The 57,671-nt window shown below is 66.2% G+C and carries 42 protein-coding genes (1 of these 42 running past the window's edge); 30 read left to right on the top strand and 12 right to left on the bottom strand.

Features of this window, described 5'->3' with window-relative positions:
* Positions 1-7,795: the 3' portion of a phage tail length tape measure family protein gene (locus EJ903_RS21455; RefSeq protein ID WP_126619301.1), read on the top strand. The gene continues 947 nt to the left of window position 1, outside the view; 7,795 of the gene's 8,742 nt are visible here — the last part of the coding sequence; the start codon falls outside the window, past its left edge; its stop codon occupies positions 7,793-7,795.
* Between the two features lie 3 nt (positions 7,796-7,798).
* On the top strand, positions 7,799-8,194 hold the full coding sequence (locus tag EJ903_RS21450) for a phage tail fiber protein (RefSeq protein ID WP_126619299.1): 396 nt from the start codon (positions 7,799-7,801) through the stop codon (positions 8,192-8,194).
* A gap of 65 nt (positions 8,195-8,259) precedes the next feature.
* On the opposite strand, the gene EJ903_RS21445 is transcribed toward EJ903_RS21450, so the two are convergent.
* Positions 8,260-8,517 carry a hypothetical protein gene (locus EJ903_RS21445; protein WP_126619297.1) on the bottom strand — a complete coding sequence of 86 codons (258 nt, stop codon included), beginning with the start codon at positions 8,515-8,517 and terminating at the stop codon, positions 8,260-8,262.
* 85 nt (positions 8,518-8,602) lie between these two features.
* Between EJ903_RS21445 and EJ903_RS21440 the strand changes: the two genes are divergently transcribed.
* The 7 genes from EJ903_RS21440 to EJ903_RS21410 all read left to right on the top strand — a co-directional run bounded on the left by EJ903_RS21440 (position 8,603) and on the right by EJ903_RS21410 (position 14,260).
* On the top strand, positions 8,603-9,061 hold the full coding sequence (locus tag EJ903_RS21440; protein WP_126619296.1) for a hypothetical protein: 459 nt from the start codon (positions 8,603-8,605) through the stop codon (positions 9,059-9,061).
* Entirely contained in the window at positions 9,058-10,605 is a 1,548-nt protein-coding gene (locus tag EJ903_RS21435) for a hypothetical protein (protein ID WP_126619293.1), read from the top strand. The genes EJ903_RS21440 and EJ903_RS21435 overlap by 4 nt, the downstream gene beginning before the upstream one ends.
* The gene (locus EJ903_RS21430; RefSeq protein ID WP_126619291.1) at positions 10,605-11,372 is read left to right on the top strand and encodes a hypothetical protein; all 768 of its coding nucleotides are present in this window, start codon (positions 10,605-10,607) and stop codon (positions 11,370-11,372) included. The genes EJ903_RS21435 and EJ903_RS21430 overlap by 1 nt, the downstream gene beginning before the upstream one ends.
* Positions 11,372-12,538 carry an SPRY domain-containing protein gene (locus EJ903_RS21425; RefSeq protein WP_126619289.1) on the top strand — a complete coding sequence of 389 codons (1,167 nt, stop codon included), beginning with the start codon at positions 11,372-11,374 and terminating at the stop codon, positions 12,536-12,538. The genes EJ903_RS21430 and EJ903_RS21425 overlap by 1 nt, the downstream gene beginning before the upstream one ends.
* Before the next feature lie 11 nt (positions 12,539-12,549).
* On the top strand, positions 12,550-12,885 hold the full coding sequence (locus tag EJ903_RS21420; protein ID WP_126619286.1) for a tail fiber assembly protein: 336 nt from the start codon (positions 12,550-12,552) through the stop codon (positions 12,883-12,885).
* Positions 12,886-12,961: 76 nt separating this feature from the next.
* The gene (locus tag EJ903_RS21415) at positions 12,962-13,849 is read left to right on the top strand and encodes a peptidoglycan-binding protein (protein WP_126619284.1); all 888 of its coding nucleotides are present in this window, start codon (positions 12,962-12,964) and stop codon (positions 13,847-13,849) included.
* A gap of 9 nt (positions 13,850-13,858) precedes the next feature.
* Entirely contained in the window at positions 13,859-14,260 is a 402-nt protein-coding gene (locus EJ903_RS21410) for a hypothetical protein (protein ID WP_126619282.1), read from the top strand.
* A 47-nt stretch (positions 14,261-14,307) separates the two neighbouring features.
* On the opposite strand, the gene EJ903_RS21405 is transcribed toward EJ903_RS21410, so the two are convergent.
* Positions 14,308-15,201, bottom strand: coding sequence for a DMT family transporter (locus EJ903_RS21405; RefSeq protein ID WP_126619280.1), 894 nt, complete (start codon positions 15,199-15,201; stop codon positions 14,308-14,310).
* Positions 15,202-15,642: 441 nt separating this feature from the next.
* Here EJ903_RS21405 and EJ903_RS21400 point away from each other — a divergent pair, with 441 nt between their 5' ends.
* Positions 15,643-18,537: a tetratricopeptide repeat protein gene (locus tag EJ903_RS21400; protein WP_126619278.1), complete on the top strand. Its 2,895-nt coding sequence runs from the start codon at positions 15,643-15,645 to the stop codon at positions 18,535-18,537.
* Between the two features lie 132 nt (positions 18,538-18,669).
* On the opposite strand, the gene EJ903_RS21395 is transcribed toward EJ903_RS21400, so the two are convergent.
* Both EJ903_RS21395 and EJ903_RS27040 read right to left on the bottom strand, forming a co-directional pair.
* On the bottom strand, positions 18,670-18,855 hold the full coding sequence (locus EJ903_RS21395) for a helix-turn-helix domain-containing protein (RefSeq protein WP_126619275.1): 186 nt from the start codon (positions 18,853-18,855) through the stop codon (positions 18,670-18,672).
* Positions 18,856-19,187: 332 nt separating this feature from the next.
* On the bottom strand, positions 19,188-19,607 hold the full coding sequence (locus EJ903_RS27040; RefSeq protein ID WP_158627969.1) for an ATP-binding protein: 420 nt from the start codon (positions 19,605-19,607) through the stop codon (positions 19,188-19,190).
* 260 nt (positions 19,608-19,867) lie between these two features.
* Between EJ903_RS27040 and EJ903_RS21385 the strand changes: the two genes are divergently transcribed.
* The 12 genes from EJ903_RS21385 (at position 19,868) to EJ903_RS21330 (ending at position 35,790) form a co-directional block, all read left to right on the top strand.
* Complete coding sequence (locus EJ903_RS21385; protein WP_246015819.1) at positions 19,868-20,575, top strand: tetratricopeptide repeat protein; 708 nt, start codon at positions 19,868-19,870, stop codon at positions 20,573-20,575.
* A 221-nt stretch (positions 20,576-20,796) separates the two neighbouring features.
* Positions 20,797-21,546 (top strand): hypothetical protein, encoded by a 750-nt coding sequence (locus EJ903_RS27035; RefSeq protein WP_158627968.1) that lies wholly within the window; start codon positions 20,797-20,799, stop codon positions 21,544-21,546.
* Positions 21,543-23,648: an MFS transporter gene (locus EJ903_RS21375; protein WP_126619269.1), complete on the top strand. Its 2,106-nt coding sequence runs from the start codon at positions 21,543-21,545 to the stop codon at positions 23,646-23,648. The genes EJ903_RS27035 and EJ903_RS21375 overlap by 4 nt, the downstream gene beginning before the upstream one ends.
* 3 nt (positions 23,649-23,651) lie before the next feature.
* Positions 23,652-24,776, top strand: coding sequence for an ABC transporter substrate-binding protein (locus tag EJ903_RS21370; protein ID WP_126619267.1), 1,125 nt, complete (start codon positions 23,652-23,654; stop codon positions 24,774-24,776).
* On the top strand, positions 24,773-25,588 hold the full coding sequence (locus EJ903_RS21365; protein WP_126619265.1) for a GNAT family N-acetyltransferase: 816 nt from the start codon (positions 24,773-24,775) through the stop codon (positions 25,586-25,588). The genes EJ903_RS21370 and EJ903_RS21365 overlap by 4 nt, the downstream gene beginning before the upstream one ends.
* On the top strand, positions 25,588-26,424 hold the full coding sequence (locus EJ903_RS21360; protein ID WP_246015818.1) for a hypothetical protein: 837 nt from the start codon (positions 25,588-25,590) through the stop codon (positions 26,422-26,424). Before EJ903_RS21365 ends, EJ903_RS21360 begins: the two co-directional genes overlap by 1 nt.
* Positions 26,421-27,950 carry a methyl-accepting chemotaxis protein gene (locus EJ903_RS21355; RefSeq protein ID WP_126619263.1) on the top strand — a complete coding sequence of 510 codons (1,530 nt, stop codon included), beginning with the start codon at positions 26,421-26,423 and terminating at the stop codon, positions 27,948-27,950. The genes EJ903_RS21360 and EJ903_RS21355 overlap by 4 nt, the downstream gene beginning before the upstream one ends.
* Before the next feature lie 13 nt (positions 27,951-27,963).
* Positions 27,964-30,072: a SpoIIE family protein phosphatase gene (locus tag EJ903_RS21350; RefSeq protein WP_126619261.1), complete on the top strand. Its 2,109-nt coding sequence runs from the start codon at positions 27,964-27,966 to the stop codon at positions 30,070-30,072.
* Positions 30,073-30,123: 51 nt separating this feature from the next.
* Positions 30,124-30,465 carry an STAS domain-containing protein gene (locus EJ903_RS21345; protein ID WP_126619259.1) on the top strand — a complete coding sequence of 114 codons (342 nt, stop codon included), beginning with the start codon at positions 30,124-30,126 and terminating at the stop codon, positions 30,463-30,465.
* A 305-nt stretch (positions 30,466-30,770) separates the two neighbouring features.
* Positions 30,771-31,442, top strand: coding sequence for a TetR/AcrR family transcriptional regulator (locus tag EJ903_RS21340; protein WP_126619257.1), 672 nt, complete (start codon positions 30,771-30,773; stop codon positions 31,440-31,442).
* Positions 31,439-32,677: an efflux RND transporter periplasmic adaptor subunit gene (locus EJ903_RS21335; RefSeq protein WP_126619255.1), complete on the top strand. Its 1,239-nt coding sequence runs from the start codon at positions 31,439-31,441 to the stop codon at positions 32,675-32,677. Before EJ903_RS21340 ends, EJ903_RS21335 begins: the two co-directional genes overlap by 4 nt.
* The gene (locus tag EJ903_RS21330) at positions 32,674-35,790 is read left to right on the top strand and encodes an efflux RND transporter permease subunit (RefSeq protein ID WP_126619253.1); all 3,117 of its coding nucleotides are present in this window, start codon (positions 32,674-32,676) and stop codon (positions 35,788-35,790) included. Before EJ903_RS21335 ends, EJ903_RS21330 begins: the two co-directional genes overlap by 4 nt.
* 83 nt (positions 35,791-35,873) lie before the next feature.
* On the opposite strand, the gene EJ903_RS27030 is transcribed toward EJ903_RS21330, so the two are convergent.
* Positions 35,874-36,347, bottom strand: coding sequence for a hypothetical protein (locus EJ903_RS27030; RefSeq protein WP_158627967.1), 474 nt, complete (start codon positions 36,345-36,347; stop codon positions 35,874-35,876).
* Between the two features lie 230 nt (positions 36,348-36,577).
* Here EJ903_RS27030 and EJ903_RS21320 point away from each other — a divergent pair, with 230 nt between their 5' ends.
* Positions 36,578-38,521 (top strand): PAS-domain containing protein, encoded by a 1,944-nt coding sequence (locus tag EJ903_RS21320; RefSeq protein ID WP_246015817.1) that lies wholly within the window; start codon positions 36,578-36,580, stop codon positions 38,519-38,521.
* Between the two features lie 114 nt (positions 38,522-38,635).
* Here the strand turns inward: EJ903_RS21320 and EJ903_RS21315 are convergent, their stop codons facing one another.
* From EJ903_RS21315 to EJ903_RS21305, 3 genes are read right to left on the bottom strand one after another with little or no spacing between them, the layout of a single operon-like run.
* Positions 38,636-39,649 carry a 4-hydroxyproline epimerase gene (locus EJ903_RS21315; protein WP_126619249.1) on the bottom strand — a complete coding sequence of 338 codons (1,014 nt, stop codon included), beginning with the start codon at positions 39,647-39,649 and terminating at the stop codon, positions 38,636-38,638.
* Positions 39,650-39,679: 30 nt separating this feature from the next.
* A complete protein-coding gene (locus EJ903_RS21310) occupies positions 39,680-40,927 on the bottom strand; it encodes an NAD(P)/FAD-dependent oxidoreductase (protein WP_126619247.1) in 1,248 nt (415 codons plus the stop codon).
* A 32-nt stretch (positions 40,928-40,959) separates the two neighbouring features.
* Positions 40,960-41,892 (bottom strand): dihydrodipicolinate synthase family protein, encoded by a 933-nt coding sequence (locus tag EJ903_RS21305; protein ID WP_126619245.1) that lies wholly within the window; start codon positions 41,890-41,892, stop codon positions 40,960-40,962.
* Positions 41,893-41,980: 88 nt separating this feature from the next.
* Between EJ903_RS21305 and EJ903_RS21300 the strand changes: the two genes are divergently transcribed.
* Positions 41,981-42,670: a GntR family transcriptional regulator gene (locus EJ903_RS21300; protein WP_246015815.1), complete on the top strand. Its 690-nt coding sequence runs from the start codon at positions 41,981-41,983 to the stop codon at positions 42,668-42,670.
* 328 nt (positions 42,671-42,998) lie between these two features.
* Entirely contained in the window at positions 42,999-44,684 is a 1,686-nt protein-coding gene (locus tag EJ903_RS21295; RefSeq protein ID WP_246015813.1) for a methyl-accepting chemotaxis protein, read from the top strand.
* Between the two features lie 97 nt (positions 44,685-44,781).
* On the opposite strand, the gene EJ903_RS21290 is transcribed toward EJ903_RS21295, so the two are convergent.
* Positions 44,782-46,041: a lipase family protein gene (locus EJ903_RS21290; RefSeq protein WP_126619241.1), complete on the bottom strand. Its 1,260-nt coding sequence runs from the start codon at positions 46,039-46,041 to the stop codon at positions 44,782-44,784.
* A gap of 304 nt (positions 46,042-46,345) precedes the next feature.
* Positions 46,346-49,864, bottom strand: a complete 3,519-nt coding sequence (locus tag EJ903_RS21285) for an indolepyruvate ferredoxin oxidoreductase family protein (protein ID WP_126619239.1) — start codon at positions 49,862-49,864, stop codon at positions 46,346-46,348.
* Between the two features lie 369 nt (positions 49,865-50,233).
* Between EJ903_RS21285 and EJ903_RS21280 the strand changes: the two genes are divergently transcribed.
* Positions 50,234-50,881 carry a hypothetical protein gene (locus EJ903_RS21280; protein WP_126619237.1) on the top strand — a complete coding sequence of 216 codons (648 nt, stop codon included), beginning with the start codon at positions 50,234-50,236 and terminating at the stop codon, positions 50,879-50,881.
* Between the two features lie 66 nt (positions 50,882-50,947).
* On the opposite strand, the gene EJ903_RS21275 is transcribed toward EJ903_RS21280, so the two are convergent.
* Positions 50,948-51,916, bottom strand: a complete 969-nt coding sequence (locus tag EJ903_RS21275) for a tripartite tricarboxylate transporter substrate binding protein (protein WP_126619235.1) — start codon at positions 51,914-51,916, stop codon at positions 50,948-50,950.
* A 609-nt stretch (positions 51,917-52,525) separates the two neighbouring features.
* Between EJ903_RS21275 and EJ903_RS21270 the strand changes: the two genes are divergently transcribed.
* Complete coding sequence (locus EJ903_RS21270) at positions 52,526-54,748, top strand: anthranilate synthase (RefSeq protein ID WP_126619233.1); 2,223 nt, start codon at positions 52,526-52,528, stop codon at positions 54,746-54,748.
* Between the two features lie 38 nt (positions 54,749-54,786).
* On the opposite strand, the gene EJ903_RS21265 is transcribed toward EJ903_RS21270, so the two are convergent.
* Positions 54,787-55,035 (bottom strand): DUF2312 domain-containing protein, encoded by a 249-nt coding sequence (locus tag EJ903_RS21265; protein ID WP_126619231.1) that lies wholly within the window; start codon positions 55,033-55,035, stop codon positions 54,787-54,789.
* Positions 55,036-55,423: 388 nt separating this feature from the next.
* Between EJ903_RS21265 and EJ903_RS21260 the strand changes: the two genes are divergently transcribed.
* The 3 genes from EJ903_RS21260 to EJ903_RS21250 all read left to right on the top strand — a co-directional run.
* Positions 55,424-56,578 (top strand): Re/Si-specific NAD(P)(+) transhydrogenase subunit alpha, encoded by a 1,155-nt coding sequence (locus tag EJ903_RS21260; protein WP_126619229.1) that lies wholly within the window; start codon positions 55,424-55,426, stop codon positions 56,576-56,578.
* Between the two features lie 23 nt (positions 56,579-56,601).
* Positions 56,602-57,018, top strand: coding sequence for an NAD(P) transhydrogenase subunit alpha part 2 (locus tag EJ903_RS21255; protein ID WP_126619227.1), 417 nt, complete (start codon positions 56,602-56,604; stop codon positions 57,016-57,018).
* A 4-nt stretch (positions 57,019-57,022) separates the two neighbouring features.
* The coding region (locus EJ903_RS21250) for an NAD(P)(+) transhydrogenase (Re/Si-specific) subunit beta (protein WP_148105293.1) at positions 57,023-57,671 on the top strand (649 nt) is incomplete at its 3' end.

The following is a 57,671-nucleotide window of genomic DNA, read 5'->3' as shown; positions in this document are numbered from 1 at the left end:
ATCGTCGGCGGCCCGCTCGGCTTCTGTGTTTGAGGACGCGGACCGGGAGGCCCAGGCCCTTCAGCGCCTGATCGACACGCTGGACCCGGCCGCCGCCGCGCAGCGCCGCTTTGTCGACCAGCAAAAGCAGCTGGACGAGGCCCTGGCTGGCAACAAGATCGATTCCTCCCAACACGCGCGCCTGACCAAGGCGCTGCAAGATCAACAGGCCGCCTTTTCCGGCGCGGCCCGCAGCGCCACCGCCCACACGCGCGCCCTGCAGATCCTGTCGCCGCAGCTCTCCGACATCGCCGTCCAGGCCTACAGCGGCACCAGCGCGCTGACCATCCTGGTGCAGCAGGGGCCGCAGATTTTTGACGGTCTCATGATGGCTGGCAAAGAGGCGGTGGTTGCCGCTGGCCGCTTCGCCGCCATGGCCGCGCCGGTCCTGGCGATCGGGGCTGCGCTGGGGACAGTGGCTTACGGCGCGGCGCGTTTCAATTCTGACATACGGGAATTTGACCGCACCGCCCGTCTGACGAGCAGCGCTGCTGGCGTCATGTCCGGGCAGTTCGCCGATTTTGGCGACCAGGTGGCCGTCACCGCCGGGGTGTCGCAGGCCTCGGCGCGCGAGATCGTCACCGCTTACGCCGCGACCGGTCGGATCGGTGCCGGTGTTCTGTCCGACCTGACCAAAGCGACCAAGGATTGGGCGCTGCTCACCGGCCGGGACACCGACGAGGCGAGCGCCGACCTGGCCAAGCTGTTCAGCGACCCGGCCAAGGCGGTGGACGAGCTGACCAGCCGCTATGGTCTGTTTGACGCCGCCCAAGCCCGTGTCATCAAGAACTATCAGGCGCAAGGCAACCTGGAGCGCGCCCAGCAACTCCTCCTGCAGGGGCTGGAAGGTCGGGCGGCGGGGGCGTCGGAAAAGCTGACCGCTCTCGAAAAGGGGTGGCGCAACCTCAAGACGGTCGTCTCGGACGCGGTCGATGATTTCGCGCGGGCCCAACAGGGGCCGTCGCGGCAACAGCAAATCCAGCGGGTGCGTTGGTCTCTCGAAGGGTCCGGCGGATACCTGACCACCGCAGGGCGACGGGCCGATGAAGAGGAGCTTGCGCGCCTGGAGCGCCTCGAGTCCGATGATGGTGTCCAGGCCTGGGCGGCCGCACTGCGGGCCGAATTTGTCCGGGCCTCGCAGTCGGTGGAGGAGTTTGCCCGGTCGGTCGACCCGGCGATCGCCGCGCAGCAGGCCTACGACAACAGTTCCAAGGATCTTGCCAAAGCGGTGGAGCTGGGCGTGCTGCCCCAGCAGGAGGCCACCCGCCTGCTCGGTCTCTACCGCCGTCAGCTGCTCGACACGATCGATCCCGCGCAGGCCTTCGCGACGGAGATGGAGCGGCAGGCCCGGCTGATGGAGAAGGCGGCGGGTCGCGCGCGGGACTTTGAGCAGGAGCGGCTTGCGACCCTGCAGAAGCGCGGCGCACAGCCGACCGACAACCTGGCCGACGCCGAAACGACCAAGATCAACTCCGGCCTGGACCGCAAATATGCGGCCGAGGCGGCCGATCGGCACCGCGTGGCGCAGGAAGCGATCATCGACGCCCGGGCGCTTGCCGCCGCCACCGCGTCGCTGTCGCAGCCCGCCATCATCGCCGCGCAGGCCCAGGCCACCTTCTTCGACGTTTTGCGGAAGACAAGCGACTACCGCAAGGCCAAGCAGGCCGAAGACGACGTTTACGCCAAGGGCATGATCGAGTGGTCGGCCCAGGTCGACGCCTCCGTCAAATCGTCCGAGCTGGCCGTGGCGGCCGCGCGCCGACTGTCAGCGGCCCAGGCCCAGGGCGGCGACATCGCCATGGCGGTGGCCCAGGCCCAGAACCTCTACGCCGACCAGGTGGCGCGCGGCGTCGACCCGGTTCGCGCGCTCGCCCTCGCCAATGCCGATCTGCAGAAGTCGCTGGCGGCCCTGTCCGGCCAGCAGGCGGCCTGGAACCGTGACCTCCTCGAGCAGATCACTGCGGCCCGTCATTTGGCTGACGCGGAAGGGGTGTCGGCGGCGGCGGTGGCCGAGGCGACCATTCAGAACCGGGTGCGCGCCCAGGTTTTGAAAGAAGGGGTGCCGATCGAAAGCGAGCGCGCACGGGCCATCGAGGCGGGAATCCGGGCGCTCGAGGCGCAGAACGCTGCCGGGCGGGTGAACTCCACCATCCGACAGGGCAACCGCGACCTTGCTCTGGCCCGCGCCGAGTATGAGCTGCTGGGGGCCAGCAACGCGGAACGGGAGCGCGCCGTCGCCATTCTGAAGGCGACGCAAGAGGTGCAGGACTCCGCCGATTGGCAGGCGGTGCCACAGGCCGCCCGCGACGCCTGGGTGGCCCAGGCCGGGGCGGTGGCGGAGTATCAGGCGCGGGTTGCCGACGCGACCGAGACCAGCCGCAGCTTTGCTTCGACCATCGCCACCGGCTTCGAAGACGCGCTGCTGTCCGGGGCCAAGCTGTCCGACACGATGAAGTCGCTGGCCAAGGACATCGAGAAGGTGTTCCTGCGCGGCTTCGTCACCAAGCCGCTCGAGACCTGGCTGACCGGCACCATGACGAAGCTGCTGTCGCCGTCGCCGGTCGGCGACAGCGCGGTGATGCCGGTCAAGGCCGCCGATCCGGGCGGCAACCTGGTGCGCTTCCAGGAGTTGGCCAGCCGCGCCGGTGCGAGCCCGGTGCCGGTTCTGGTGACGAATGCCTCCGGCTTCACCGACCTGTCAGCGACCAACGCCACCCCCCTGCCGGTGGCGGTCAAAAGCGCTGCAGGGCTGGAGGCCCTGGCGGATCAGGCGGCTGGGAAATACGGTCTCGACGCAAGCCTGCTCAAGGCGGTGGTCACGCGCGAATCCTCCTGGAACCCGAACGCGGTGAACAGCCGCAGCGGTGCGACCGGGCTTGGGCAGGTGATGCCTGCCAACTGGAAGCCCTATGGCGTCACCGATCCCACCGACCCGGCGCAGAACCTGGACGCCGCCGCGCGGATCCTGAAGGAGCATCTGGACCGCGCCGGCGGCGATGTGTCGAAGGCGCTCTCGACCTACAGCGGGCACATCAAGACGTCAGGCGACGCCTACGTGTCGGCGGTGATGGCGACCAAGGGCGCCTACGACCGCAGCACCGCCAGCATGGAGACCGCCGGCCGGGCCACCACCGGGGTCAGCGACGCGCAGGAGCGCGCCCTTCAGGCCCAGCTTGACGCCATCGAGGCCCAGCGCAGCGCCACCGACAGCACCCAGACCCTGACCACCACCCAGCAGTCGTGGGTGGACAGCGCGCTGGGGATGACCAGCGCCACCAAGGACGCCTCCTCCGTCATCGAGGTGCAGAGCCGGGCGGTCAGCCACATCGGCGAAAACGCCATCAGCGCGGCCGACCGACTGTCGCAGGCCGGGGACAGCGCGGCCAGGTTCGGCGCGGCGGCGGCGGACGGGGCCGACAGCTTCCTGGGTGGCATCCAGAAGCTGCTGGGCGGGGCCAGCGATTGGATCAGCGGGCTGTTTGGCAGCAGCAGCGGCAGCGGCCAGCAGCAGCGGGTGATCCGCAACGCCGACGGCAGCACGTCCTTTGCGCCTGCATCCCAGGGGGCCGGCGGCAGCTGGCTCGAGGCCAAGGTGTTCGGCTCCGGCGAGGCCGCGCGGCCCGACGCATCCTTCGTCGGTCCGATGCCGCAGCAGTCCGGGATCGCCGGCTGGAATCCCAGTTGGGGCCAGTTGCTTCAAGGGGTCGGGGGAATCGCCAGCGGTGCCATGATGGCCACCCAGAAGGGCGCGACGGTCGGTCAGAAGATCGGCGGCGGCCTGACGGCGGCGGGCGGCATCGCCGCCATGATCCCCAGTGGGCAGATCGTCGGCGGCGTCATGATGGCGGCGGGCGCGCTGTTGAGCGCGGTGACGGGGGCGAAGGATCGGGGGACGGCCTACAGCCGTTCGAACATCACGCTGGGGGCCAACGGCAAATACGCGCTGGGCAGCTACGCCGCTGACAACAACGGCGATCCGACCAAATTCAACGCCGACGCGTCCAAGGTCGCCAAGGGCCTCAACGACATCATCGCCCGCTTGAATCTGACGGCAACGGCCAGCAACTCCTTCATCGACAGCAAGGAAAAGAGCGCGGAACAGGCCGCGTTGGAGCTGTTGAAGGGCATGCGGTCGGGGGTGCCAGCGATCTCTTACGCGATCGCGCACGAAACGGCGACCAGCCTGGACGACATGCTGGCGCATCTGGAATTCGCGAACGGCTTCCAGACCCAGATCAAGGCGCTGCGCTCCAGCCTGTCCGACCTGGTGGCGCAGTTTCAAACGGGCGTCGATGCGGGGAACAGCCTGGGCAAGACGTTGTTGGACTTTGTCGACAACGCCCAGACGGTCTTTGCGGTGTCGTCTGGTTCCAAGCTGCCGGGCTTTGCCACCGGCACCCTCTCGGCCCCGTCGGGCTGGGCGGTGGTTGGCGAAGAGGGGCCGGAGCTGGTCAACCTGCGCGGCGGCGAGCGCATTTGGAACGCGCGTGAATCGGCCCGGATTTTGGCCGCGCAGGGCGAAGGCCGTGACGACACCATCATCCACCTGCGCGGCAGCGACGAGCTGGCGGCGGTGCGCCGGGCGCTGGGGACGTCCGGTCGGGTCAACCCCGTCACCGGCCTGCTGGGCTTTGACGGTGGCACCGCGTCGGGCAGCGGCGGCGAAAACGCAGCGCATGGCGAAACGTCCAGCAGCACGGCGGGGCGGGACTCCGCCTATGGCGGTGGCTGGGGCGGGTCTGGTGGGCTGGGTGGCCGCGGGATCGGTGCGGTGCTCAGCGATGTGGCCAGCAGTCTGGACAGCGGCCTGGCCGCCATCGCCGGTACGCTGGCCAACTTTGCGGGCTGGCAGGCCGCCACACCCGCCGACACGCAGGCGCAGACGTCGGCCCTTGCCGGGGTTGCCGGGCTTGGGATGACGGCGGTGGCGGCCGGTCTGTCGGCCATCGCGTCGGAGTTGGGGCCGGGGATCACCGGCATGATCGAAGGTCTGACCGGCCTGAAAAGCACCGCTCCAGCGGTGGACACCAGCCTGCCCGGCCTGTCGGGCCGCTCGGGCGGGGCGCTGTCGCCGGACGTGCAGGCGACCGTCTCCCTGCTGTCCGACGCCATCAAGGCCGATCCAAGCCTCAGCGCGGCCCTGGTCGGCGGCATGCGCGTCGGCGGCACCGACACCAATCCGATGATTGGTGCAACCGTGCAGGACATCGTCGATACGAATGGGTCCGCCTTTGGGGTTTACAACGGCGACCATCAGCAGGTGTTGCAGCAGCTGGACGACGCGGCGCAGCAGCTCCTCACCGCCACCGGGTCCATCCCGGCGGTGCTGCAACGCGCGCTCGACATCGCCAACACGGTGGGCGCGCAAATGGGGCTGACGCCCGCCATCTCGACCCGTCAGGCGCAAGTGCAGGCGGCGCAGGAACAGGCGGCGCGGCTCCAATCCAAATTGGACGGGGTCGGGCTGGCGCGGGCGCGGGTGTCGGAACTCAACGACATCGTGGTCTCGCTGGCCAACAACACGTTCAGCCCCATCGGCAAGGATTTCGACACGCTCGCCGCCGACATGCAGCGCGCGTCGGACGCCTACGTCGCCGCTGGTCAGGCGGTGCCGGATGGGCTGTACGGGGCCATGCAGCAAATGCTGGCCCTGGGTGCTGTGAAAAAGCGCCTGCTGGACGAGGTGGCCGGAACCACCGTCGAAACGTCGCCGGAAGAAAAGGCGGTCGAGCAGCTGCGCGGCAAATGGTCCACCGCGTCCACCGATCTGGTGAAGGCGTTTGCGTCGGTTGGCATCGCCGGTGACGAGCTGGCGGCCAAGCTGGCTGAAGGCTATGGCAACGCCCTGCGCAAGGAACAGGCGGGGTACAGCCAATCCCTGGACGTCAACCTGCGCAAGGCCACTGGCCAAGAGGGCTATGACAGCGCCGTCGGCCTGATCGACGCCTACAAGGCGGCGGTGAAGGACGTCAACGCGCTGTGGCCGGAAGGGGCCGACCGCGCGGCGCAACTGGCCAAGGTGTCCGGCACCCTGTCCGCGTCTCTGTCCGGGCTGGTCAAGAGCGGCTCGATCACCGACACCAGCCTGCAAAGCCTCATCGCCGACTTCGCCGCCACGCCCGACGCGGTGGCGGCGGCCACGGCGGCGCTGTCGGACCTGCGGGCCGCCACCGCCCAGGCGACCGCCACCTTCAATTCCGGCGTCCTGGCCCGCGCCCTGACCGCCGTCGGCAACAGCCGGGGGGCGGGGTTGGTGACGCTGAACGAACAGCAGCGGGCGGAGCTGGCGGCGGCCAAGGACGCCGGCCGCGACACCACCCAGCTGCAACAGGTCCAGGCGGCCGAGCGGGCCTCCCAGGCCTTTCAGCTGGCCCAGCAGGATATCTTGGGTGCCTATGATCAGCAGATCAGCGCGCAGCAGGACGTCATCACCTCCCTTCAGGAGGGGGCGGTCGCCGCAGCCACGGTGGCCCGGCAGTTCCGGCAGGCCTTCGACAGCCTGGCGCTGACCGACAGCAGCCCCCTGAGTGATCTTGACCGGCTGAAGGAGGCGCGGCGGCAATTTGAGGCTGCGGTCAGCTCCGCCACTTCGACCACAGCCACCGATGCCGAGCGAGCGGCTGCGCAAACCCAGTTGCAGCAGCTTGGCCCCCAACTGGTACAGCTTGCCCGCGCCTATTACGCCACGACCAACAGCCAGGACTATGAGCGTGTCAGAGCGGTGTTCGATCAACTCGGAACGCTGACCGGTACCACGGACGGCGGCACGCCCGAGAAGCAGCTCGAAGCCGCACAGAGCGCTTTGAAGGAACTGCAGCGCCAGCGGGCCGACGCAGCTGCAATCGGGCAGCGACAGTTCGGTGCTCTGAGTGATCTGAAGAATGTCCTCGACCAGTCCTACGCCTACTGGCAGGCCACCCTCGGACCGCTGCTCAGTCGGACGAATACGACGGACACCCGCCCGCACTATTCCGCTCCGGCAGCCGTTCAGAGTGCATGGGACGGCCTATCCGACACCCAGCACACCGGAATTGCTCGGGCAATGGGCTGGTCAGGCAATCTGGATGAGGCCTTCAATATCTGGCTGGCGACTGACAGTGGCAGGGCGCGGACCTTTGAGGCCTACACCCAACAGGTCGCGGGCGGGCTGCGCTTCAGCGCGTCCGACCGAGTCATGGCCGCCTGGGACGCGCTCTCCGCCGCGCAGCAGGCCGATGCTGCCCGCGAAGCCGGTTATCAGGGCGGCGTCGATGCTGGTCTGAACGCCTGGGCGGCGCTGGGGCACGGGTCGGCGTTGGAAGCCGCCATCCTGGCCAAGGCCAAGGCCGCCGGTATCCCCGGTTTTGCCCGGGGCACGCTCGACACTCCGCCTGGTGCGGTGTGGGTGGGCGAGCAGGGGCCTGAGCTGCTGTGGCAGGGTGGCGGGGCGGCGGTGGCCAGCTCGGCCGACAGTCTACGGATCGCCTCGTCCTTCACCGCCGTCAACGACCGGCTGCCGCTGGGCATCGCAGATCTGCGCCCGTCCAACAGGCTGGACGAAGCCGCTTTGCGCAACCTTGCGGGCGAAATCAGTCGGTCGCGGGCCGAGGCCCAGCAGGACGCCCGCACCATCACGTCCACCATCATCGTGATGATGGAAAAGCAGATCGTCGCGCTGCGTGAAGAGAACGCGGAGTTGCGTCGGCGCGTCGACAAGCAAGGCGCTGAACTCAGGATCGCCTTGTCCACTCCTCAATACGCAACGAAAGGACGCTAACACATGCCCATGTCCAACTATCTCCGGAACAAGTTGCTCGATCACGCCAACGGCAAGACGGCCTACGCCATGCCGACGACCGTCTATCTGGCGGCGCTGACGTCGGCATCCACGGTCTCGGCATCCGGAACCGAGGTCAGCACCACCAGCACCGGCTACGCTCGTCAAGCGATCACGGCGACCATGTCTGTCAGCTCGAACGGTGCCTCCTCGAACGCCACCGCTGTCGTCTTTGGACCGGCCAGCTCCGCCTGGGGAACCATCACCGATTACGCAATCTTCGACGCGGCAACCGGAGGCAACATGCTCTGGTTTGGGACTCTATCGGCGGCCAAGACAATCGCCTCCGCCGATGAGCTGAAGTTTGCCGCTGGTCAGCTCTCGCAGAGCCTGAGCTAACCCATGTTGGGGGCCACCTCGCTTGGTGCCGCCCCACTCGCAGCGCTTGGGGGTGGGGCATCCTATCAGGTCAGCGGAAGTCTGAAGTCGACAGCGGCGGTTGCCGCCGCAGCCGGCGTCGTTTCGTATCGCGGTGCCCCGGTCATCGCGTCGAGTGCCTTTTCGGCTGACGGTATTCGCTCGGCTGGCGCAATGGGCGTCTTGATCGGGACCGGCGTCGTTTGGGCAATGGCGGCTCGGGCGCTCGGCGTCAGCGGTGCTGCCACGACCATGGCGGCCAGCACCGCTGACGCCTCGGTGCGCGCGGGTGCCGCCGTCAGCATCGGCGGGACCTCGACCGTTGTGGCCTCCGCAACGCTCACGGCGGCTGTGGTGGGTGTGACTGTCGGGGCCTCTGGGGCGAACGCCATGAGCATTCGCGTTCAAGCCGGTGTTGGCAATCCCGTCGGCGCGACCGTGACCACCGCCACCGCTGGGAGAACGACCGCGACGAGCGCTGTCCTGACCACTTCCCTGACCGTCATCGGGAATGCGATCCTGAGCGGTGGCGTCAATGGACCGTTGATCGCCGTCAACGCGTTGCAGGGTGTGGCGTCGCGCTCTGCTGCTGGCGGCGGCGCTCTGTCCGGATCACTGATTTCAGCGGTTGCGGTTGGCGCGATGCGGGGCGTCACCGCCGCCAGCAGCGCGGTTGGCTCGGCAGCGGCCATTGCCGGACGAGTGACGGCTGCCAACGGGTCTGCGTCGAGCCTCTCAGCGGTCTACGGCTTCGGGGAGCTGCCGATCGAGCTGCTGACCAACGGACGGCATCGACTCGTCTACACCCTGACCGCGACCATGCGGCAAATCCCGAGGTGGAAAGCATGATTGGTCAAACCGTCGGTGATGCACCTTTGGCGGCATGGGCGGAACGAATGGCAAGTCATGACGCTGTTCTGACCATGCATTCCGCTACTGAGGATTTCGAGACCGGGTTCGGCGAGAGTCCGGAAAACACTGTGTTTCCAGGCACACTGCTCTCGCCGTTGCGGATCGAGCGCTCCCTGATTTCCGGTCTGCTGGGGGGCGCTGTCGCGGTGTCCTATGGTGAAGCGGAACTGGTGGGAGTTGACCAGACCTATGATGACATCGTTCAGGACTTTGACGTCGCCGGTCGACCGATCGAGATCAAGGTGGGCGCTCCGGATTGGGGCTACGCCGACTTCATCACCCTGTTCGACGGCACGGCCTCGGGATGGCGGGCCGATGAAGACAAGCTGATCGTTCAGCTGCGCGGCTGGGAGTTTCTCCTTGAGGTGGCGTTCGAAGGCCGGACCTTCGCTGGTACCGGCGGTCTGGCCGGTACCTCCGACCTGGAAGGCAAGCGGATCCCCGTGGCGATCGGTTGGCTGAAGAACGTCTCCCCCGCCTTCGTGATACCGACCGAGTTGCTGTTCCAAGTTCATGGCGGCGAAGTGTCCGACATCCTCGCCGTCTATGTGCGCGGTGCTGCGCTGAACAAGGGGGCGGATTACCCCACTCCTGAGGCGCTGCGCGCGGCCACTGCTCCGGCGAACAGTTTCATCACCTGCTTGGCCGCAGGCCTGTTTCGCGTTGAATACCTCAACGACCAGGAGAAAGGGGCCGTCACCTGTGACGTGAAGGGCGCTGTGATCGGAGGGGCTTTCCTGGAGACGACGGCGCAGATCATCGGACACATCCTGCGGGACCGTGGTGCTGTGCCGTCGGCCCGCGTCGCCAGTTTCTTCGGCGCGCCGTGGCAGTTCCATTGCCCCATCGGCTTCTATGCCGGACCAGAGGATTCCTCGACCTGCGCCGACGTAATGACCAAGCTGTTGCGCGGCTGTTGCGGTTGGGGTGGTTTCTCCCGCAAGGGTCTGTTCGCGCTTGGTTCGACCCGTCTGGCGACTGGCCCTGCCATCGGCGTTTACGAGGACCCGGACATCAAGGCGGCGGTGCCGGTTGATCTTCCGGAGGAACTGGCCACGCCCGCTTGGCGGTGGCAGGTGGGCTATGATCGCAACTGGACGCCTCAGTCCGCCGATCTCGCTGGTCTAGTGACCGAGGACCGCAAGAAGTGGCTGAAAGAAGAGCGGCGGCTGGCGGAGATCACAAACGCCACCACGAAGAGCTTTTACCAGAAGCCAAGCGATCCGGACCCAATCGAAGGATACTTCCGTGATCGGGACGATGCGCAGCGACTTGCTGTGGAATTGGAGGCCATGTGGCGTTCTCCGCGTGGTCTGTACCGCGTGACGTTGGGCAATCAGTGCTTTGCTCGTGATCTCGGCGACGTGGTTCAAATCACCTATCCCCGCTGGCGGCTGAAGCTCGCCCCCCTGGCCACCGTCGTGGCGATCTCTGAGGACGCGGAAGACGACCAATCCGAAATGACCATTTTGGTGGCCTGATGAACACCGCTTTCAAGATCGGCTATCGCAATTTTGCCGATACCGCCGTTCTGGCCGCGTCCAGCCAGATCGGCACCAAGCCCGTAACCCTGTTGGTCGATCCGCATCCGGCCCGGCGCTGGTCAGCTGGCCTCACCAGCTCGGCCTGGGTAAACCTCACCTGGCCGACACCGGTGACGATTGACTGCGTCGCCCTGATGCGGAGCAGCCTTGGCGACACCGGTCGCTGTCAGGTGACGGCTTCGCACAGCGCTGGAGGGGTGGACCTGTATGACAGCGGCGACGTGCCGGCGCTGGTTGATCCCCGCTTTGGCTACCTGATCCACATCCTGCAGACGCCGGTTACAACCACCACGCTGCGCCTGTACCTGTCGGACCCGGCGGTGCCCGAAGTGCGCGGCGGTCGCCTGTTTGTCGGCCCGCTGTGGACGCCACAGCACGGACCAGCACTCGGGCGAGATTTTGGACGCGCGCCCCTTGCCACGCAGGCGGTCGGCCGTGGTGGGCAGACCTTCATCGGCCGTCGGGCCAATCCCCGGGCAACCTCCTTCACTTTGCCGGCGCTGACGCCGACGGAGGAGCGCACGCATCTGCGCGAGTTGCAGCGTCTTTGCTCCATCGAAGACGACATCCTGGTGATCTCCGACGCCACCGACCCGAACCCGGGGGACGTGAGCCTGTGGGGCATCGCGAAGGATTTGCAGCGCCCGCGCCAGGACAACCACCAACAGTTTTCCGCCACTTTCACGATTACGGAGAGGCTGTAATGCCCATCATCAAGGACAGGGTCAAACAGACCACCACCAGCACCGGGACGGGTACGGTCGCCCTGACCGGGATGGTGCAAGGTTTCCAGACCTTCGCCCAGGCATTTCCCAGCGGCACCCAGGTCTATTACTGCATCGCCGACGGCACCGATTGGGAAGTGGGCATCGGCACCTTCACCGTCGGCTCGCCGGGCTCCTTGTCCAGGGACACGGTTCTGGACAGCAGCAACGCAAAATCCGTTGTGAATTGGGCGGTCGGCACGAAGGATGTTTTCGTCACGCTGCCTGCCGCAGCGGTGGTGGGCGGGCTCTTTGCGAGCGTCGCGGCCAAGGCTGCCGATTACACCGTGTCCGCGAGCGACGCCCGCACCCTGATCGAGTGCACCACGTCTCTGACGTTGTCGCTGACCGCCGCCACATCGCTTGGGGGTGGCTTCACCTTTGGCGTCCGAAACGGTGGCGTCGGCAGCGTCACCATCGACCCCAGCGGCAGCGAGACTGTCAACGGCGCTCTCACCATCACGCTGGCTCCTGGTGACTGGGCGATCCTCACCTGCAGTGGCACCGCTTGGTCAGCGCTCAAACAATACGCGCTTTCAGCCTCGTCGGAGATGTGGTCGTCGTCGGACAAAGAGACCAATCTCACGCTGGCGAATGGCAACCTGACGGCGTCCGTCTCCGGCTCGACCATGCAATCCGGTCGGGCTGGCGTTGCGTTGTCCGGCAAGCGGTATTTCGAAGTGCGACTTGACGCCGCCGCTCCCTCAGGTCTGTCGGCGATCATTGGAATCGCTACGGCGACTGTCGTGTTCAGCAACAACTGGGGACTGGCCGCAGCGTCGGGCAGCGCTGGGTTTGCCAGCGATACAGGGCAGAAACTGACAAACAGCACAGGGGTCGCGTTCGGCTCCACTTGGACCATGGGTGATGTGATTGGTGTTGCCACTGATGACTCCAGTGGTGCCGACGTCAAAATCTGGTTCAGCAAGAACGGCATTTGGCAGGGGGGCGGAAATCCCGCTGCGGGGGCGAATCCAGCGTTCAGTCTGTCGGTTGGCACCTATTACCCCGCTGTGACGTGCAAAAGCGGCGGGCAAGTGTCTGCCCGCTTCACCGGCACGTTATGGTCCTACAGCGCCCCAAGCGGCTTCTCGGCAATCCCGTAAAGAGGTTGGACATGAAAATCATCGAGACGGTTCAGGTGTTTGACAGCGCAACACACCGGCAGGCCGCAACCTTCACCGAGACAAAGCATGACGACTTTATCCTGCGGGTCTGGGATGTTGAGCTGATACCGCCGGATGACCTCGCCGTTGAGGCCGCAGCCAAGCGCCGGTCGGAGCGCGATACGGCAATGGCGGAACCGCTGGCCATTCTCTCACGGCACCAAAATCAGCGTGATTTTGACATCCCCACGACGCTGACCGACGAGCAGGCGATGAAATGGGCGCTCTATCTCCAGGGTCTCCGAGACTATCCCGAGACGGGCGTCTGGCCGAAAAAACCCGAATAGGCCGCGACAAAAATCCAGCCAACACCGCCGCCCGGCCCTCGCCCGGCGGTTTTTTCATGCCCGAAAGGACTCTCGCATGCTCCCCATCGCCACCGTCGTCCAACAGGTCGCCCCGCGTATCAAGCCGAACTACATGGACGCGTTTCAGCAGTGCGACGCGCTGTTCGCGCAATTCGGCATCACCACCCCGCTGCGCATCGCCCATTTCCTGGCGCAGGTGATGCACGAAACCGGCGGCGGCACCGTGCTGTACGAAAACCTCCACTACACCACCGCCGACCGGCTGCTGGCGATCTTCGGCGTCGGCAACCATTCCGCTGCCATCCGGCCCGAGGAGGTGGGCAGCCTGCTGCGCAACGAACAGGCCCTGGCCGAGCGCGTTTACGGCCTGGGCAACCCGCCCAAGGCCAAGGAGTTGGGCAACAGCCGCACCGGCGATGGCTACCGCTACCGGGGCAGCGGGATGCTGCAGACCACCGGCGGGGCGAATTTCCAGCGGATGGGCGACAAAGCCGGGGTGGATTTCTACAACAACCCCGACCTGATCGTCGCCCCGGAACACGCCCTGAAACCGGCCCTGCACGAATGGGATGAAGGCAACCTGAACGCCGCCGCCGACGCCAACGACATCCGGATCATCACCCGGCGCATCAACGGCGGATACAACGGCTTGGACGACCGGCGGGCGTGGTTCGAAAGGATTTACCCGCTGGTCAACGATGACGGCTCCACCCTGGCAGCGGCACCCACCTCCGCCAGCATTGGGGCTGATGATGGTTCTGTCAGATGGCTGCAAAGGGCGTTGAACGCCGCTGGGGCCAAACCGCCCTTGCGCGTGGACGGTGTCAGCGGCCCCGCCACCACCAACGCCCTCCGTGCGTTCCAGCAAAGAGCAGGTTTGGAATTGGATGGCCTCGCCGGGGCGAAGACGCGCGCGGCGTTGATCAACTATCAATCCATCTGAGGAGCGATCATGGAAATCATGTCTCTGCTTTCGGCTTTGCTGGCCGACTATCCCGACCTGCTGACCAATATCCTGTTGGCCATCGGCTTGGCGTCTGTTGCTGACGCAATCCTGCCGGTGCCTGCGCCCAGTTCGCCCTGGTATCGGGCGCGTCGCGCATTGTCAACGTTGGCAAGCAACGTTGGAAAGGCGCGCACCGCAATTTTTTCGGGTGGAGCGTCGGCGGGGGTGATCGGGGCGGCAGCTATTGTTGGTTCGCTGGCCCAACCGATCAGCGGATCGGTCTGCGATGGGCCGCACGAGGCGATCCGGGACGTGCTGGATCGTCTCGATCCAGCTGATCCTGTGGCCTACGCCGCCGGGTTGGCTCAGATCGCGGAGCTGGCCAGCGGCGCGGCGCACCCGGGTTGACGGTTAGATCACGCGGATCGTTCACCGGGGAACGATCCGCGTGATCGTCAGCGTCGATTGATCCGGGTCACGGAATATGTTGCTGCAATGATCAGCGCTGCTCCGAATGCGGTCTGCCAAGATGGGGCTTTGCCCCAAGCCGCATAATCCAGCATCGCCGCGAGTGGGATTTCGATAAAGCTCAGCGGCGCAACTGTGGTGGCCGGAGCGAATCGGTATGCTTGGGCGGTGCAATAGAGCGCGGTCATGCCCAGCAGGCCAACACCCAGAAGCCCAACGGCTTCTGGTGCTGTCGGTGGAACCCATACCCATGCCGTGGGCACGGCAAGAAGCATGGTGCTGATCACCGCATAGGCGGCGACGATCTCAGCGCTGGAAGTCGTCAGGGTCAGCCGCCGAACGGCGAGCTGGCTGCCAGCCGACGCCACTGCTGCAACCATCATTGCCAAAGTGCCAGGTACTTGGTCCGGCAATGTCAGAGTGGGCGAAACAGCGATTACGACGCCTGCAAAACCCACCATCGTCGCGGTCCATAGCTCTGATCCCGTCCGTTCGCCCAAAGTCAGGCGTGCGAGGGGGATCATCAGCAAAATCCGGCTATACAGGATGAGCGTGACCAGAGCCAGGGGCAGTTTGGTGGAGAGGGCGTAGACGCTGCACAACAGCGCAAGCGTACCCAGCCCTGCACGCAAGAGGTGAATGGGCTTGTCGGGGAGCATGCGCAGATCCCGCCATGCCCGCCATGTCACGGCCACCAGAACCAGGGCAGCGGCTCCCCGTACAAAAGCGATTTCCAGTGAGGGCAGGGAGGCACCAAGCGCCTTCATCGCTGCTGTCAGGGCTTGGAATGTGACAGAGGAACCGATTGCCCATAGCACCGCTTTCCCGGTTGCGCTTAAACCTCCGATCACTGTCAGGCTTTTGGCAAGCTGGACGCGCATTCATTTCCTCATATGCCACTGCGCGATGACTCTACATCCTTACATTCGCCGTATCCAGTTCAGTGACTCGGCTCGTTTTGTGTGGAAGGTGGTGTGGAACTGCAGGGTTTATCCTGGTTGTTTCTGCCTTGAACGCCTTGGCTATCATTGTTGAAAGCCAATATGTTATCGCATAACCCCATTTCTGGGGGTCTGGGGGTCGCAGGTTCGAATCCTGTCGCTCCGACCAGTTCAGAACGGAAAAAGCCCTGAAGCCTTTGGCTTCGGGGCTTTTTGTTTTGCGTGCTTTTGGCCTTCCGGGAGAGGGCGTGGTTGATTTGCTCCATTCCGTTCAACCAAAATAGGGGACTGTGCTTCATCTCACGCGCGGAAGGCGGTGAGGCGGGCGTGGGTTTGGACCCCTCTGGTCTCAGGGCGGGTGGATGCACGCAAGGGGTGGTCATGAAGGCGCGCTGGCTTCACATTTCGGATTTCCACTTTGCGGGCGGCGACGCGTATGACCGCAACGTGGTGCTGAACGCGCTGGTCGCGTCGCTGCCACGTTTTGTGCAGCAGGGGCACGGGGCCGATCTGGTGTTCGCCACCGGCGACATCGCCCAGAGCGGCAAGGCCAGCGAATACCAGGCGGTCAGCGACTTTTTCGACGCCGTCCTGAAGGCGTTGGGGCTGGGCCGGGAGCGGCTGTTTGTGGTGCCGGGGAACCACGACGTGGACCGGGCCGCCGGGGTTGGTTTGTCGCGCAGCCTGAGCAAGCGGGAAGAGGCGGACATCTATTTCGGCCCGGCGCATCCGAAGCATCACATCACCGACAAGCAGGCGGCGTTTCTCACCTGGTACAAGGATTACTTCACCGGCATCCGGCGCTTTCCCGAGGCCAGCAGTTGCGGGCCGGTGGAGCGTGTGTCTCTGCCGGGGGGAACGGTGGGTGTGCTGCCGATCAACAGCGCCCTGTTCTGCGCGGGCGACGATGATCATGGCAAGCTGTGGGTGGGGCGGCGGTGCTTGGAGGAAGCGCTGAAATGCCTGAAGGGGTTGACCCCGGATCTGTCGGTGGCGCTGCTGCATCACCCGCTTGATTGGTTGCACGGTGTGGAGGCCAGCAACATCAGGGCGGCCTTGGAACGGGATGTTGATCTGATCCTGCGCGGCCATTTGCATGAAAACACCGTCGCGGCCACCCGTGGCACCAGCGGCGAGGCGCTGCACATCGCGGCGGGGGCGGCCTATCAGACACGGCAATGGCCAAACCGTGCCTTTTTCGCGTCGGTGGACGGGGCGGAGGTCACGCTGTTTCCGATTCGGTACGAAGACAACCCGGAGGAACGCTGGACGGTCGATCCAAGCCTGTTCCCGGATCCGCCCTACAGCGGGCGCTTTCCTCTGGCACGGTTGGCGCAGTCCCAAACCGCTCCGCTCCCGCCGCCACCGCTGACCACCGCGCCAGCGGTGGCGCGCAGCAACATTCCGGCGTTGCGCAACCTGTCGCTGGTGGGGCGGGATGATCTGCTGGCGACGATCACAGCGCGGTTGGGCGAACCGGCACAGGATGCGGTGCTGGTGCTGCGCGGTGCGCCGGGGGTGGGGAAAAGCGAACTGGCGCGCGAACACGCCCGCCGCAACCGCCACCGCTACCCCGGCGGATGTTTCGTGATCGAGGCGGGAAACCGCGCCATCGCGGTTGGTTTGGCGGAGTTGGGGCGGCGTTATCTTGACCTGAGCTTTCCGCCCGATCTGCCGCTGGAGGATCAGGCGGTCCGGGTGTTGCGCGCGCTGCACGCCGCGCCCAGCCTGCTGATTTTTGACAACGTCGTGGCTGTGGAGGATGCGCTGCCCTGGCTGCCGCCCGCCGGTGCGCCGTGCCACACGCTGCTGACCTCGCTGCTGGACCAATGGGGTTTGGTGGCTCCCGATCTGGTGGTTTCGCCCCTGCCCGACGATGCGGCCCTGGCCCTGGTCGAGCGCATCGCCGGGCCGGAGATCGCCCGCAGCCAGGGGGCCGCGCTGCTGCGGATGGCCGGTGGGCTGCCGGTGCAACTGGTTCCGGCCTCCGCCACCCTGAAAAAGGCGGCGGGGCGCGGGCGCGCGGCGGGGGCCGCGTCGCTGATGGCGGCGGAAGCGACGCAGAGCTTTGACGCGGTGTATGAGCGGTTGGCGGATCCGGCGCGCCTGCTGCTGCACGCGGCGGCGCGCCTGGATTCGCAAGCCATTGACGGCGACGAACTGTCCGCTCACCTGCGCGAGGGGGCGGGCTGGACCGACCAAGTGTTTAATGAACACCTGACCCAGTGCCTGGATCTGCACCTGTTGGACGGAGCCGACACGCTGCGGATGCACCAACTGCTCGCCGCCTTCCTCAACGACCACGACCTGTCGGCGTCCATGATCGGCATGGTGCCGAAGGTGGCCGCCGCGCAAGCGCGGGCGATGGTCGCGGCGGCGCGGGAGGTGGCGCGGCAGCCGAACCGGGCCGATCTGGCAACGCGCCTGTTCCGTTTCCAGCCCGAGGTCGATCGCTGGACGATTCTCGGGGTGGAGTGGTCAGCGGATGATGCGCAATGGATGCAACGCGCGCTCCACCAGCTTGGTCGGTTTGAGGAGGCATTGGCTTGGGCGCTGCGGTCGGTCGAACGGGCCGAAGCGAAATCCAGCGAGGGCATTGCGGACCATGGGCGGTTCGGCGTTTGTCTGAACAATGTTGGGTCGTGCCTCAGTCGGCTGGGGCGCTGGTCAGAAGCGCAGCCTTGGCTTGAACGGGCTGTCGCGGCGGCGGAGCAAGGCGATGGGGATGGCCACGTGGACCACCAGAACCTTGGCGTGAGCCTGCATGAGGTGGGCATCTGCCTGCTCCGTCGCGGAGAGCACGCCGCCGCGCAAGAGTGGTTAGAACGGGCGGTTGCGGCGAAGGAGCGAGGCGACGTGCATGGCCGCGTTGACCACGAGAGTTTTGGCACAAGTCTGCACCAGGTGGGCATGTGCCTGTCCTTTCGCGGAGAGCACGCCACCGCGCAAGCATGGTTTGAACGGGCGGTTGCGGCGGCGGAGCGAGGCGACGTGCATGGCCGCGTTGACCACGGGAGCCTTGGCCGGAGCCTGCATCAGGTGGGAATCTGCCTGTCCAGTCGCGGAGAGCACGCCGCCGCGCAAGAGAGGTTTGAACGGGCGGTTGCGTCGGCGGAGCGAGGCGACGTGCATGGCCGCGTTGACCACGAGAGCCTTGCCATCAGTTTGGACGCGGTTGGTCACTGCCTGCTGGAGCTCAACCGACCGGATGAGGCGGCGGTGTGGCTGGAGCGGGCGGAGGTGGAGCGGGCGATTCCCAACGAGCCGGGGGTGTAGGGATGATCGGGCCACGCGGGCGAGGGGGGGAGGAGCCGGGGCAGCGCAAACCAACCGGATGGAACGGTGGATGAGGCGAGGGATTGGCGGGGGAAGGCCCCCCGCCGGACCACGCCTGTCAGCGCCGATGGATCAGCGCAGATCGACGCCCGCCTGGCGGAAGGCACGGGACAGGGCCGCGACGATGTCGGGATCGACCTCCCCCGTTCCGTAATCGAAATTGATTACGGCGTACCACGGAACACCGGCCTTGCTCGCCAGCATCCGTGTCGACCAGCCAAGGCGCAGTCGTGCCGCTTGGCACTGCGTCCCGGTCATGTTCGTCGACTCCACACGATAGCGTTGCACGATGGACGCCTGTCACCGGACCAACACCCCAAACACGCGAATCGGTTTGAGGGGGGATCGGTGCCAAACATCGGTCAGCGTGAAGAATGCAGTAATCGGGGCCGCTTGTCATGCATCGGATTGTTGCAAGCCACGTCGCCCAGTGTTGTTATCCGCTCATAGTGTTGCAAAAATTTTAAATTTTACTGAAAAACGGCCAATGATTGGCAGAAGAGCGGGAGTGTCCATTTTGGGATGGACGCAACACGGATAGGGGTTTCCCCGCATCCCGGCACCGTCGCGCCGGGCGCGCGCCAGCGCGGTTACGCCGGTGGGGGCAGGTGTTTGGTCAACCGCACCCGGTTGCGGGAGCCGTCGCGCTGGTAGCCGGTCCGATCCATCGTCTGCATCACCAGAAACAGGCCAAGGCCGCCGACCGGGCGATCCTCGACGCCGCTGGTCAGGTCGGGGGCAGGGGGGGCGGCGAAGGGGTCAAAGGGCGGCGCGTCGTCCTCGATCTCCACCTCGACGCTGGTCCCATCGTAGCGCAGCCGAACGGAGATCACCCCGCAGACCCCGCCATGGCTCAGGGTGTTGGTGATGAGTTCGTCCAGACAGAGCGTGATCTTGAAGGCGATGTCCGGCGGCAGGCCGTTGCGCGTGGCAAAGGCGTCGACCGCGTCGGCCAGCCGGGTCAGTTCCCCCAGATCGGCGCGCAACTCCAGATCGAGCCGGTCGCTCATGCCCTGTTCCCTCTGATCCGGTGACGCGCGGTTGGGTGCCGCTTTACTGTGGGGACGGATGAGGGGGCGTGCAAGCCCGGCTCGGCACCACCGGGCGGGTCCACCGTGACAAATGCGCGCCGGGCATCGGTTGACGCGGTGGAACGGGCCGCACAGATGACACAATGGGACAGGAGACTCCACCGGGGAGTCGGAGCGCGGGGGAACACGCCATGCCAAAGATCGGAGCATCAGCGATCTGGACGCGGGTGAGGGCCAGGATGGGCGATCCCGCCGCGCAACACGCTCTGGCTGATTCGCTTCGTCCGCTTGATCTGGCGGCGGCGATTGCCTGGTACCGCAAGGCCGCGCGTGGCGGGCATGTCGGTGCGCAGGCGATGTTGGCCTTTCTGCTGGCAAACGGGGTGGGTGTGCCCGCCAACCCGCGCGCGGCGGTCGCCTGGTACCGGCGGGCGGCGGCGCAGGGCGATGTGGGCGCGCAGAACAATTTGGGTTACATGCTGGAACAGGGGGCTGGCTTGCCGCGTGACCCGGCGCGGGCGGCGGGCTGGTACCGGTTGGCCGCGCTGCAAGGATCGGCCACCGCGCAGGTGAATGTGGCCTTGCTGCTGCTGGACGGGCGTGGCGTGGCGCGCGACGAGGTGCAGGCGGTGGCGTGGCTGCGCCGGGCGGCGGTTCAGGGCAACATGGCCGGGCAGTTCCGATTGGCGTTGTGCCTGAGCCAAGGTGTGGGCGTGCCGCGCGACCCGGTGGAAGCCGCGCGCTGGTTTGAGGCGGCGGCCCGCCAAGGCGATCGCGAGGCGGCGGAGGCGCTCCACGCGTTGCGGGCGGCCGGTGCCGCGCAAAAACCGGCGGATCCTCAGGCCACGCTGTCGGACTCCGCGCAGGACGGGGACGAGACCGCCGAGGAGTGGCCGCCTCCGCCCGCGCCAGGCACGGCGGTTTGGGTGGAGAACGACCGGCGGTAGCGCGGGAGGCGTGTCTGGGTTGCGCCTATGCACAATCCGCGCGTGTTCATCCAGCCTCGGCAAAGATTTAAAACACATTTGTCGGCAATCCGCGTCAGTCGCCATCTTGTCTTGACGCTCCAAATCCCTGACCATGGTGGTAGGACCGCATAGACGGACCGCTGAAGATGGGGTGGTGAGACCGTGGCGAAAGCGATGGGAACGGGTTCGGAGGCCACCTTATGATTGTGGGTGGCGGTCTGGCGTTGCGCACCGGGGCCGTGATTGCGGCCACGGTGGCGTTGGCGGTGTTTCTGTCGGTCATTCTGGCCGGGTTGAAATTCGAACAGAAGCTGCGCGACATCACCAGCTCCCGCCTGTGGGTGGTGGCCGATGACATGCGGCGTCACGTCGAATATGGCCTGACCTTGGGGCTGGATCTGGCGGAGCTGGTGGATGTGCAGGCCCAGGTGGAGCGGGTGGCGGCGGGCGATGAAATTTTGGGCGTCGAAGTGGTCGATGACCGGCGCACCGTGCTGTTCGCCGCCGATCACGCCGCCATTGGCACCAGCACCCCGATCCATTGGGGGTTGGAATCCGGCCTGATCGGTGATGGCGTGCACCAGCAGATCGTCGGCGATGCCCTGATCCTGGGCGCGCCGGTGCACAACAGCTTCGGTCAGGCGGTGGGCGAGGTGATCCTGCGCTCCTCGTTGGGTGGTTTGCGGGGGCGCATCGCGCGGGTGGAGGCGGAACTGGCCAACGGGACCTTCGTGCTCGACGCCATCACCGCGCTCATCACCCTGATCGCGACCTTCCTGACCGTGCGCTATGGGGCCTTGCAGTTGAGGCGTGGTGGCGCGGCGGCGGATGGTGAATCGAGCAGTCTGGTGCGTCAACGGCTTCGGAGCGGGGTGGACAGCGCCGAGCAGGCGATGGCGGCCCTGGAACGGGATTTGGACGCCCTGACGGCTCGGGGAGGCAACCGATGACCACCCCCGTCAAACGCGCGCATGATCCGATTGGCGCGCTCATCCTGCGCCTGACCATTGTGACGGTCGGGGTCCTGTTGCTGGCCGCCGGGACCGCCTCCTGGCTGTCGCTGCGCAGCTTCGACCCTCTGGTTCAACCGGAACTGGCCCGCAAGGCGCAGACGGTTGGTGAACTGCTGGCCACCCAGATCAATCGCGGCCTGTCCGTGCGCATCCCGTTGGAACGGATGCCGGGGCTTGACGCGTTGCTGAAGGAAGAGGAGGCGCGGCATCCCGACATCGCCTATCTGGCGGTTTCCGATTCATCGGGCCGCCTGATCGCGGCGGCGGGCGCGCCGTTGGCCGGTGTGTCGTCGGTGGCACTGGATCGGATGGCGGCGGGCGATGACGACCGTCTCGTCTCGGGCTTCATCGACATCGCCCGCCCGTTGGGCGCGGCGGACGCCCCGGCGGGACGCATGCATGTGGGCGTTGACCGCGCCTATCTGGCCAAGGCCTCCACCAATTTGATGCTGGATGTGCTGTCGGTCGTCATCGTCGCCGTGCTGTTGATCTTCGAGATCTTGCAGCTTGTGGTGAATTTGGCGATGCGGCGAGCGCTGGCCTTGCGCATGGTCGCCGAACGGGCGGAGGACGGCGATTTCCGCGCCGATCTGCCACGGGATGGCGATGACGGGGCCGCGCCCTCGGACAGCGTGGAGGCGCGCGGCCTGCTTGATGGGGTGAACGCGCGCTACGCCGCGCTGTCGGCACGGGTGGCCGGGTTGGTCGCGCGGTTCGGCCCGGACGATTCTCGGGTTGCCCAGGCGCAGGCGGGGTTGAAGGCGCTGAACGCCCGCTTCCGTTTTCGTGATCCCAGCCGGGCAGCGGGGGCCGCGCCGGAGCCGTCGCCGCTCAATCTGGTGTTCCTGCGGTTGCCGGTGTTCCTGTTCTGCTTTTCGGAAGAGCTGTCGCACCCCTTCCTGCCCGCCTACGCCATGTCCTTTGCCAATGATGCGCCATGGCTGTCGCCCGATATGGTGGTCAGCCTGCCGATCACGCTGTTCATGCTGATGTGGGCGATTTCCCAGCCGGGTGGTGCGCGTTTCTCCGAACGGTTGGGGCGGTCCCGCGCGTTTCTGATCGGGGCCTTGCTGGGATCCATCGGGCTGGCGATGACCGCCTTCGCCCCGTCGCTGCTGGCCCTGATTCTGTCGCGTTGCGTGACGGCGCTGGGCTATGGCTTGGTGCTCATCACCGCCCAGGGAATTGTCATTGACCACACCGGCCCGCGCAATCGCGCGGGGGGGATGGCGATGTTCATTGGCGCGCTGCTGGCGGCGGGTGTCTGCGGGCCGGTCAGCGGCGGGATGATCGCCGATCTGGCGGGATTCCGCGTCACCTTCCTGTTGGGGGCGGTGTTGGCGCTGGTGTCCGGTCTGTCGGTCTGGGGGTTGCTGCTGCGTGGACGCCCCAACCCCGAACGGGCTGCGGTGTCGCGGTCGCTTCTGAGCGGGGCGTTGCCGTTGTGCCGGGATTTCCGGTTCCCGGTGTTGATGGTGTTGAGCGCCATTCCCACGAAGATCGCCGCGACGGCCTTCCTCTTCTGTCTGGTTCCGTTGCTGCTCTCCGCCGATGGCGCAAGCAAGGCGGAGATCGGACGGGTTCAGATGATGTATTTCGTCGCGTGCATTCTGGTGTCGCCCTTGGCCGCCTCCCTGTCCGACCGGTGGCAGGCCCGGCGTGGTTTTGTCGCGTTGGGCGGCATTGGCACGCTGTTCAGTTGTGTGCCCATCGTGGCGACCGACGCCATGTGGGGACCGCCGCTGGCCATTGCGCTGTTCGGTGTATCGCAATCGATGATTGCTTCCCCGCAATTCACCATGGTGTCGCAAATCGCCCGCGAGGGCGGATTGCCGGAAACGGCGGCCATCGGCTGGTACCGTTTGATCGAGCGTTTGGGGGGGGCGGTCGGCCCGGTGCTGGCGATGATGATCGCCGCCGCCACGTCCTACCGAGAGGCGATGCTGGGCATCGGGCTGCTGTGCGGCGGCAGCGCCCTGCTGTTCTGGATCCTGTACAACTTGCGCAAAACACCGGTCGCCCGACCGCAGGAGGCTTGAGCCATGCTCCACAACCGCAACCGCTTGGTTCCGAATGCGCCTCTGGCGGGTGACACGGTGTCGGATGTGGAGGCTTTGGCTGAGGCCCTGGGGCATCGCCCCAGCCGCCGCCGCTTCCTCAGTCTGGCCGGGGCCGGTGGGCTGGCCTTGTCGGGTGGCTTGCCCGGCGTCGCCCTTGGCGCGCCCCCGCCGCCGGAAAAGACCTTCCGCATCACCATGGTGCTGGGGCGCGGCGAAAGCGACAACGAGTTTGGCTTCAAGGATTATCTGGCCCGCCGGGGGCTGAAGGTCGAATACACGATCCGCAACACCGGCGGTGACATGTCACTGCTGCCCCCGATCCTGAAAGAGATCCGAGAGACCCGTCCGGATCTGATTTACAGCTGGGGCACCCCGCAGACCCGCGCGTTGGTCGGCCCCCACGACGGAGCCAATCCGGCGGAACACATCACCGACATCCCCGTGGTGTTCACCTTCGTCGCGGCCCCCATCGACGCCAAGATCGTTGCCAATCTGGAACGACCGAACCGCAATGTGACCGGGACGGTCCATATTGCCCCCATTCCGGTGCAGCTGAACACGATTCTGGCCTATCGCCCCATCAAGCGGCTGGGCGTGCTCTACAACCCGCAGGAGCGCAATTCGATTCTGACGCTGGAGGGACTGCGCGCCGAAACCGCGCAACGTGGTTTGGAGTTGCTGGAAGAGCCGGTGCCGTTGGACGCGCAGGGTGAGCCGATGCCCAGCACCCTGCCGACGCTGCTGAGCCGCGTGGTTCAGCGTGGGGCGGAGATGCTGTACATCGGACCCGACACCTTCATTGCCTTCCGCAACCGCAGCCTGGTTGCGGCGGAGGCCTTACGATTACACTTACCCACCTTTTCAGCCACCGAACTGATCGTGCGCACGGACAAGGCGATGCTGGCGCTGGCGAGCAGCGCCTATGGCATTGGGCGATTCACCGCCTTCAAAGCCGCGCAGATCCTGCTTGATGGTGTCAAGCCGGGGGACATCCCGGTGGAAACGCTCAAGCGTTTTTCGGTCATCATCAACATGCCGACGGTGCGCGCGCTGGAATATTATCCGCCCATCGGTCTGTTGAATTTCGCTGAGATTGTGGAAACATGACCGACTCGCATGCTGCGGATTCGCCCTCCGCACCCCGATTGTGGGGTGCGGAGGCTCGTGCGGTTGCCGGTGTGCGGCTCAAAACATTGTCTGCCGATCTGCCCGCCGATCTGACGACGCGGGTCCTGACCCCCGATGACGCGGATCGCTTGCACGTCTTTCGTCTGAGCGTGGTGTCGTCGTTGGCGGACCCGGATCATTACCGTATGGCTGGCGAGGTCGGGAATTTCGTGGCTGACCATCTGGGCGACAAGGGACTGACCGCCGGTATCTTCCGGGGTGATCGTCTGGTCGCTTACGGGGCCATCGGGTTGCCCGGGCCGGGGGATGCCAACCGGGGCCGTGATCTGGGATTGCCGGAAGAGGAGTTGGCGCTGGTTGCGCACATGTCCTCCGCCATGGTCGAGGCCCCGGATCGTGGGCGTGGCCTGCATCACCGGTTGATCGCGTGGCGGCTTGAGGTGGCGCGCGCGTTGGGGCGGCCCCATCTGTTGACCACCGTCAGCCCGCGCAATCACGTCAGTTGGGGGCATCTGGCCCAACATGGCTTGTATCCGCGCCGTTGGTTGCAGGTGGACAAGGATCTGGTGCGTTTCCTGGTCCATCGCGATGTGCGGGTCGAACCGGTTCTTGACACAACCACCGCGAGGCTGGTTCCTCTGGAACGCTTGAGCGGGCAAACGGATTTGTTCGCGCAGGGCGGGCGGGTCTGGGCGCGCCTTTCGGGGGGCGATGTTCCGGGCGGGGCTGCGGGAGCGGAACGCCGCTGGTACGCCTTGTGCGGGCGGGAGCGGATCGGGCCGGATCGGTGATGCCTCGCCGCGAGCGGTTCGGAAAGGGCGGAACGATGGCGGCGGGAAGCTTTGCGGCGCGTCTGGCGGTTTTCATCGTGTTGGCCACGGTGCTGGCGGCGGCGGCGGCGGTTGGGCTGTGGACGCGCGAGCAATCCCGACGCCTCGACGAGGCTGTGACCTCCCAGGCCGCGTTCGTGTTGACCGAGGCCAAGGCCGCGCTGGAAGGCCAGCTCAATCTTGGTTTGGCGTTGGCTGATCTGCCGCAGGTGGATGGGCTGCTGACCCGCGCCCGTGCGGCCTTGCCATCGGTCGACTCCGTTGCGGTTCTTGACGAAGCCGCGACCATCCTGTTCTCGACCAACGCGGTCGAAGTGGGCGACGTATCCCCGCTCGGCGTTGTGCCGCCCCACGGTTCCACGATGGCGGGCGGTGCCGGTGCAAGCGTCTGGATCAGCGATGTGTCGGGGGAGCGGGTGTTCGGCATCGGGCTGACCACCAGCTTCGACACAATGGCGGGGGCCATTCTGCTGCGGGTTCCGATCGCGACCATGACCGACCGGGTCCGCCATTACGCGCTGACCTTGTCCGTGGGGGCCTTGGCCGCAGGTGCGCCCTTGGCGCTGGTGGCGTGGGTGGTTGGCCTGTGGCTGGCCCACACCCCACGCCGGGCGTTGTCGGCGGTGGCGGAGGCGTTGGAGGGGGTTGAGCACAACCATCGCTCAGGTGCGGATGGGGCCGCCGCCGGGGAGACCCTGGGGTTGCCGGTGCCGGGTTTCCTTGCGGCGGTGCGTCGACGTCTGGGGCTTCTCGACAAGGCCGAGCACGAGGTTTCGCGATTGGATGAACTGGCATGATCGCCGCCACGCAACGGCGCGCTCACCGTTTGCTGTGGGGCGTTCCCATTCTGATCCTGATCGTGGCGCTTCTGACCATGGTCTCGGTCGGCTTGATCGGCACTCTCGTGGCGGAAGAGCAACTGGGTGAAACACGCGCGGCCAAGGCCGCCGCCGTGGCCGAAGCGGTGCAGTATGATTTGGAACGCGCGCTGTCGTTGGGCATCCCATTGGATCGGATCGAGGGCATCAGCGCCTATCTGAATGGCATTCAGGGCCGCAACCCTGATCTGGGATTTCTCCTTGTCACCGGCGAGGATGGGGCGTGGATGCACGGTGTCGCCCCCTTTGCCGTTGGTCATCTGACCGCGCTGGTCGATTCCCTGCGCGGGCTGCCATCGCCGTCGGCGCGGACGGCCGCGCTTCAGCCCATCGCGCGCGATGGCTATCTGATTGTGCGCCTTCCGTTGCGCCGTGTGGCGGCCACCGGATCATCAGCGGAGGCGGCGGGCGCAGGCGCGCGTGCCGGCGCTGGGGCCGGCCATGTGTTGGTTGGTGTCCAACCCGGCGAGGTGCGCAGCCAGATCGCCGAGGACCTGCTTGCTGTGGCGCTGGGCGGAGCGGCGGTTCTGCTGCTGCTGGCCCAGGTGGCCGAAGCGTTGGTGGAGGCGAGCGTGCGTGCGCCGCTCGCCCGGCTGTCGCGCCTGATGGAGCGCGCGATTGCGGGGGATTTCGGCAGCCTGATCGGGCGTCGTTCCCCGGATGCCGTGGGTCGGGTGCTGCGCGCCTTCAACGCCGCCGTGTTCAGCATGCACGATCGCCGCCAGCGCTTTGCCGCGCACGCCGAAGAGGTGCGCGGCGCCGTTTTTGATCCTGAGGTGGCGCAGGCTGTGGAGCGGACCCGCGCAGAAGCCCTGGCCGCGTTGGGTGATGGATTGGACCGGCCGCCGCAACGGGTGGCGGACACCGGCATGGACGAGGTGCGCGCCTACGCGGCGTTGGTTATGGCCGCGCTGGTGTTGGTGCTGATTCTGTCCCAGACCAGCGGTGCCGGATCGGGCACGCTCATCCTCGCGGTGGCCGGTGGTGTGGTGGTCGCGCTGGGGTTGGCCCGTGGACTTGGCGCGCGGTGGCATCGGGTGGCGGCGTCATTGGCGGCGTTGGGGCTGGCGTTGTGCGCCGTATTGTACCTTGCCGGATGGTCCCCGGGGGGGTGGCTGGCCGCAGGGGGGTGGCTGTCCGGGCGGTGGTTGTCCGCATTGGGGCTGTCTGGCGATGGCTGGTTGGCGGGCGCGCGGGCGGCGTTGGCGTTTGGAGGGGGGATTGGGGGCGTGGCGGTTGGTCTCGCCCTGGTGTCCGCTCGTCACCAGACCGTGGATGTCGGCGGAGTGGCGCGTGTGCTGCGGGCGGCGCTGGCGGGGGCCTTCGCCGCCGGGTTGTGGGCGGTGGCGCTGGAGGCCAACGGTCCCTCCATGATGCTGTCGGCTGCGACGTTGGCGGTGTTGGCCGCCGGGTTGGCCCGTCCGTTCGCCGTCGCGCGGTCATGAGCGGCTGACGGACATGCTTTTGCGAACCCGCATCATCCTCTTCGTGTTCGCAACCCTGGCTGTGGTGGCCGGTCTGCTGATCGGCGTCGGCGTTGTCCGGGATGGGGAGGCCAACCAACGCGCTCGTGACCTGGAATTGGACCGACTCGGCGTTGCCTGGCGCTTGGCGGTGACGGAAGCGGCCATCCGCATCGACCAGGATCTGATCCGGTTGACGACGGACCCGGCGTTGCTCCGGGCGGTGGCGGCGGGCCAGCGTGGCGCGCTGGCCGAGCGTATGTCGGTGCATGCCGGCGGTTCGAATCCGATCGCGGATGTGAATCTGTTCGGGATGGATGGGGCGTTGCTGTACGCCACCGATCCCGCCTTTGACGCGCCACCGTTGTTGACCAAACCTCTGTTGGAACCGGTGCTGGCCGGTCGGGGCCGTGTGCGCGGCGTGCGGCTGTTGGATGGCGGGCAACAGAGCGCCCGGACCAGGCTGGTCGCCGCAGCGCCGGTGTATGGCACCACCCTGGAGGGCGGAGGTCGGGTGATCGGTGCGGCGGTGGCGGCGGTTGACCTGTCCCGCGCTCTGGACATCTTGCGGGACAACACGGGCGGGCGGGTGTTTGCGGTTGGGCGCGATGGAACCTTGCTGGATGGCGGCGGTGATCCGTTGTGGCCCTTGGTCAAGCCTCTGGTGGTGCTGGACGGGCGTGGGCTGCTGACGTTGGACGCGGCTGGCCGTCGATACGCCCTGGCCAGCCTGCCGGTCGCCGATCTGGCCGGTGGGCGGGCGGCGACGGTGCTGGTGGCCACGGATGTCACGGCGACGCTGGCCGAACAGCGCCTGTGGTCGATCGCGCATGGCGCGGCGGTTCTGCTGCTGCTGCTGGGAGCGTTGGCGTTGCTGTATGGCTATCTGTTGCGGAATTTCGCGGTCCTGGACGAGGCGGTTCGGGCGTTGCAGGCGATTTCGCAGGGGCGGGCCATGGGCTATGTCGAATTGCCCACCGGCAACGACGAGATCGGGCGGATCGGCGGTGCGGTCACGGTGTTCCGGGGAGTCATGAGGGAGCTGGAACGCACCGCCGGGCAGCGGGATCGCCGGTTGCGCCGCCAGCAGCGCTTCATCCGGCGGCAGATGGAGACGCTGGCGGTGACGCTGGAGGAGGACGCCCGGCAAAGCCTGTTGGACGAGTTGCGCCAGATCGAAGCGGACGCGCAGGACGCGGCATCCCCCCAATCCAAAGGGGTGGGGGACGAGCTGGGCCTGCTGGCGCTGGGCTTTTCGCGTCTGGCGACGCGGGTCAGCACACAGCAGGTGCAGCTGACGCAGATGGTGCGCGATTTGCGCGACGCGCTGGCCGACAAGCGCCGCCTCATCAGCCTTCAGCAGGAGTTGGAGATCGCGCGCACGATGCAGCTCTCCATCCTGCCGCAGGCCTTCCCGGAATCGTCGGCGCTGGACATCGCCGCGCGGATGATCCCGGCCAAGGAGGTGGGGGGCGATTTCTACGACGTGTTCCCGGTGGGGGAGGACCGGCTGGGGCTGGTCATCGCCGACGTGTCGGGCAAGGGCATTCCCGCCGCCTTCTTCATGCTGATCGCACGGACGATGCTGCGCGCGGTGGCCGAATCCGGGGTGGGGCCGGGGGAAACCCTGCGGCGGGTCAACACGCTGTTGGCCGCTGAAAACGAACAGATGATGTTCGTCACCGTTTTTTACGCCGAGTTGGACACGCGCAGCGGCGCGCTGTGCTTTGCCAACGGCGGCCACAACCCGCCGCTGCGCGTGACCGCCGCCGGGGCCGTCAGCGTGTTGGAGCGCAGCGCCGGGATCGCGCTGGCAGTGATGCCCGACATGCCCTTTGCCGAACGCCGGATCGCGCTGGCCCCCGGCGACCGCGTGATCCTGTTCACCGACGGCGTGACCGAAGCGTTCGACGCCAACGGGGCGATGTATGGCGATGACCGTCTGGCCGCAGCGGTGGGCGGGCCGGAGGACGCGCCCGCGCGGGCCAGCCTGGACGGGCTGCTGGCCGACGTGGCCCGCTTCGCCGACGGCGCGCCGCAGTCCGACGACATCACCGTTCTGGTGCTGCGCTGGTGCGGGGCGATGGGTGCCGCCGCCGGTTGAGGCGTGCTATACAGGGCCGACACCACCACCACGGAACACTGAGGGCGGAGTATGAACATCACCGAGGATTCGGTCGGCGGCGTCACGGTTCTGCGGACCGAGGGGCGCATTGACAGCGGCAACGCCAGCGATTTCGAATCGCATCTGGTCCGGGCGGTTGGCGAGGGCAAGGCCCGGCTGGTCGTGGACATGGCCCAGCTCACCTACATCAGCTCCGCCGGGCTGCGCGCCCTGCTGATCGCGGCGAAGAAGGCCCGGCCCAACGGCGGGCGCATCGCCCTGTCGGCGATGGCCGCCCACATCCGCGAGGTCTTCGATCTCAGCGGTTTTTCCTCGCTGTTCGAAATTCACCCGACCGAGGCGGCGGCGGTGGCCGCGTTGGCGGCGGGCTGAGCGCCCCCACAGCGGCGGCGTGGGCGGTTTCCGCGCCGCAATTCTGGGCATTTGACGGCATTTGCCCATTTGGTGGGCGCAAAAGAAAGGCTCCGGCGCAAGAAACGCCGGAGCCTTAAGTCATGCGTGGAACCAACCGGGTGAATCTTTGCAAGCGGTGGGCCATGGTTGGCCCCGTGGGGAACGCGCCACCGCTTCGGTGACACAAACGCTTCGGTGACAAATGATCGACGGTCAAAACCCTGTCACTTGACAGAGGGTGGAACTCGGCTATCGTCATTTTTGAAACTGGCGGGTTCCATTTTATGCCGTTCGACGTGGAAAACATACCCGATTGGCGTGCCAAGCGGCGGGAGGAGATCCTCACCGCCGCGTCCGAACTCTTCGCAGGCCGTGATTACACCGACGTCCAGGTGGACGAGGTGGCGCGCCGGGCCGGGGTGGGCAAGGCCACGCTCTACCGTTACTTCCCCTCCAAGGAAGAATTGTATCTGGAGTCGCTGGAGCGCGCGCTCGGCGGGATGGAGGCGCGGCTGAACGCCCACGCCCCGCCGGTCGAAACGGCGGCCTCGCGCCTGCGGGTCATGGTGGCGGCCTTGATCGACACGCTGAGCGAGCAGCTTCACACCCTGAAGCTGATGGGGGGCGACCAATCCGATCTGGCCGACCGCACCCGCCGCATCCTGCGCCGCCGCAGCGCCCAGACCGCCGCCGCCCTGCGGTCGGTTCTGGACGACGGGGTGGCCGCCGGGGAGTTCCGGCGCATCGACACCGACGTCACCCCCTTCCTCATCATCGGCATGGTGCGCGGGGCCATCATGATGGCGGGCGACCGCCCGCGCGCGGCGTTGGAACAGGCGGTTCTCGATCTGGTCCTGACCGCCGCCACCGCCCCAACTGCCACCGCCCCAAGCGCCACCGCGAGTCCTTTCCTGTCCGCCACCGCCGCGATTCCAGCCGGGAGCCAGACGACGTGAGCACGAAACGAATCCTCATCCTGCTGCCCCTGCTGGCCGCCATCGGCGCGGGGGGCGTGTGGTACACGCAAAAGCTCGGGGGGGAACCGCAGACCGCCAAGGCGGCGGCCCCGCCCGCGTCGCGCAGCGTTCCGGTCGTCACCCGCGTGGCGGAGGTCCGCCCGGTCGCCGAACGCATCGGGACCATCGGGTCGGTCCAGCCCATCGCCGCCATCGCCATCAAGGCGCGGGTCGACACGGTGGTCGAGACCGTCCATTTCGCCGAGGGGCAGGAGGTGAAGGCGGGCGAACCGCTGTTCACCCTCGATTCCCGGTCCCTGGAAGCGCAGCTTCGTCAGGCCGAAGCCAATCTGGAGCGCGACCGCGCCAATCTGGAAAAGGCCAAGGGCGACGTCCGGCGCTATGGCGAACTGGTGCGCACCAACGCGATTTCCCGCACCCAATACGACGCGGCGGTCGCCACCGCCGATGCGCTGGAGGGCACGATCAAGGCCGATCTGGCCGCGATCGAAGCGGCCAAGGTGTCGTTGAGCTTCACCCGCATCACCGCCCCGATGGCCGGGCGCACCGGAACCGTCAACGCCAAGACCGGAACCATGGTGCGCGCCGCCGACACCGCCCCGCTGGTGACGCTGACGCAGCTTCGCCCGATCAACGTGTCGTTCAACGTGCCCGAACGCCATTTGCCGACGATCCGCCGGGCGCTGACCGAAGGCGCGCTGAAGGTGACGGCGGCGATCCCCGGCTCGTCCCAGCCGCCCGCCGAGGGAACCGTCAGCTTTGTCGACAGCCAGGTCGATCAACAGACCGGGACCATTTTGGTCAAGGGTGAGTTTCCCAACACCGACACCCGGCTGTGGCCGGGCCAGTTCGTGGACACGGTGCTGACTCTGCGCGTCGATCCCACGGCGCTGACCGTGCCGGACGCGGCGGTGCAGACCGGCCAGCAGGGCCGTTTCGTCTACGCCGTGAAGGCGGACGAGACGGTGGAGGTGCGCCCGGTGACGGTGGCGCGCAGCCAGGACGGCGTCGCCGTGATCACCAGCGGCGTGGCCGCCGGGGACCGGGTGGTCGTCGATGGCCAATCGCGCCTGTATCCCGGCGCCAAGATCGCCGAGCGGGCCGACAAGCCGGCCGGTGACAAACCGGCGGGTGACAAGCCTGTTGGCGACAAGCCGGGTGATGGCAGCAAGAAGAAGGCGGACACCCCCGCCGCCAGCGGAGGCGCCTCATGAATCTCTCGGAGCTATGCATCCGCCGTCCGATCATGACCATCCTGCTGACGGCGGCGATGGTCCTGGGCGGTTTGGCCGCCTACCGCCAGCTTCCCACCGCCGCGCTGCCGCGCGTGGATTTCCCGGTGGTCAGCGTGTCGGCCAGCTTGCCGGGGGCCAGTCCGGAAACCATGGCGGCGTCGGTCGCCAGCCCGTTGGAGCGTGAATTCTCCACCATCGCCGGGATCGACACGCTCACCTCGTCCAGCACGCTGGGCAACACGTCGATCACCATCCAATTCGTGCTGGAACGCGACATCGACGCGGCGGCGGCGGATGTGCAGGCGGCCATCGCCCGCACCCTGCGCCGCCTGCCCGCCGAAATGACCACGCCGCCGAGTTACCGCAAGGTCAACCCGGCCGATCAGCCCATCCTGTTCATCTCGTTGAACTCGCCCACCCTGCAACTGTCGGCGCTGAACGACATCGCCGAAACCATCGTCCAGCCCAAGGTCGCCACCTTGCAGGGCGTGGCGCAGGTGCAGATTTACGGCTCGCAGAAATACGCCGTGCGCGTCCAGGTCGATCCCAACGCGCTGGCCGTGCGCGGCATCGGCATCGACGAGTTGCAAAAGGCGATGACAGCGGCCAACGCCAACACCCCGGTCGGCACGCTGACCGGCGACCGGCAGCAGCTGGTCATCGCCGCCAACCCGCAGCTTCCCAACGCCGCCGCCTTCCGCGACCTCATCATCGCCTACCGCAACAACGCGCCGGTGCGTGTGGGCGACGTGGCGACGGTGCTGGACAGCGTGGAGAACAGCCGGACGGCGAGCTGGCTGAACGGGACCCGCACCATCATGCTGGCGGTCCAACGCCAGCCCGACGCCAACACGGTGGAGGTGGTGGACCGCGTTCGCGCCCTGATCCCGACCTTCCAGGCCCAGCTTCCGGCCTCGGCCTCGATCAAGATCGTCAACGACCGGTCCCTGTCGATCCGCGAGGCGGTGGAGGACGTGCAATTCACCCTGGCGCTGACCATCGTTCTGGTCGTGCTGGTGATCTTCCTGTTCCTGCGGCGGCTGTCGGCGACTCTGATTCCGGCGCTGGCGGTTCCCATCTCGCTGATCGCCACGGCGGGCGGCATGCAGATGATGGGCTATTCCATCGACAACATTTCGCTGATGGCGCTGACGCTGGCCGTCGGGTTGGTCGTCGATGACGCCATCGTGATGATGGAAAACATTGTCCGCTATGTGGAAGAGGGGATGAAGCCGTTCGAGGCGGCGATCAAGGGCGCGCGCGAAATCGGCTTCACCATCGTGTCGATCACCCTGTCGCTGGTCGCCGTCTTCATCCCCATCCTGCTGATGGGCGGGGTGGTCGGGCGGTTGTTCCACGAATTCGCCATGGTCGTGACGATGGCCATCGCCGCGTCGGCCTTTGTGTCGCTGACGCTGACGCCGATGATGTGCTCCCGCTTCCTGACCCACCACGCGCCGGGTGATGAGAATCTGTTCGGGCGCATCCTGGAGGGCGGGTTCACCCTGCTGCTGAACGGCTACGCCGCCTCGCTGCGCTGGACCCTGCGCCACCGGCCCCTGATGGGGCTGCTGATGATCGGCACGGTGGTCGGGTCGGTGATGCTGTTCCAGGCGGTGCCGAAGGGCTTTTTCCCGACGGAGGACATCGGGCAAATCCAGGTGACGACCGAGGCCGCCGCCGACATCGCCTTTCCGGCCATGGCCGAACGGCAGCAGAAGGTGGCGGCGATCATCCAGGCCCATCCGGCGGTGGCGGATGTCACCTCCTCCGTCGGCGTGGGCGGCAACACCGGCAACCAAGGCCGCATGTTCATCGTGCTGAAGCCGCGCGACGAACGCCCGCCGGTGGCGGAGATCATCCAGCAGATCCGCCGCCAGGTGAACGGCATCCCCGGCATGGCGGTCTACATGCAGCCGGTGCAGAATCTGCGCATCGGCGGCCGCCAGTCCAAGAGCCTGTACCAATACACCATCCAGGCGCTGGATCTGGACGAGCTGTATCAATGGTCGGCCAAGCTGGAAGGCTCCCTGCGGGCCATGCCCAAGCTTCAGGACGTGACCAGCGACCTGCAACTGAACAATCCGCAGGCCTTCGTCCGCATCGACCGTGAAAAGGCGGCGACGCTGGGGGTCGGCGTCGATCTGGTGCGCTCCACGCTCTACAGCGCCTTCGGTCAGCGGCAGGTGTCCACCATCTACACCCCCAGCAACGATTATCAGGTGCTGATCGAGCTGGAGCCGAAGTATCAGCAGGATGACAGCGCCCTGTCGCGCATCTATGTGCGGTCGTCCACGGGCAAGCTGGTTCCGCTCGACGCCTTCGCGCGGGTGGAGCGCACCGCCGGACCGCTGGCGGTCAATCACCAGGGCCAGTTGCCCGCCGTGACCCTGTCCTTCAACCTCGCTCCCGGCGTGTCGCTGGGCGAGGCGGTGGAGATGATCCGGGGGACCGAACGCGAGCTGGGTCTGCCCGCCACCGTGTCCACCGGCTTTGCCGGAACCGCCCAGGTGTTCCAGGATGCCCAGGCGGGGCAGGCCCTGCTGTTGAGCGCGGCGGTGCTGGTCATCTACATCGTGTTGGGCGTGCTGTACGAAAGCTTCGTCCACCCGCTGACCATTCTGTCGGGTCTGCCGTCGGCGGCGATTGGGGCCTTGGCCACCCTGCTGGTGTTCAACCAGGAACTGAGCGTCATCGCCATCATCGGCATTCTGATGCTGATCGGCATCGTGAAGAAGAACGCCATCATGATGATCGACTTTGCGGTCGAGGCGCGGCGCGGCGGATCGACGGCGCGCGACGCCATCGAACAGGCCTGCGTGTTGCGCTTCCGCCCGATCATGATGACGACGATGGCGGCGATCATGGGCACGTTGCCCATCGCCATGGCGCATGGCGCGGCGGCGGAACTGCGCCAGCCCCTTGGCTTGGCCGTGGTTGGCGGGTTGTGCGTGTCGCAGGTCCTGACGCTCTACATCACCCCGACCCTGTATCTCTACATGGAGGATCTGGCCAATCTGGTGCACCGGTTGATCCACGGCGCGCCGACGGTGGTGGCTCCGCAAGGTCCGGCGACCGCCGATGGTGACTGATTCGTCGGGGCGTGTTTGATCGGGATGTGGAAAACGGCGCCCCGGTGGGGCGCCGTTTTGCTGTGTGGAGTCGCAAGGCCGCTCTACACCGCGATCTGCGTGACCATCGGCGTGTTCACACCGGCATCGGCGCGGCGGTAGGCGTCGATGGCCTCGGTCCAGGGTTCGATGTGCAGGCCCTGCCCGACGACTTCCTGATGCAGGCTCTGTGTCACGAATCCGGCGTTGGGCAGGGCGGTCTGCGGCAGTGGCCCTGGTGACACCGGGCCGCTGCTGGCAGCGCTGTCGGCGGCGGCGGAGCCGCTGGCGGCACCGGCGGTGGTCCGGCTGGTCGCGCGGGTCTGGTCGGTTCCGGTCTCCCCGCTCCGGCGCAGGGCCTCGTCCGTGGCCGACAGCGGCTGATCGGACGAGGAGCGTCTGCGTTCCTCTTCCCCCGGCACACGGCGAATCGGCTGCACCGCCGCCGCGTCGCTGGCCAGCATCTGCCGCAGCTTCGCCAGCCCGGACGGGCTTTGCGCGCTTGATGACGGCGAGGGCAGGGCGAGGAGCGTGGACAAGGGGGGCGGGATCCGTTCGCGTTGACTGATGATTCCTGACTCAAAACAGCCTATCAGAGCAAGGGTTCTCAAATCATTAAAATACCAGATAAATGCAATTGATATGACATCCATTCATTTTGCGCCCGCCCGGCATCTTGCGCCCTCTCGGCAGACTGGGTTGAGCCTGTTACACTGCAACCGTTGAGACATCTTCGCCCCCCTCCTCCAACGGCTCTTGGTCGCCTCCCTTGCTCCAGCCCGACGCCATCGCCGCAGCGCCCAAGACGGAGGCCGACCGCCTGTCGCTGTTGATGGCGCACATGGATCAGGGCGTGATGATGGTGGCCCCCGATCTCACGATCGTGGCGATCAACGACCCGGTGCTGGCGATGTTCGGTTTGCCGCTGGGGGAGCGGTTCAGGACCTACGCCGATTTCATCCGGTGCCTGTGCGAGCATGGTGAGTTCGGGCCGTGCAACTTCGACGCCCAGGTCGAAGAGATGGTTCGCTTTGCCCAATCCAGCGACCGGGTGCGGCACGAGCATTCCCGTCCGGGAGGGCAAATTCTCGAAATCTGCACACGGCGGCTTCCGGATGGCGGATTCGTCCGCACCCACATCGACATCACCGACCGCAAGCGCGGTGAAGCGGAGCTGGCGGACAAGCGCGAAACCCTTCGTCTGATTCTCGACAACATCGATCAGGGCTTTGTTCTGTTCGACCGCGATCTGGTGTCGCTGGCGCACAACAAAAGACTGTGGGAGTTGACGGGAATCCCGCAAGAGGCGGCGGCGCATTTCACGCGAATGCAGGACAGCGTCCGCTATCAGTTGAAAACCGGCATGCTGCGGGTTCCTCCCGATGCGCCCGACCTGGGTGATGATCTGGAGGCCAAGGTCAACTACATCGTTGAGCACACGGCCCGCCCGGATGAGGAGTGCGTGTACACCCGCGACCAGCATGACGGGCGGATCATGGAGGTGCGGGTGGTCCCGCAGCCCGACGGCGGGCAGCTCCGCACCTTCACCGACATCACGAAATGGGTGCGGGCGGAGGAGGAGGCGCGGCGCAGCCGGGAAATCCTGACCGGTGTCATCGACGCGCTGCCCGCCTTGATCGACGTGCGCGACCGCAACGGCGTCATCCTCTACTCAAACCGCTCCTTCCGCGCCATCCACGGCGAGTCGCCGACCGTGCCAGACCGTGGACCGTCATCGGAGCGGTCCGAGAATCTGAACCGTCTGGTGATCGAAACCGGGCAGGGTGTGCCGTTCTTCGAGGAAAGCGGGCGTGACGCCAACGGGGTGCGCTGCGACTGGCTGACCAGCAAGATGCCGCTGACCGACCGCAACGGCGAGGTGCAGCACATCGTCACCGTTGCGCTGGACGTGACCGCGCGCAAGCGGGCGGAAGAAGAGTTGCGCGACGCACAGGCCAGCCTGATCCAGGCGGAGAAGATGGCCTCCCTGGCCCAGCTGGTCGCCGGGGTGGCGCATGAGGTCAACACCCCGATCGGCGTGACGCTGACCGCGATTTCTCATCTGGACGAAGAGGTGCGGAAAATCCGGGCGCTGTTTGACAGCAACCGGGTCAAGCGCAGCGATTTCCAAGTGTTCCTGGATGTCGCGTGGGAAACCACGCGGATGATCCTGTCGAACATCGAGCGCGCCGCGAATCTGGTTCAGAGCTTCAAGCAGGTGGCGGTCGATCAGGCCAGCGGCGAACGGCGCGCCTTTGATCTGGCCACCTATGTGGACGAGGTGCTGCTCAGCCTGCGCCCCCGTCTGCGCAAGACACGGGTGACGCTGAGCATCGACATTCCCCCCGGCCTGGAGGTGGATGGCCATCCCGGTTCCTTTGCGCAGGTCCTGTCCAATCTGGTCATCAACGCGCTGGTTCACGCCTTCGACGAAGGGCAGGAGGGGGAAATCCGGCTGCACGCGACGGAGGCGAACGGCTGGGTGACGATGCGTTACCGCGACACCGGCAAGGGCATTCCGCCGGAACTGCGCAGCCGGGTGTTCGATCCCTTTTTCACCACCAAACGCGGGGCCGGGGCCAGCGGCCTGGGCCTGAGCATTTGCGCCAACATCATGACGACGACGATGAAAGGCTCCATCACGCTGGAGTCGGTGGATGGGCCGGGGACCGGCTTCGTCCTGCGTTTTCCCTTGCGGATCAAGCCCGCCTGACCCCCGGACGGACCCGCAAGGACGCGGGGGCGCGGCGCAAACGCAGCGCAGGCCGCCGGTGTGTGACCGGCGGCCTGCGCGTAGCGTCAGCGAAGGGGTGGCGAATGGCGCGCGTTACAGCGCGTCGGCGACCTGGAAACCCTTCCAATAAGGATCGCGGTCATCCACGAAAATGGTGTTGTAACCGGTGACGCGCGCCCACCCTTCGATGGACGGGATGATGGCGGGCAGGCCGCCGACCTCGGTCGTGCCTTCGATCCGGCCGATGAATTTGGACGCGATGATGCTCTCGTGCACGAAATCCTCCCCGGGGGCCAGACGGCCCAGGGCGTGCAGATGGGCCATGCGCGCCGACGTGCCGGTTCCGCAGGGCGATCGGTCGATGGCCTTGTCGCCGTAGAAGACGGCGTTGCGGGCGGTTCCGTCCGGCGTGGTCGGCTTGCCGGTCCACAGCACATGCGTCAGCCGGTTCAGCGCCGGGTTGGTCGGGTGGACGATGCTGTGGCGGGCGTTGAAGGCGGCGCGCAGCTTGGGCGAATACTCCAGGATCTGCGACGGTTGCAGGTCCGACAGGTCGGCGTAGCCGGGCTGCGGCTCGACGATGGCGTAGAAATTTCCGCCGAACGCCACATCGACGGTGATGGTCCCCAGGCCCGGAACCTCGACCTCATAGCCCCGGCCCAGCAGGAAGGACGGCACGTTGGTCAGGCGGACGCTCTCGACATAGGGGCCGTTCTGGACATAGCGCGCCTCGACCAGCCCCGCCGGGGTGTCCAGCCGCAGCAGGCCCGGCGTCTTGGGCGTGACCAGACCATGTTCGATGATGGTGGTCACGGTGCCGATGGTCCCATGGCCGCACATCGGCAGGCAGCCCGACGTTTCGATGAAGAGGATACCGACGTCGCAATCCTCCCGCGTCGGCGGGTAGAGGATGGAGCCGGACATCATGTCGTGGCCGCGCGGTTCGAACATCAGCGCCAGCCGGATCCAATCATGCTCGGCCAGAAACTCCTGGCGGCGCTCGAACATGGTCGCCCCCTTCAGCACCGGGATGCTGCCCCCGGTGACGACGCGGACGGGGTTGCCGCAGGTGTGACCGTCGATGCAGAAAAAGCTGTGGCGGGCCATGGGGTTGGACCTTTCGCGGGCGGGCCGGGATCAGAAGCGTTGCGGGGAAAAGGCGTCGAGCGGCAGCGGCGGGGCGCGGCGGTCGATCTGGGCCGCCACCAGTTCGGCGGTGATCGCCGCCTGTGTCAAACCATAATGCCCGTGGCCGAAGGCGTGGATCACCTGCGGGATGGCGGACGCGGTGCCGATGACCGGCAGGCTGTCCGGGATCGACGGGCGGAAGCACAGCCGCCGCACGCCCTCCACCGCGCCCAGATCGGGCAGGAAGCGGCGCAGCTTGCCCAGCAGGGCGTCCACGCGGGCGTAGTTGGGATCGGCGTCCAACCCGGCGAACTCCACCGCCCCGCCGATGCGGTCGCCGCAGGCGAGCGGGGAGGTGACGAAGCCGTGCCCCTCATACATCACCGGGCGCGACAGGCCGAGCGTTCCCGCCGTGGTGGTGACGTTGTAGCCGCGTTCGGTGTCGAGCGGCACCCGGTCGCCCGCCGTCGCCGCCAGCGGCTTCGACCATGCCCCCAGCGCCAGCACGGCGCGGTCGGCGGCCAGTTCGGTGCCGTTGGCAAAGCGCACGCTCACCCCGTCGCCGCGCGCGGCGAAGGACTGCACGGCACCGGTGACGACCTCAGCCCCGCGCGCGACGGCCCGTTGCCCCAGGCGTTCGGTCAGATCGGCGGGGTCGGTGACGTGCGGCACCGTTGGGTAATGTGCGCCCCCCTGGATCCAGCCGCTGGCGACGGCGCGGCCAAAGGCGGGTTCCAGTTCCGCCACCTCCGGCGCGGTCAGGGTCTGCACCGGAACGCCAAGATCCCGCTGGCGTTTGGCCAGGGCCGGGAACTGGGCAAAGGCGCTGGCGTCGCTCCAGACCGACACTTGACCGCGCTCCACCAGCGCGTCGGTCAGGTCCAGCGCCGCCAGCCGCCGTTTCCAGGCGGGCAGGGCGGCCCCGTTCAGGGCGGCGATGGCGTGGGTGGACGCCTCGATCCGCTGCGGGCTGGACGCGGCGACGAAGCGCAGCATCCAGGGCAGGATCGCGGGCAGATAGGCCGGGCGGATGGTCAACGGCCCCAGCGGGTCGCACAGCCAGCGCGGCAGGTTGCGCCACGCCTTGGGGCCGGCCAGCGGCAGGATGTCGGCGTGGGCGATCCAGCCGGCGTTGCGGCCCGACGCCTGCGCGCCGAAGCCCTCGCGGTCGATGATCGTCACCGCATGGCCGCCGTCGAGCAGGGCATGGGCGATGGTGACGCCGATGACGCCCCCTCCGACGACGGCGATGCGCATGACGGGTGGTCTCCTCAAACCGAGTGGTGCGATCAGGCCTTCAGCGGCGGCAGGCCGACGTCGGGCAGGACCGGGCGGGTGGCCAGCGCCTTGCGGACGATGGCTTCGACCTCGTCGCGCTCGGCCCCTTCCAGCGGCAGGCGGGGTGGACGGGTCAGCAGGCCGCCGCGCCCGGCGATGTGTTCGGCCAGCTTGATGCTCTGCACCAGATCGGCGCGGGCGTCCAGATGGAGCAACGGCATGAACCAGTCATAGATCGGCAGCGCTTCGTCCAGGCGACGGTCGCGGGCCAGCCGGAACAGCGTCTCCCCTTCGCGCGGGAAGATGTTCGACATGCCGGAAATCCAGCCGACCGCGCCCAGCAGCACGCTTTCCAACACCACGTCGTCCAGGCCGCACAGCGGGATGAAGCGGTCGCCGGTCATGTTGCGGACATCGACGATGCGCCGGGTGTCGCCCGAGGATTCCTTGAACGCCACGATGGTGTCCACATCGGCCAGGGTGGCCAGCATCACCGGCGTCACGTCGGTGCGGTAGGCGGGCGGGTTGTTGTAGAGCATGATCGGCAGGTCGGTCGCCGCCGCCACGCCCCGGAAATGCGCCAGCGTTTCGCGCGGCTTGGCCGGATAGACCATGGCGGGCAGCACCATCAACCCATGCGCCCCGGCCTTGGCCGCCATCCGCGCCGTCGTCGCGGCCAGCTCGGTGGTGTATTCGGCCACGCCGACGATCACCGGAACCCGGCCCGCCGACACCGCCACCGCCGTTTCCACCAGCTCCTGCTTTTCCGCCAGGGTCAGGGCGGTGTTCTCGCCCACCGTGCCGCCGACGATCAGGCCCGACACGCCATCATCGATCAACGCGCCGATGACCTTGGCGGTGGCCGCCGTGTCCAGCGAGAAATCATCGCGGAACTGGGTGGTGACGGCGGGGAAAACCCCCTTCCAGCGTTGGCGCGGATCCATGCGGGTGAACTCCTGTCCGGGGGGGGTGAGTATTTGTATCCAATTTGTATATTTGAAATGGACGCGCCGTCAAGTTAAGAAGATGGGTATGACGAACGATCCCCCCCGGCGCGGCGGCGGCCCGCAAAAGATCTACGACGCGCTGAAGGCCGACATTCTCAACATGTCGTTGGCCCCCGGTGCCGCGTTGGACGAAACGGACCTGTCGGCCCGCTTCGGCATGTCGCGCACCCCGGTGCGGGAGGCGTTGCAAAAGCTGGTCGCCGATGGGTTGGCGACGACGCTGCCCAACCGCAACACGGTGGTGACGGCGTTGGATTTTGAAAGCGTGCCGCATTACCTCGACGCGCTGACGCTGATGTACCGCGTCACCGGCCGTCTGGCCGCGCTGCGCCGCAAGCCGGAGGATTTGGCGCGGATGCGCGCCGCCCAGGCGGAGTTCGCCGCCGCCGTCGCCGCGTCCGACGCCATCGCCATGCTGGAGAGCAACCGCAATTTTCACTTGGCCATCGCGCAGGCCGGGGGGAACCGCTATTACACCGACCTGTTCGAACGGTTGCTGAACGACGGCATGCGCCTGCTGCGGCTGTATTACCGCAGCTATCAGGACTCGCTGCCGCAAGAGTTCGTGCGCGAACACGACGCGATGATCGCGGTGATCGAGGCGGGCGACGCCGACACCGCCGAACGCCAGGGCGGCGACCACGCCCGCCAGATCGTCGGCCAACTCCAGCGCTTCATCGCCCCGGTTCTGGGGGCGGCGGTCCCGTTGGAGTGAGCCTCTACCCGCTCAACCGTCCGGTTCATCCGACCTTGTCGGATCCCGTCATTCCCGAGTCGTGGGCTAGACGTATAGGGTCGCGCGTGCGCTCTGCGGTCCCTTCATAACAGTTGCGCGTCCAACCGAAGGCTGCGGCAATCTTGTGACGTTTTCCGCCCTGTGTTGACGCTGTTTCGCTCATGGTTGCGTGGGCGTGTGCACGATCTGCACACATCGCCGCCTTTTTCCTTGATCGACTGGTCAGGATTTGGCAACGGTCGCCGCGCCCAAACAAGCATTTCTTGCAAAAAAACCACATGGGCGCCCCCAGGCGGAGAGTTTGACTGTGCTGAAGAATCTGAGCATCACCAAAAAGATCATGGCCTTGGTGGCCTTGATCCTGCTGTGCACCTTCGCGATCATTTATTACAACATGATCAATTTGAAGGGGGCGATGGTGGAGGACAGAAAATCATCTGTCCGAAATGTCGTCGAGACTGCGGTCAGCATCGCAACATACTACCATCGCGAAGCGCAAAACGGGACCTTGCCGGAGGCGGAAGCCAAGGAGCGGGCCAAGAGCACGATCCGCGCGCTGCGCTATGGCAAGGGTGATTATTTCTTCATCTACAACACCAAGGGCGTGACCGAGGTCCATGGGACGCGCAAGGAGTTGGAAGGCAAGCTCCGCCTGGATGAAAAGGATTCCGACGGCTTTGCCTTCCTGCGGCACCAGATCGCCAACGCGCAGGCGGGCGGCGGTTACACGACCTACCGTTTCACAAAACCGAATGGCGGGACCGCGCTGTTCCAGAAAATCTCCTACGACGCGCTGTTCGCTCCGTGGGATTGGGTCATTGCGTCGGGCGTCTATGTGGACGACATCGACGCGGCCTTTGCCGCCGAACTGCAACAGCAATTGATCGTCATCGCCATGGTCGTGGCGGTGATGCTGCTGGCGTCGCTGTGTTTGGGCAAGGCGATCACCCGCCCGATCACCGATCTGGCCAAGGGAATGCGCGGTCTGGCCGGTGGCGACGTCTCGATCCTGGTCGAGGGTGCGGACCGTCGGGACGAAATCGGCGACATGGCCAAGGCGGTCCAGGTCTTCAAGGACAACAGCCTGTCGATGAGCGCCTTGCGCCAGGACAGCGAGCAGGCCCAGGCCCGCGCCGAACAGGAGCGCCGCCAAGGCATGCTGGCGCTGGCCGATGGCTTTGAAACGCAAATCAAGTCCATCGTCGATGGCGTGGCCGCGCAGGCCGGGCAATTGCGTTCGACCTCGTCGGTCCTGGCCGACATCGCCAACCGCGCCACCGGGCAATCCGACGTCACCTTGCGGGCCGCGTCCGACGCCGGGTCGGGCATCCAGATCGTCGCCGCCGCCGCCGAACAGTTGGCGTCCTCCATTCAGGAAATCAGCGCCGAGGTCACGCGCTCGGCCGATCTCAGCCGCAAGGCGGTGGACGAGACCCGCCGCACGGCGGAGATCGTCGATGGGTTGACGGCGGCGGCCAGCAAGATCGGCGACGTGGTCAACCTCATCAACGCGATTGCCAGCCAAACCAACCTGCTGGCGCTCAACGCGACCATCGAGGCCGCGCGCGCCGGGGAAGCGGGCAAGGGCTTCGCCGTCGTCGCGAACGAGGTGAAGGCGCTGGCCGGTCAAACCGCCAAGGCGACCGAGGAAATCAGCACCCAGATCGGGACCATCCAATCCGCCACCCGGTCGGTGGTCAGCGCCATCGACGGCATCAGCGGATCGATCACCAGCGTCAACCAGACCGCCACCACCATCGCCTCGGCGGTGGAGGAGCAGGGGGCGGCCACCCGCGAAATCGCCCGCAACGTCCAGCAGGCTTCGCACGGCGCGCAGGAGGTGGTCAGCAACGTGTCGGGGATGCAGAAGATGGCCGGGGAAACCGGCACCGGTGCCGCCCAGGTCCAGGCCGCCGCCGCCGACCTGCTGGCCCAATCCGAAGCGCTGACCCGCCAGATGGACCGCTTCATCAGCGGCATCCGCGCGGGCTGACGCGGTCGCTCGGGAAGGCCGCTCAGGGATCGACGCTCCCATCGGGTCAAGACGCGGTCTTGGCCCGATGGGAGGCCGATAAGGGCTTGGCAGCGGGTCACGCCGTCGCGTTGGCGTCCGTCGGCGGGTTGACCGGGTTGGGCAGCAGACCCGGGAACAGGTCGTTGATGACGAGAACGATCACCTCCTGCCAGAAGCTGGTCTGGTCATCGTGGATCGCCGACACGCCGATCAGGTCAAAGTAGGCACCGACATGCTGTTCAATCAGCGTGGTGACGAAACCGATCACGGTGGCGATGTCGGTGTTCACCGTGGCACCCGGCAATTCGATGTTTTGAATCGGCGTGTAGGTGACGCCCGCCTTGGCCGCGTGGTTGACCGCCGTGTTGACCAAAGCCGGGATGGTTTCCGCAGCCCCCAGGATCAAATGGCCGTAGATGCAGGGTTTGATCAGTTTCAGCGCGTCGGGGGGCGGCGCGACGTAGGTCGGGAAGCTGTTGCCTTGCAGATGATCCCAGGCGTGCGGAACCACGTCGTAGCTGTTCCACAGATCGTTGTTGAAGGTGTTGGGCAGGGTCGTGCTGTTCGGATCGACATAGGTCGGAAAAACGGTGTTGAAGGCGGTGGCGAAGGTGCCATCCCCCGGAGTCGCCCCGGCGGTCGGCAGGACCAGAACCCGTTCCCAGACCGCTTGCGCGGTCTTTGACGGGTACAGGCTGAAGGCCAGGGTTGGGGAGAGCGCGCCGCCCAGGCTGTGGCCGGTGAAAATCAGCGTCGCGTCGGTCGATGCCACGCTGGCCAGATAGCTTTGCAGCGTGACACCGATCTCGGGAATGGTGGGGCCGTCTTTCGGCGCGGCCTGTGGCATCAGGTTTTGCAGAATGGTGATGCCCAGCTTTGTGCCCGCCGAAATGTTGCCGTAGGTGACGGACGGGTCCAGGGGAGCTCCGACCGGGTTGAAGGGGACCGCGCTGTCGGTCTGGAAATCCTCGTTCAACCAGTCATAGACCGATTGCGGATTGGTGGCGGCGATGGCGACGACGTAGGTGTTGCTGGTGGCGTTGTGCGCCACGAGAATCGCGTTGTCGGCCATCCCGGTGCTGTTCTTCGGCATCAGGATGCCGGCTTCGCTGACCAGGCTGTTGCCGCTGTCCCCTGCGGTGAACACGGCAGGCCCCCAGACAATCGACCAATCGGGCACATAGGCGGAGTAGGTTGACTGCTTGTCGGTGAAATTCGTGTAGAGGATGCCACCCAGGGCGGACGGGGTGCTGTCCTTCGTCTTGGCCGCGGTGTTGGACCACATGGACAGCGAGAACACCTGCTGAAGCAGGGGGAACGGCGTTGCGGTGGTCATGGCGTGATTCTCCCGGATGATCTGGTGAGGCCGTGTGTGGCCGTGCAGTTTTTCAACCGAGTCGCACGATACGAAAGATAATCACGTAAGATTGAGCGAAAAAATCAAGATGTTTGAATTGGATTCAATTGAAACAAGATGAAACAGTGGCGCAAACAAAGGTATGATTTCGAATGAGCAAACAACCTAAAGTAAAATTCTAACCTGTTTGGGCTGCGGTATTGTTATCGGATCAACCTTCTGATGCAAAAGGGGCGGAGGAGACCGATCCTCCGCCCCGCTGCGCGGTGTTCAGGTGATGGAATTACTCCGCCGCCAGCGCCTGCGCCGTGACCGGGTTGCGGAAGCGGGCCAGCAGCTTGGCTTCCTTGGTCTTGGCGGTGGTGACGTTGCGGGCCTTCACCGGGCCGTAGCCGCGCATCTCCATCGGCAGGCTGGCGATCTCCACGGCCAGGGCCAGCGTGTCGGCGGTCAGGCTGTGCAGAACCTCGCCCATCACCGCTTCATACTCGGCGATCAACTGGCGCTCCTGGCGGCGCTCCTCGGTGCGGCCGAACGGGTCGAACCGGGTGCCGCGCAGGCGCTTGCCCTTGGCCAGCAGGCGCAGGACCGGCAGCATCCAGGGGCCGAAGGTCTTCTTCTTCGGCTCGCCGCCATCCTCGCCAACCTCGCCCATCACCGGCGGGGCCATGTGGAAGGTCAGCTTCCAATCGCCTTCGAACTGGCGATTCAGATTTTCCAGGAAACCGCTGTCGGTGTAGAGGCGGGCGACCTCATACTCGTCCTTGTAGGCCAGCAGCTTGAAGTGGGCGCGGGCGACGGCCTCGGTCAGCACCGTGGAACCCGGAACCTTCTGGCCCTCGATCCGCCGGGTCCAATCGACCAGGGCGTGGTAACGGGCGGCGTAGGCGCTGTCCTGGTAATCGGTCAGGAAGCGGCTGCGGCGGTCGATGACCTCCTCCAGACTGGTGGAGGCGCGGCGCTGGTCGAGCAGCAGCGAGGCTCCGCCGACCTCCACCGGGGCGGGCGGGGTGGCGGCGGCCTCGACGCTGGCGCGGTCCACGGCGGCGCGGCGGCCCCACTGGAAGGCGTCCAGGTTCAGCTTGACCGCCACGCCGTTCAGCTCGATGGCCTTCAGGATCGCCGCCTCGCTCAACGGGATCAGGCCCTTTTGCCAGGCGTAGCCCATCAGGAAGGGGTTGGCGTACAGGCTGTCGCCCAGCAGCGCGGTGGCCAGACGGGTGGCGTCCAGCGCATCGACCATGGCGTCGCCGCCGCAGGCCTTGCGGATGTCACCGACCAGATCGCGGACCGGGATCACCATGTCCGGCTGCTTGATGAAGTCGGCGGTGATGGCGTCGTGCGTGTTGACCACGGCGCGGGTGTGGCCCGACCGCATCTTTGACAAGCCGTCGCCCGCCGCCGCGACGACGATGTCGCAGCCCAGAACCGCGTCGGCCCCGCCCGCCGCGATGCGGACGGAATGGATGTCCTCCGGCGTCCGCCCGATGCGGATGTGGCTGGTCACGGCCCCGCCCTTTTGCGCCAGACCGGTCATGTCGAGCACGCCGACGCCCTTGCCCTCGATGTGGGCGGCCATGCCCAGCAGCGCGCCGATGGTGACGACGCCGGTCCCGCCGACGCCGGTCACATACAGGCCCCAGGTCTTGTCAAAGCTGGGCAGGGTGGGGGCGGGCAGGGGGCTGCCGTCCACCGCCTTGGCGGCGGCGGGGGTGGGTTTGCGCAGCTTGCCGCCTTCGACCGTCACGAAGCTGGGGCAGAAGCCCTTGGTGCAGGAGAAATCCTTGTTGCAGGAGGATTGATCGATCTGCCGCTTGCGGCCGAATTCGGTTTCCAGCGGCGTCACCGACACGCAGGAGGATTTGGCCGAGCAATCGCCGCAGCCCTCGCACACCAGCTCGTTGATGACCACGCGCTTGGCCGGATCGACCATCTTGCCGCGCTTGCGGCGGCGGCGTTTTTCGGTGGCGCAGGTCTGGTCGTAGATCAGGACGCTGGTCCCGGCGACCTCGCGCAGCTCCTTTTGCACGCGGTCCAGGTCGTCGCGGTGTTCGACCGTGGTGTATTGCGGCAGGCCGCTGCCGATGCCGTATTTCTCCGGCTCGTCGGTGACGACGGTGATGCGGGTCACGCCCTCCGCCCGCAGGGTGTGGGCGATGGATTGCACGGTCTGGGTCCCGTCGAACGGCTGGCCGCCGGTCATGGCGACGGCGTCGTTGAACAGGATCTTGTAGGTGATGTTGACCTTGGCGGCGATCGACTGGCGGATCGCCAGGATGCCGGAATGGAAATAGGTGCCGTCGCCCAGATTGGCGAAGATGTGGGTTTCGTCGGTGAAGGGAGCCTGACCCACCCACGGCACACCTTCACCGCCCATCTGGGTGAAGGTGTCGGTCTTGCGGTCCAGCCAGGTCGCCATGTAATGGCAGCCGATGCCGCCCAGCGCGCGGCTGCCTTCCGGCACCACGGTGGAGGTGTTGTGCGGGCAGCCCGAACAGAAGGTCGGCTTGCGGATCACGCGGGCGGCGTGGGCCTTCTGCTTTTCCTGGGCGTCGAGGAAGGCGATGCGGTTGGCGAGATTCTCGTTGTCGATGAAGCGCTGCAACCGCCGCCCGATCACCACGGCGATCTGCGCGGGCGACAGTTCACCGGCACTGGGCAGGATCCAGTCCCCGCCTTCGTCGAACTTGCCGACCACCTTCGGGCGGACGTCGGGGTTCCAGTTGTAAAGCTGTTCCTTCAACTGGTTTTCGATGACCGCGCGCTTTTCCTCGACAACGACGATCTCCTCCAGCCCTTCGGCGAAGTGGCGCACGCCGTCGCGTTCCAGCGGCCAGGGCATGCCGACCTTGTAGACGGTGATGCCCCAATCGGCCGCCATCTCCTCGCTGATGCCCAGCTCGTCAAAGGCCTGACGAACGTCGAGGTAGCTCTTGCCGGTGGTGACGATGCCAAAGCGCGGGCGCGGGCTGGCCATCACCACCTGATCCAGCTTGTTGGCGCGGGCGAAGGCGAGGGCGGCGTAAAGCTTGTGCTTCATCAGCCGGTGTTCCTGCTCCAGCGGCGGATCGGGCCAACGGATGTTCAGGCCCCCGGCGGGCATGGGGAAATCGGCGGGGATGATCGGGTTGACGCGCTGCGGGTTGATGGTGACCGACGCCGAGGTGTCCACCGTTTCCGCGATGGTCTTCATCGCGATCCAGCAGCCGGAAAAACGGCTCATCTGCCAGCCGATCAGGCCGTAATCCAAAATCTCCTGAACGCCCGACGGATTCAGCACCGGAATCATCGAATGCATGTAGGCGTGTTCGGACTGGTGCGGGAAGGTCGAGGATTTGGAATTGTGGTCGTCACCGGTCAGCACCAGCACGCCGCCGTGTTTGGAGGTTCCCGCCGCGTTGGCGTGCTTGAACACGTCGCCGGAGCGGTCCACGCCCGGCCCCTTGCCGTACCACATGGCAAAGACGCCGTCGTATTTGGCCCCCTTGAACATGCCGACCTGTTGGCTGCCCCACACGGCGGTCGCCCCCAGCTCCTCGTTCACGCCGGGTTGGAAACGGATGTGGTTCTTTTCCAAAAATTTCCGGGCGTTCCACAGATTTTGATCGAAACCGCCCAAGGGCGAGCCGCGATAACCCGAAATAAAACAGCCGGTGTTCAGGCCGGCCGCCAGATCCCGTTGGCGCTGCAACATCGGCAGGCGCACCAACGCTTGAGTGCCGGTGAGGTAAACGCGCCCTTCGTCCAGCGCGTATTTGTCGTCAAGCGACACGTTTGCCAGTGACACCGGTGCCAGAGCCATCGTCCCCATCCCTTTCAAGCGTCGGCGGTCGGGCTTTATTGCTGGATCGCCGTTCTGTTCGACACGCAAAAAGGTAATAAAGGCTGTCGTATGTGTCCACGCCCCAAAGCGGCCGATCCGCAAAAAGCAACGAACATCCGGCAACCAAGGGTCTTCCGTAACGGACCGTATGGAAACGCCTTCCTTGCGGACATTCCCGCTCTCGGCCTGGAACCCAGGGCATCCATCCTCCGTGAATATGGAGGGTGACTCGGACAATTGGGAGGGTGGTGCAAGCCGACTCCAGTAAATCAGAAAAATCTAATAAAATTGGACTGCATCGCCAGGAGCGCCTATCTTGACAGGCAGCGAACAGGAGGGAGTCGGATCATGGACGGCGGCTGTGGCGGCGGTGCGTGTGGGGGTGGTGGTCGGCAGGGGAGTGGCTCGGCGGATTTCCGTCGGACCCTGCGCACGGCCATGCTGGTCAGCGCGGCGTTGGGCGCGTTCCTGTTGATCGTTGCCGCCCGGACGCAGGCGGTGGCGCTGTGGGCGTCGGCGGTGCTGGCCTTGAATCACGCGGCCACCCATGGCGTGATGCTGGCGACGATGGGCCGTTCGTCGGACGCGCGGGCGCGGTTGTCGCTGCTTCACGGCGTGGGGTTGGCCGCAGCGGTGTTGTGCGTGGTTGTGGTTGCCGGGCGGACGGTTGCGGGATTCGAGCCGCCTGACGCGCCTGTGGCCAGTTTGGCCCTTCTCGCGGCGATGGGGGTCAGCCTGTCCATGGCAACGGTGCTGTTTGCCGGACGGCGTGGCGCGCTGTCGCTGCGGTCGATCTGGTTGTGCGCGCGTGGCGACCTTCTGCCACAAACGGCGGGGTTGGTCGGATTGGCGGGGGTGTGGCTGTTGGTTGACCCGTGGCCCGATGCGGTGGTTGGCGCGTTGGCGGCGGCGGGACTGTGCCCTACGGCCTGGACTCTGTTTCGCGCGGCGATCGGCCAGACGGCCAGCTCCCTGCAAACGCCTCACCGCCGATGATGCGTTTGCCTGCGACGCTCCTGTCGTGGGAAAGCGGGGGTGGTCGAGACGCTGAGCCGGTGCGGATCACCGTGCCAGCCAAGGCGCTTCCGTCCAGAGCTGACGGAATTCATCGTCGCCCCGATGCAGCTCAACCGTGAATTCATTGGGTTCGAGGATGTGCAGGGGCTGGAAGGTTTCTTCCGCAACCTTGCGGAAGCCTGGGTCGTTTGCGGCCTTGAAAATGGCATCCACCAGCTTGGTCTTGATCTCGTCGGGAAGACCTTGCGGTGCCGCCAGCCCGCGCATTGACCCCATCACGATGTTGTATCCCAACTCCTGAAAGGTTGGGACCGACGGAGCCATCGGTGAACGCGCGGTTGCCATGATTCCCAGCACACGGACCGGATCGGATTGCACGCCGCGCAGCGCCTCAGCAATGTTGGTGGCCGATGCGGCGGTGTTGCCGTTCAGCATGGATCGGTAATTGTCGATGCTGGTGGTGAAGGGGATGTGGAGAAACTGGGCTTTGGATTGACGCTGCAGAGCCAGGATCGCCAGATGATCGTCCGATCCGACGCCGGTTGAGGCGATGCTGACCTTCAGCGGGTTGGCCTTTGCGTGATTGACCAGATCCGACAGCGTTTTGTAGGGGCTGTCGTTGCGCACGATGATGACGCCCGGATCCTCGATGATGTTGACCAGTGGGGTCAGGCGGTCGAGCGTGAAGCGGGCGCGCCGCTCGATCGGGATCGTCTGAATCGTCGGGGTGTTGATGAAGCCGATGGTGTAGCCGTCGGGCTTGGCGTCGGCCAAAGCCGCGAAGCCAATTTCTCCGCCCGCGCCTGGTTTGTTCACCGTTATGACGCGGGCACCGTTTCCCAAATGCTTTTCGATAAAGGGAGCCAGCGATCGCGCGGTGATGTCGGTCTGCCCGCCCGCACCATAGGCCACGATCATGGTGATGGGATGGTCCGGATACTCCGCCCGCGCGGCAAGCGGCAGGCTGGCAAGAGCGCCGATCAACAGCACCATCCGACGCAGGCGATCACGCATGTTCAGCTCCCCATCCTTGCAGGGTCAATGCTCCTGCAATTTGCTGCGATTTTTACAATTATAGGCGAATGATGAAAATTTTTGCATTAAATTTAAATGGAGAAACAACAACATTTGAGCAAGCTGCTTTTGGTGGTGCTGTCCCGAAGCGGCTCGCGCTTTTTCTGTATTCGATGAATCGAATGTTCAAGCATGCTCGCCTCCTTTGACGCATTCTGAGCGACGGGCATGATTTTCTTTCAATGGCACGCACGCGCTGTGCGTATGTGGAAGAAAACGTTAAAAAGTCCTTACGGATATGTCCAGTCAGTATTCCCGCGATTCGAAGGGCGCGCAATTGGGGTTGACCTTGACAACCAAGGCGATGGTGTGGCCCAATGTCTGCATGAACGCACTGTCAATGCCCCTCTCTCGTCGTTGGTGGTGGCCCATCCATATCGGGTAGGCCAAACCGTTGCGCGCGCTGACAGAGCGTACAATCAAAGGCCGCCCGGTGTTCCGGGGCGGCCTTTTTCGTTGGTGCAGGACGAATCAAGGGTACGAACGGGAACTCCGGGTGGTGCGGATCGCACAACAGATCGCCCCACAGCCAGACCGCCGGAGTCCCCCATGTTCGCTTCCGACTTTCCGCTTGCCGATCCCCGCCATCTTGATCCGTTGACTTACCAGACCGCTGGCGGGGTGCTGGTTTCCCGCTCGTCCGAGCCGTTGGCACCGACCGACGCGCTGGAGCCGCTGATCGCCGCCCTCGACGACCGGCGCGGCCTGTTGCTGTCCAGCGGGGTGGAGGCTCCGGGCCGTTACCGCCGCCATGCGCTGGGCTTTGTCGATCCGCCGCTGGCGGTGACGGCGCGCGGGCGCAGTGTGCGGGTTGACGCCTTGAACGCGCGCGGGCGGGTGCTGTTGCCGGTGGTGGAACGGGCGCTGGAGGGGTTGGAGGCGCTGGTCGGGGTGGAGCGCGCGCCGGGCCGTGTCACCGCCCTGACCCGCCGCGCCGCCGCGCCCTTTCCAGAGGAGGAGCGCAGCCGCCAGCCATCGGTCTTTTCGGTGCTGCGCGCGCTGATCGCCGCGTTCTCCGCGCCGGAGGATCCGGTGTTGGGGCTGTATGGGGCGTTCGCCTATGACCTTGCCTTTCAATTCGAACCGATCCGGTTGAGGTTGGAGCGGCCCGACGACCAACGCGATCTGGTCCTGTATCTGCCGGACGAGGTGGTGGCGCTCGATCCGGTCGCCGGGGTGGCCCGCCGATTCCGCTATGAGTTCACCGTGGACGGGTGCAGCACCCAGGGCCTGGCGCGGCTTGGCCGCCGCAGCCCCTACCGGCCCGACACCAACGCCCCGGCGGAAGCCGATCACGCCCCCGGCGAGTATCAGCGCGTCGTGGACACCGCCAAGGCGGCGTTCCGGCGTGGCGACCTGTTCGAGGTGGTTCCCGGCCAGACCTTCGCCGAACCCTGCGCCGACAGCCCGGCCACCGTGTTCCGGCGGTTGCGCGCCGCCAACCCGGCCCCGTACGAGGCGCTCATCAATCTGGGGCAGGGGGAGTTTCTGGTCGCGGCCAGCCCGGAAATGTATGTGCGGGTTGGCGGAACGGGGCGGGCGGGGCAGGGACGGGTGGAAACCTGCCCGATCTCCGGCACGGTGGCGCGTGGGGCGGACGCGCTGGCCGATTCGGCGCAGATCCTGACCTTGCTGAATTCGGCCAAGGATTCGGCGGAACTGACCATGTGCACCGACGTGGACCGCAACGACAAGGCGCGGGTGTGCGAACCGGGATCGGTGCGGGTGATCGGGCGGCGGATGATCGAGCTGTATTCCCGCCTGATCCACACCGTCGATCATGTGGAGGGCCGCTTGCGCGACGGCTTCGACGCGCTCGACGCGTTCCTGACCCACACCTGGGCGGTGACGGTCACGGGCGCGCCCAAGCGTTGGGCCATGCAGTTTCTGGAAGACAACGAGAAGTCGCCGCGCCGCTGGTACGGCGGGGCCTTCGGCCGCATCGGCTTCGACGGCGGCATGGACACCGGCCTGACTCTGCGCACCATCCGCATGGTGGACGGCGTCGCCTTCATCCGCGCCGGGGCCACCCTGCTGGCCGACAGCGACCCCGACGCCGAGGACGCCGAATGCCGCCTGAAGGCCGCCGCCTTCCGCGACGCCGTGCGCGGGGTGGTCAAGCCGGTGGCGGTGGCGATTCCGCCGGTGCTGGCGCGCTGCGGGCTGGGCAAGCGGGTGCTGCTGGTCGATCACGACGACAGCTTCGTCCACACGCTGGCCGATTATTTCCGCCAGACCGGGGCGCGGGTGACGACTCTGCGGCACACCCACGCTCGCGCGGCCCTGTGCGAGGATCCGCCCGATCTGCTGGTTCTGTCCCCCGGACCGGGGCGGCCGGAGGATTTCGACGTGGCCGGGACGCTGGTCGCGGCGCTGGATCGGGGGGTTCCGGTCTTCGGCGTGTGTCTGGGCTTGCAGGGCATCGCCGAAGCCTTCGGCGGGGCGCTGGACACCGACGCGCCGATGCACGGCAAGGCGTCCGATCTGCGGGTGCTGGCCGCTGGCGGCCTGTTCGCCGGGCTGCCGGATCGGCTGCCGGTGGGCCGTTACCACTCGCTGGTGGCCCGCCGGGACAGTCTGCCCGCCGCCCTGGAGGTGACGGCGGAAACCGAGGATGGCCGCATCATGGCCCTGGAACACCGCGACCTGCCGGTCGCCGCCGTTCAATTCCACCCGGAATCCATCCTGACGCTGGCGGGCGGGCACGGCCTAGCCCTGATCGGCAACGTGATGACCCGGTTGGCCGGGCGGGCGGTGGCGAAAGCGGCGTGATTGGTTGAGCGATGGGGGAGGGGCGCTGGTCGCGTCCCTCACTCGATCATGCCGAGCGCTTCCTTGTAGAGGTCGAGCAGGGCTTCCTGCTCCTGACGGTCGGCCTTGTCCATTTTGCGCAGGCGGATGATCTGGCGGATGATCTTGGTGTCGAAACCGGTGCCCTTGGCCTCGGCGTAGACCTCCTTCACGTCCTCTTGCAGACCCTTCTTTTCCTCTTCCAGACGCTCGATGCGCTCGACAAAGGATTTCAGACGATCCGCCGCAATGCCGCCGACATCGGACATGGGAACCTCACCAGGAAAAGAGAACATTTGGGAACGGGGGCGGACGATATCGGCGGGCGGGCCGAATGGCAAGCGGCCGATTCCAAAGTCGGCGCGCACCGATGGTTCGATGGTGCGGCCATCGGTGTGCGGCGCAGTGTCGCGCCCTGGGTCTCCGAACCGGCTGACAATAGAACAGAAGGTTCTTGTATGTCCCGGTTTCTTGGTTCTGTGGAAACAATGATACTTATCGGCAAGACGCCCATTCTCTTTGTTGCGATGCGGTGAATTGGCTGGTAGTACCATCACAGTGTTTGACTTCACAAGGTCAGACAAATCCGTCATGTGTACGGACGGTCAATGCCGATCTCCAGGAATCGGCGTGTTCGAGGCAGGGGAGTTGGACATAATGAAAGTCGCCATACCCAAGGAGCGACGTGCGGGAGAACTCCGCGTTGCCGCGTCACCGGAAACGGTGAAGAAGTTGAAGGGGCTCGGGCTTGATGTGGTGGTGGAAAGCGGTGCCGGTCTTGGCTCCAGCCTTCCCGACGCCGCGTTTGAGGCCGCTGGCGCGACGATCGCCGCCGATGCGGCGTCGGCGCTGGCCGGGGCCGACATCGTGTTGAAGGTGCAACGTCCGCTCCTCTCGGGGGAAGGGTCGGACGGGGTGGATGAGCTGGCGCTGCTGAAAAAGGGCGCGCTGCTGTTCGCCATCCTGAACCCGCACAACAGCCGCGACCATGTGAAGGCCTACGCCGCAGCGGGCGTGAACGCCTTTGCCATGGAGTTCATGCCGCGCATCACGCGCGCGCAGGTGATGGACGTGCTGTCGTCGCAGGCCAACCTCGCCGGGTACAAGGCGGTGGTGGACGCGGCGACGGAGTATGGCCGGGCCTTTCCGATGATGATGACCGCCGCCGGAACCGTTCCGCCCGCGCGCGCCTTCATCATGGGCGTGGGTGTGGCGGGCTTGCAGGCCATCGCCACGGCCAAGCGGCTGGGGGCCATCGTGTCGGCGACCGACGTGCGCCCGGCGGTGAAGGAGCAGGTCCAGTCGCTGGGCGGCAGCTTCGTCGCCGTGGAGAACGACGAGTTCAAGCAGGCCGAAACCGCCGGCGGCTACGCCAAGGAGATGAGCGACGATTACAAGCGCCAGCAGGCCGCTTTGGTCGCCGAGCACATCAAGAAGCAGGACATCGTCATCACCACCGCGCTGATTCCGGGCCGCAAGGCCCCGATCCTGGTGACGGCGGAGCATGTCGCCTCGATGAAGCCGGGGTCGGTGATCATCGATCTGGCGGTGGAGCAGGGCGGCAACGTCGAAGGCTCCAAACTGGGCGAAACGGTCGTCACCGCCAACGGGGTGAAGATCGTCGGCCACGCCAACTACCCCAGCCGCATCGCCGAGTCCGCCTCGCTGCTCTACGCCAAGAACCTGTTGGCGCTGCTGACGGCGCTGAACGACAAGGAGAAGGGCATCACCGTCAATTGGGACGACGAGATCGTGAAGGCCATCGCGCTGACCCGCGACGGGGCCGTCATCCATCCCGCCTTCGCCGGTTGAGCGGCTTCGAGGAGACCTTCCGCATGGATCAGAACCAACTCGCCGCCCGGGTCGCCGATCTCAAGGCGCAAGTGGCGGCTCTTGGCCAGCAGGCCGATCTGCTGGCCACCCAGGTCGCCAGCGCGGCGCACCCCGCCGCCGAGGCCGCCGGGCATGGCAGCTTCTTCGTCACCGGCCTGACCGTTCTCGTGCTGGCCTGCTTCGTTGGCTATTACGTGGTGTGGCGGGTGACGCCCGCCCTGCATTCGCCGCTGATGGCCGTCACCAACGCGGTGTCGTCGGTCATCATCGTCGGCGCGCTGGTCGCCGCCGGACCCGCCGGGTTCGGCTTTTCCAAGGTGATGGGCTTCCTGGCCGTGATTCTGGCCAGCGTCAACATCTTCGGCGGCTTCCTGGTGACGCAGCGTATGCTGTCCATGTTCAAGAAGAAGGGCAAGTAAGACCATGGAAACCTTGTCCGCTCTTCTCTATCTGGTCGCGTCGATCTGCTTCATCATGGCGTTGCGCGGCCTGTCCAGCCCGGAAACCTCGCGGCAGGGCAACATCTACGGCATGGTCGGCATGACCATCGCCATCCTGACCACGCTGGCCTCGCCCATCGTCCAATCCTATTGGCTGATCGTGCTGGGCATCGCCATCGGCGGGGCCATCGGCTACGTCGTCGCCAAGAAGATCGAGATGACGGCGCTGCCGCAGCTCGTCGCCGCCTTCCACTCGCTGGTCGGTCTGGCCGCCGTCTTCGTGGCGTTGGCCGCCTTCTATTCGCCGGAAGCCTATGGCATCGGCAGCGCCGGGGCGATCGCCAAGGGGTCGCTGATCGAAATGGCGCTGGGCACGGCGGTGGGTGCGATCACCTTCACCGGCTCCATCGTCGCCTTTGCCAAGCTGCAAGGGCTGGTGACGGGCAAGCCGCTGGTCTTCCCGATGCAGCACCCGCTGAACGCGGCGCTCGGCGTGCTGAGCCTGCTGCTGATCGTCTGGCTGGTGCAGTCGAACTCCACCGTCGCCATGTGGCTGATCATCATCGTGGCGCTGGCGCTGGGCTTCCTGCTGATCCTGCCGATCGGCGGGGCCGACATGCCGGTCGTCATCT

Source organism: Azospirillum griseum (genome assembly GCF_003966125.1).
GTDB classification, from domain to species: Bacteria; Pseudomonadota; Alphaproteobacteria; order Azospirillales; family Azospirillaceae; genus Azospirillum; species Azospirillum griseum.
This window is presented reverse-complemented; position numbering and strand designations above follow the sequence as displayed.

Bases quoted from the DNA above. Each gene is read 5' to 3' on its own strand.
- EJ903_RS21450 (WP_126619299.1), top strand. From the start codon at position 7,799: ATGCCCATGTCCAACTATCTCCGGAACAAGTTGCTCGATCACGCCAAC.
- EJ903_RS21445 (WP_126619297.1), bottom strand. From the start codon at position 8,517: ATGCTGACGGCGGCACCCGCGCGCACCGAGGCGTCAGCGGTGCTGGCC.
- EJ903_RS21440 (WP_126619296.1), top strand. From the start codon at position 8,603: ATGAGCATTCGCGTTCAAGCCGGTGTTGGCAATCCCGTCGGCGCGACC.
- EJ903_RS21435 (WP_126619293.1), top strand. From the start codon at position 9,058: ATGATTGGTCAAACCGTCGGTGATGCACCTTTGGCGGCATGGGCGGAA.
- EJ903_RS21430 (WP_126619291.1), top strand. From the start codon at position 10,605: ATGAACACCGCTTTCAAGATCGGCTATCGCAATTTTGCCGATACCGCC.
- EJ903_RS21425 (WP_126619289.1), top strand. From the start codon at position 11,372: ATGCCCATCATCAAGGACAGGGTCAAACAGACCACCACCAGCACCGGG.
- EJ903_RS21420 (WP_126619286.1), top strand. From the start codon at position 12,550: ATGAAAATCATCGAGACGGTTCAGGTGTTTGACAGCGCAACACACCGG.
- EJ903_RS21415 (WP_126619284.1), top strand. From the start codon at position 12,962: ATGCTCCCCATCGCCACCGTCGTCCAACAGGTCGCCCCGCGTATCAAG.
- EJ903_RS21410 (WP_126619282.1), top strand. From the start codon at position 13,859: ATGGAAATCATGTCTCTGCTTTCGGCTTTGCTGGCCGACTATCCCGAC.
- EJ903_RS21405 (WP_126619280.1), bottom strand. From the start codon at position 15,201: ATGCGCGTCCAGCTTGCCAAAAGCCTGACAGTGATCGGAGGTTTAAGC.
- EJ903_RS21400 (WP_126619278.1), top strand. From the start codon at position 15,643: ATGAAGGCGCGCTGGCTTCACATTTCGGATTTCCACTTTGCGGGCGGC.
- EJ903_RS21395 (WP_126619275.1), bottom strand. From the start codon at position 18,855: ATGACCGGGACGCAGTGCCAAGCGGCACGACTGCGCCTTGGCTGGTCG.
- EJ903_RS27040 (WP_158627969.1), bottom strand. From the start codon at position 19,607: ATGAGCGACCGGCTCGATCTGGAGTTGCGCGCCGATCTGGGGGAACTG.
- EJ903_RS21385 (WP_246015819.1), top strand. From the start codon at position 19,868: ATGGGCGATCCCGCCGCGCAACACGCTCTGGCTGATTCGCTTCGTCCG.
- EJ903_RS27035 (WP_158627968.1), top strand. From the start codon at position 20,797: ATGATTGTGGGTGGCGGTCTGGCGTTGCGCACCGGGGCCGTGATTGCG.
- EJ903_RS21375 (WP_126619269.1), top strand. From the start codon at position 21,543: ATGACCACCCCCGTCAAACGCGCGCATGATCCGATTGGCGCGCTCATC.
- EJ903_RS21370 (WP_126619267.1), top strand. From the start codon at position 23,652: ATGCTCCACAACCGCAACCGCTTGGTTCCGAATGCGCCTCTGGCGGGT.
- EJ903_RS21365 (WP_126619265.1), top strand. From the start codon at position 24,773: ATGACCGACTCGCATGCTGCGGATTCGCCCTCCGCACCCCGATTGTGG.
- EJ903_RS21360 (WP_246015818.1), top strand. From the start codon at position 25,588: ATGCCTCGCCGCGAGCGGTTCGGAAAGGGCGGAACGATGGCGGCGGGA.
- EJ903_RS21355 (WP_126619263.1), top strand. From the start codon at position 26,421: ATGATCGCCGCCACGCAACGGCGCGCTCACCGTTTGCTGTGGGGCGTT.
- EJ903_RS21350 (WP_126619261.1), top strand. From the start codon at position 27,964: ATGCTTTTGCGAACCCGCATCATCCTCTTCGTGTTCGCAACCCTGGCT.
- EJ903_RS21345 (WP_126619259.1), top strand. From the start codon at position 30,124: ATGAACATCACCGAGGATTCGGTCGGCGGCGTCACGGTTCTGCGGACC.
- EJ903_RS21340 (WP_126619257.1), top strand. From the start codon at position 30,771: ATGCCGTTCGACGTGGAAAACATACCCGATTGGCGTGCCAAGCGGCGG.
- EJ903_RS21330 (WP_126619253.1), top strand. From the start codon at position 32,674: ATGAATCTCTCGGAGCTATGCATCCGCCGTCCGATCATGACCATCCTG.
- EJ903_RS21315 (WP_126619249.1), bottom strand. From the start codon at position 39,649: ATGGCCCGCCACAGCTTTTTCTGCATCGACGGTCACACCTGCGGCAAC.
- EJ903_RS21310 (WP_126619247.1), bottom strand. From the start codon at position 40,927: ATGCGCATCGCCGTCGTCGGAGGGGGCGTCATCGGCGTCACCATCGCC.
- EJ903_RS21305 (WP_126619245.1), bottom strand. From the start codon at position 41,892: ATGGATCCGCGCCAACGCTGGAAGGGGGTTTTCCCCGCCGTCACCACC.
- EJ903_RS21300 (WP_246015815.1), top strand. From the start codon at position 41,981: ATGACGAACGATCCCCCCCGGCGCGGCGGCGGCCCGCAAAAGATCTAC.
- EJ903_RS21290 (WP_126619241.1), bottom strand. From the start codon at position 46,041: ATGACCACCGCAACGCCGTTCCCCCTGCTTCAGCAGGTGTTCTCGCTG.
- EJ903_RS21285 (WP_126619239.1), bottom strand. From the start codon at position 49,864: ATGGCTCTGGCACCGGTGTCACTGGCAAACGTGTCGCTTGACGACAAA.
- EJ903_RS21280 (WP_126619237.1), top strand. From the start codon at position 50,234: ATGGACGGCGGCTGTGGCGGCGGTGCGTGTGGGGGTGGTGGTCGGCAG.
- EJ903_RS21275 (WP_126619235.1), bottom strand. From the start codon at position 51,916: ATGCGTGATCGCCTGCGTCGGATGGTGCTGTTGATCGGCGCTCTTGCC.
- EJ903_RS21270 (WP_126619233.1), top strand. From the start codon at position 52,526: ATGTTCGCTTCCGACTTTCCGCTTGCCGATCCCCGCCATCTTGATCCG.
- EJ903_RS21265 (WP_126619231.1), bottom strand. From the start codon at position 55,035: ATGTCCGATGTCGGCGGCATTGCGGCGGATCGTCTGAAATCCTTTGTC.
- EJ903_RS21260 (WP_126619229.1), top strand. From the start codon at position 55,424: ATGAAAGTCGCCATACCCAAGGAGCGACGTGCGGGAGAACTCCGCGTT.
- EJ903_RS21255 (WP_126619227.1), top strand. From the start codon at position 56,602: ATGGATCAGAACCAACTCGCCGCCCGGGTCGCCGATCTCAAGGCGCAA.